We start from the raw sequence: 54,159 nt of genomic DNA on the forward strand, positions 1-54,159 counted from the left end.
GACGCGAATCATGCGCGGTGCTTGCATGGACAGGTCCGGTGTCTCCGGGCCGTGATCTTCGCGCGCACCGCGTGCAACGTTCGTTCAGTACTTGATGTTGAAGGACGGCAGGCGCGTGGTCGGGTGCGAGCTATCGTGGACTTGCGGCGAGGTGTCGATCGGCGCGCTCATCTGGTAGCGCGTGCCGAAGTTCGAGCGCACGTCGATTTCGACAGGCTTGCCGCGATCGCGGTATTCGGTGATCTCGGTGCCGTTGCCGCTGCGTTCGTAGAAGCTCGGCGTGCGCGGCACGTTGATATCCACCTTGGAGCTGACTTCCGCCGCGGGGCGGTTGATCGCGTCCAGATCCGGCAGACCCGCCCGCTCGTTCGCGGACATCGGGGCGGTCGCCTGCTGCTGCGCAGGCGGCACCTGGTCGGCAGCGGCGGGCTGCGCGAGCGCGGCCCCTGACACGGCGAAAGCCAGTGCGACGGCAGCGGGAAGGAGGGGCTTCATGGTGGTTCTCCGAGAGGGTGATGCGATTCTAGCAAATCCGGTTCGGCCGACGGCCGTCTACGCCTTATTTTGCGCCGCTTTCGACGATTGTGCGCGGCGCGTCGGCGCGCCCGCATTGGCGGCGTGGCGGCCGGTCGGCCGGCGCGGGTTCCGTGGTAATGTGAGCCTATCAACCGAGGCACGTGAAATGAACTACGAGACCAATCAGCGCCTGGTGCAGACGCCGGCCAGCGCGTACACGACGGAGGCGTTCGACGATCCGACCGAGGCTGTCACGCGTCTTTCCGCAATATATGAAGCGAACACGTCGTTCCTGCGCGATGCTTTCGCGCGCTATCGGCGCAACGAAGCATTCGAGCGCCGCGTGCGCGCGTGCTATCCGTTCGTGCGCGTGCGTACCGAAGTCAACACGCACGTCGACTCGCGCCGTTCGTATGGATTTGTCGCGGGCCCGGGCGTATTCGAAACTACCGTGACACGGCCCGACCTGTTCGGTAATTACTATCGCGAACAATTGCGGCTGCTGGCGAAGAACCATCATGTGGCGATCGAAGTGGGCGTCTCGGACCAGGCCATTCCGATCCACTTTGCGTTTGCCGAGGGCATCCACCTCGAGGGCGATCTCGACCGCGACCGCCTCGTCATGATGCGCGATGTGTTCGATACGCCGGACCTCGCGCTGCTCGACGACCGGATCGTCAACGGTACGTACGAACCGATGCCGGGAGAACCGCATCCGCTCGCGCTGTTCACGGCGGCCCGCGTCGATTTCTCGCTGCATCGGCTCAGGCACTACACGGCCACGTCGCCGACGCACTTCCAGAACTATGTGTTGTACACGAACTATCAGTTCTACATCGACGAGTTCGTGAAGCTCGGCCGTACGATGATGGCGCATACCGACGATGCGGAATTGCGCGCGTATCGCGCCGAGTACACGTCGTTTGTCGAGCCCGGCGACGTGATCACGTACAACGCGAATCTCGGCGAGCAGGAGAGCGAAGGCACGTCGCCGCCGCGGCTGCCGCAGATGCCGGCCTATCACCTGAAGCGCGCGGACGGCGGCGGCATCACGATGGTCAATATCGGCGTCGGGCCGTCGAATGCAAAGACGATCACCGACCATATTGCGGTGCTGCGTCCGCATGCGTGGGTCATGCTCGGCCATTGCGCGGGGCTGCGCAATACGCAGCGACTCGGCGACTACGTGCTGGCGCACGGCTATGTGCGGGAAGATCACGTGCTCGATGACGATTTGCCGCTGTGGGTGCCGATTCCGGCGCTCGCCGAAGTGCAGGTCGCGCTCGAGCGCGCGGTTGCGCAGGTCACACGGCTCGACGGCGTGGAACTGAAGCGCGTGATGCGCACGGGGACGGTGGCGAGCGTCGATAACCGCAACTGGGAATTGCGCGACCATCGCGAGCCGGTGCAGCGGCTATCGCAAAGCCGCGCGATTGCGCTCGATATGGAAAGCGCGACGATTGCGGCGAACGGATTCCGCTTCCGCGTGCCGTACGGCACGTTGCTGTGCGTATCGGACAAGCCGCTGCATGGCGAGCTGAAGTTGCCCGGTATGGCCGATCAGTTTTATCGTGCGCAGGTGGACCAGCATCTGCAGATCGGGGTGGCGGCAATGGAGTTGCTGCGGGCCGATGGCTTGCATCGGTTGCATAGCCGGAAGTTGAGGAGTTTCGCGGAAGTGGCGTTTCAGTGAGTGTGAGCGCATTGGCGTCTGTCACGAGGACAGTCGGCATGCTGACCGGTGGGGCTGAGTTTCGCGTGTCGACGCGTCCTGTGTTGACGGACTTTGTTCCGCGGCCATCAACAGTGCAAATTTTTAGTTGCAGGGTTTCTTCGTCGTAGTAAAGGATGGTTGCGCTAGTTGACGTCGCCATTCCTCAGCCTCTGCAGGATTGGACCTCTTTCAAAGGCGCGCGCGATGATGTTTCAACGAAAGAAATACGCAAAGGCCTACAGAAAACCCAACCCAACCAACCCGATCACGCTTCCCGCCGCCAGCAGCCACAACGGATGAATGCGCGTCGTGAACGAAAGCGCCGCGCAAACTCCCGTGATGTTCCACGCGAGCCACGTCGAATCCGACGCGCGCGCAATCAGCACCGCACTTGCCGCAACGAGCCCCGCGGTGACCGGCACGAGCCCCTTCTGCGCGATGCTGCGCCACGGCCGGTCCTTGAAGCGCTCCCACGCGTGCAACGCGAGCGCCGTGACGAGCGACGACGGACCGAACTTCGCAATCGATGTGACGAGCACGCCCGCCCAGCCGGCCACGTGCCAGCCGACCAGCGTGACGACCATCATGTTCGGTCCCGGCGCCGCCTGCGCGAGCGCGAACAGCGCGCTGAATTCGCTGGCCGGCATCCAGTGATGGACATCGACCACCTGCCGCTGCATCTCCGGCAGGATCGTATTGCCGCCGCCGAACGCGAGCAGCGATAGCTGGCTGAAGATCAGCACGAGCGCGACGAGCGTGGCGATCATCGTCCGGCTCCGCTCGAGGACTTCGAGGACTTCGCAGCCGCGTGCGCAGCAAGCGCGATGCTGAGCGGCGTGAGCACGAGCATCGTCGGCAGCAACGGAAAGCGCATGACCGCGATCGCCACGAAGCCGAGCGCGGCGATGCCGGCCGCGACCGGGTTGCGCCGCAGCGGCATCAGAATCTTTGCAGCCATCGCGATCAGCAAGCCTGCGGCCGCCGCTGCAAGGCCGGCGAACAGATGCTGAACATGCGGATCGTTTTGCGTGTGTTCATAAAGCACACCGAGTGCGATCACGACGAGCGATGGCCCGGCAATCAGACCGAGCAGCCCCGCGAGCGCGCCGCGCCAGCCGTGAAAGCGCATGCCGATCGCAACCGACAGGTTGATTACGTTGCCGCCCGGCAGAAACTGGCACAGCCCGAGCAGATCGGTGAACTCGGCGCCGGACAGCCAGCGGTGCCGTTCGACGACGGTGCGCCGCGCAAGCGGCAACGCGCCGCCGAACGACGTGAGCCCGAGGCCGAGGAAGCCTTTGAACAGATCGCCGACGGTAGGGACGCAATTCGGAGCGACGTCGCTTTCGGGCAACGCTTGCGTATTCGAGGCCGACGTAGCCGACGCGCCCGACGTGCGCGACGCCGCCGGCGCGGAAGAGGAGGAGTGTTGATTCATTAAATCGCCCCTTGGTACAGGCTACGGAGGTTAGCGCTGTTCGCGAGCAATACAAAACGATTTTTTGGGCGCTTGCTTGTGACTTGAACTCACAAGCATAATCGTGGGCATGACGCGCAAGCTACCCCCGTTTCCCGCGCTGCGCGCGTTCGAAGCCGCGGCGCGCCGCGAAAGTTTCAGCGCCGCCGCGGACGAACTCCATGTGACGCACGGTGCAATCAGCCGCCAGGTCGCCGCGCTCGAAGCATGGGTCGGCGTGCAGGTGTTCGACCGCATCGGCAAGCGCGTGCGGCTTACCGACGGCGGCCGCCGTTATCTTGCGCAGGTGCAGACCGCGTTCGATAATCTCGCGTCCGCGACTGAACAGTTGCGCGATACCGGCGTCGTGCACGTGCTGCGCGTCAACGCATTGCCGACCTTCGCAATGAAATGGCTGCTGCCGCGCCTGAGCCAGTTCCAGCGCATCGCGCCGAACGTCGAACTGCGTCTTGCGACATCGAATGCGCCGGTCGAGTCGATCGACGGCTTCGACATCGCAGTGCGGCGCGGTCCCGCGCATTGGCCCAACTGCGTGAGCGGCCATTTTCTCGACGAAAGCGAAGTGCCGGTCTGCAGTCCGGCGCTGTTGAAGCGCTCGCCGATCCGCGTGGCCGACGATCTTTCGCGTCACGTGCTGCTGCATTCCGATACGCGCCCCGACGCATGGCGCCAGTGGCTCGCTACCGCGGGCGTGAAATCGAAATGCCGCAAGAAGCAATCGTTCGACCACTTCTATCTGGCGCTGCAGGCGGCCGTCGACGGCCTTGGCGTCGCGCTCGGGCCGCTGCCGATCATCGACGACGAACTCGCGTCGGGGCGTCTCGTGATGCCGCTGGAAGGGCCGCGCATCGCGTTGCGCGGCTATTGGTGGGTGGCGCGGCGCGAAGTGGCCGATGCACCGCTGGTTACGCAGTTCTGCCGCTGGCTCGAAGCGCAGTCGCAACAGACAGGCGCGCGCTAGCGCGCGCACCGCCATTCGCGATAAAGCGTTGCAGCGTTACAGGTAGAACATCCGGTCTTCGTCCGACTTGGTCGGATGCACCTCGGCCTCTTCGCGTTCTTCATAGAACGACAGCACGGCTTCGAGCACCTGGTCCGGGTCGTCGATCACCTGCATGAGATTCATGTCTTCGGGATTGATGAGGCCCATCGGCACGAGTGCTTCCTGGAACCAGCCGAGCAGACCCTTCCAGAATTCGGCGCCGACCAGAATGATCGGCACATGACGCGACTTCTTCGTCTGAATGAGCGTGAGCACTTCGGCCAGTTCGTCGAGCGTGCCGAAGCCGCCCGGCATGACGATCACCGCGTCGGAGTTCTTCACGAACGTCACCTTGCGCGTGAAGAAATGCCTGAAGCGCAGCGAAATATCCTGCCATTGGTTGCCCGACTGCTCGTGCGGCAATTCGATGTTGAGACCGACCGACGGCGCCTTGCCCGCATGCGCACCTTTATTCGCCGCTTCCATGATGCCGGGGCCGCCGCCGGAGATGACCGCGAATCCCGCATCGGACAGTTTGCGTGCTATTTGCGTGGCGAGTTTGTAGTAAGGCGAGTTCGGTTTCAGACGCGCCGAACCGTAGATACTGACGGCCGGCCGGATCTCCGACAGGTACTCGGTCGCCTCGATAAACTCTGCCATAATCGTGAACATCTGCCACGATGCGCGCGCCTTCTTGGCCGTTGCGCGCTCTTGATCTGCGAGTGAACGCAGACTCGGAATTACTTTTCTCTTAGTCATAATGCCTGAAGAACGAGATCTGGAAGCTGGGCTCAACACCGACCTGCAAGCCAAACCGGCAGCCGATGCAAAGCATGGACCGGGAACGGCACTGGAAGGTAAGACCCTGCTATTGGTCGACGGTTCGAGTTATCTGTACCGGGCCTATCATGCGATGCCTGATTTGCGCGGCCCCGATGGTGCACCGACGGGCGCGCTGTACGGCATCATCAACATGCTGCGCCGCATGCGCAAGGAAGTCACGGCAGAGTATAGCGCGTGCGTGTTCGACGCGAAGGGCAAGACCTTCCGCGACGACTGGTACCCGCAGTACAAGGCCAACCGCCCGCCGATGCCGGACGACCTGAGCCGGCAGATCGAGCCGATTCATGTGGCGGTGCGCGCGCTCGGCTGGCCGCTTCTGATGATCGACGGCGTCGAGGCCGACGACGTGATCGGCACGCTTGCGAAACAGGCCGAGAAGCACGGCATGAAGGTGGTCGTTTCCACCGGCGACAAAGATCTCGCGCAGCTCGTGACTGACCATGTCACCCTCATCAATACGATGACGAACGAGACGCTCGATCGTGAAGGCGTGCTCGCCAGGTTTGGCGTGCCGCCCGAGCGGATCGTCGATTATCTGTCGTTGATCGGCGATACCGTCGACAACGTGCCCGGCGTCGAGAAGTGCGGTCCGAAGACGGCCGTCAAATGGCTCACGCAATTCGAAACGCTTGATGGCATCGTCGCACATGCGGCCGAGATCAAAGGTGCGGTAGGAGACAATCTGCGCCGTGCGCTCGATTTCCTGCCGATGGCGAAGAAGCTCGTGACCGTCGACACGGCGTGCGATCTGACCCAGCATATCGATTCGATCGAAGCGTCGCTCGCGTCGCGCGAGGAAGCGCGCGACGAACTGCGCGATGTTTTCACGCGGCATGGCTTCAAGACCTGGCTGCGCGAAGTCGAAGCGGCGGAAGCGGTCGAAGGGCCGGGCGCAGGCGAGACGCCCGCGCCGGTCATCGATGGCGTGCGCCACTACGAGACGGTCCAGACGTGGGAAAAATTCGACGAGTGGCTCGTGAAAATCGACGCGGCGGAAATAACCGCGTTCGATACCGAAACGACGTCGCTCGATCCGATGGTCGCCGAACTCGTGGGCTTGTCGGTATCGGTCGAGCCGGGGCATGCGGCATATATTCCGGTCGCGCATCGCGGCCCCGATGCGCCGGTGCAGTTGCCGCGCGACGAGGTGCTCGCGAAGCTCAAGCCGTGGCTCGAAAGCGCGGATCGGAAAAAGGTCGGCCAGCATCTGAAATACGATGAGCAGGTGTTGGCGAATTACGGCATCGCGATGGAGGGTATCGAACACGACACGCTGTTGCAGTCGTACGTGCTCGAATCGCACCGTTCGCACGATATGGACGGTCTCGCGCTGCGTCATCTGGGCCTGAAGACGATCAAGTACGAGGACGTCGCGGGCAAGGGCGCGCAGCAGATCGGATTCGACGAAGTCGCGCTCGAACAGGCCGCGGCCTATGCAGCCGAAGATGCCGATATCACCTTGCAGCTGCATCAAACGCTCTATCCGCAGGTGAAGGCCGAAGCCGGGCTCGATTTCGTCTACGCCAGCATCGAATTGCCGACCGCGCGCGTGCTGCGCAAGATGGAGCGCAACGGTGTGCTGATCGACGCGCAGAAGCTGCAGCAGCAAAGCAACGAGATTGCGCTGCGCCTCATCGAGCTCGAAAAGGAAGCGTACGTGCTCGCGGAAGGCGAATTCAATATGGGCTCGCCGAAGCAGATCGGGCAAATCTTCTTCGAGAAGCTGCAACTGCCGGTGATCAAGAAGACGCCGAGCGGTGCGCCGTCCACCGACGAGGAAGTGCTGCAAAAGCTTGCCGAAGATTACCCGCTGCCGAAGCTGCTGCTCGAGCATCGCGGCCTGTCGAAGCTGAAGTCGACCTACACGGACAAGCTGCCGCGCATGGTCAACGCGCGCACCGGCCGCGTGCATACGAATTACGCGCAGGCGGTTGCGGTGACGGGCCGACTTGCATCGAACGATCCGAACCTGCAGAACATTCCGGTGCGCAGCGGCGAAGGCCGGCGCATCCGCGAAGCGTTTATCGCGCCGCCGGGCCACAAGCTCGTGTCGGCCGACTACTCGCAAATCGAACTGCGCATCATGGCCCACATTTCGGGCGACGAGTCGTTGCTGAGCTCGTTCGCACAAGGCGAGGACATCCACCGCGCCACTGCGTCCGAAGTGTTCGGCGTCACGCCGATCGAAGTGAGTTCCGACCAACGTCGCATCGCGAAGGTGATCAACTTCGGTTTGATCTACGGCATGAGCTCGTTCGGGCTCGCATCGAACCTCGGCATCACGCGCGATGCGGCGAAGCTTTATATCGACCGCTATTTCGCGCGCTATCCGGGCGTCGCACGCTATATGGACAACACGCGCGCGAGCGCGAAGGCGAAGGGCTATGTGGAGACGGTGTTCGGGCGCCGTCTGTGGCTGCCCGAGATCAACGGCGGCAACGGGCCGCGCCGGCAGGCCGCCGAACGCGCGGCGATCAACGCGCCGATGCAGGGCACCGCGGCCGATCTGATCAAGCTGTCGATGATCGCCGTGCAGAAGTGGCTCGACGAATCGCGTATCGGCACGCGCATGATCATGCAGGTGCACGACGAACTGATACTCGAAGTACCCGATGAAGAGCTGTCCCAGGTTCGCGAGCGGCTGCCCGAGCTGATGTGCGGCGTCGCGTCGCTGAAGGTGCCGCTTGTCGCGGAAGTCGGCGCGGGCGCGAACTGGGAAGAGGCGCATTGAGGTTCATCCGCGGCTCACGCCGCGGCGACGTCTAACTCGTGGATCAGAAACCGGAGAGTCTCGATGCATCGTATCGTCGTCGTTGGTGGGGGAGCGGGCGGGCTGGAACTGGCCACGCGCCTCGGTGACCGTTATGGCCGCGGCAAGCGGGCCGAGCACGCGAGCGTGCACGTCACGCTGGTCGATCGCTATAAGTCGGAGGCCAAGCGGTCTTAGGAAGACAAAACATTCTACCAACTCCTTGGCTCACAGAACGACATGGCTACGATCCGACTTATGCGGCGCAGGCGCGCTGGCATGGTTTCGATTTTCAGCAGGGCGAGCTCAAGAAGCTCGATCGCACGGCGAAACGCATCACGCTCGGCGCCATAGCGGACGACGACGGCGCGGAGTTGTTGCCGCAGCGCGTGCTCGGATACGACACGCTTGTGATCGCGATCGGCAGCACGACGCATTTCTTCGGCGTGCAGGGCGCGCAGGAGAATTCGATTGCGCTCGATACGGTGCCGCAGGCCGAGCGATTCCGCAAGCGCTTGATCGCGGCGTGTGTGCGGGCGGAGTACCGGACCGAGCACGAGACCGAGCACCAGACTGAGCATGCGGGCGAACTCAGGATGGCGCAGCAGGCCGAGGCTCAGTCGGTCGCCGCGGCGGACGTGGCGCAAGCGCAAGGGCAGGCTCAAACCCAGGCTCAAACCTTTGCCGCACAGCAGGGCGGCCCGCGCATTCAGGTTGCCATCGTCGGCGGCGGCGCGACCGGCGTGGAACTATCGGCCGAACTGCGCAATACCGCGCACGTGTTGTCCGCGTATGGCTTGCACAAGCTCGATCCGCGCCACGATATCGGCATCGTGCTGATCGAAGCGGGCCCGCGCATTTTGCCCGCGCTGCAGGAGCGCGTGTCGACGGCGACGACGGAATTGCTGACGAAGCTCGGCGTGCAGGTGATGGTCGGCGAGACCGTCGCTGAAGTCGCCCCTGGTGTCGTGCGCACCGCGAGCGGCAAAACCATGCGCGCCGATCTGACAGTCTGGGCGGCCGGTATCAAGGCGCCCGCCGTGCTCGGCGAACTCGACGGCCTGCCCGTTAACCGGCTTGGCCAACTGGTCGTGCGACGTACGCTGCAAACCGAAATCGACGACGACATCTTCGCGCTCGGCGACTGCGCAGCCTGCCCGTGGCCCGGCAACGAGCGCAACGTGCCGCCGCGCGCGCAGGCCGCGCATCAGCAGGCGAGCTTTCTGCTCAAGGCGATCGCAGACCGGCTCGCAGGCCGCCCGTTGCAGGAGTTCACGTATCGCGATTTCGGCTCGCTCGTATCGCTGGGCCATTTCAGCGCGGTCGGCAATCTGATGGGCGGCGTGATTGGCGGCAACTTCCTGATCGAAGGTCTGTTCGCGCGTTTCATGTACATGTCGCTTTATCGGTTACATATCGCCGCGTTGCACGGCTATGCGCGGATGGTGCTCGATACGTTCGCCCACTGGCTGCATCGCACGACGTCGCCTCGCGTGAAGTTGCACTGAGTCGCGGCGAACCGCGAGCCTGAGGCTCCGCCACTTCTGCAAGCCGCCGCACAGGAGGCGTATCCTGTTGCGGTTTCGGCCATCCGCTTGTCCGCTCTCGCATGCATCGATGATGCCGGCCGAATGCTGGTCACCGCTGTTCAACATTGGTCGTTCGACATTGGCCGTTCGACTTTGCCGCTTATCGAGGAGCGCAGCATGCTGAAGCCTGAAATCGACAGTTTGATTCCGCACGTCCCTTTCAATCGCCGCACGTTCATCAAGGCCGCCATCGGCACCGGCTTTGCGGCGTCGGTGCTGCCGGTTTCCGCGCAAACCGTCCATACCGACAGCGAAGGCCTCGAAGCGGGCGAAGTGGGCATCCATTCCGGCGATACGCTGGTGCCCGCCTATCGGGCGCAGCCGAAGGGCAAGACGCATTTGCCGGTCATCATCGTCGTCCATGAAATCTTCGGCGTGCACGAGCATATTGCCGATGTATGCCGGCGTTTCGCGAAGGCCGGCTACCTCGCGATCGCGCCGGACCTGTATGTGCGGCAAGGCGACGCGTCCGCTTACACGAGCATGCAGCAGTTGAACGAGCAGCTAGTCAGCAAGGTGCCGGACGAGCAGGTCCTGCAGGATCTCGATGCGACCTTCGCGTGGGCCGGCGAGCATAACGGCGATCTGAACCGCGTCGGCTTGACGGGCTTCTGCTGGGGCGGGCGCATCGCGTGGCTCTATGCGGAGCACAATCCGCGTCTGAAGGCGGCGGTCGCATTTTATGGGCGCGTGGTCGGCACGCCGACGACGTTGCAGCCGTCGAATCCGATCGACCACGTCGGTGATCTGAAGGTGCCCGTGCTCGGCTTGTATGGTCGTCAGGACCAGAGCATTCCGCAGGACACGCTCGACAAAATGAAAGGGCTGATCGCGCAGGCGCCGCAGCAGGCGCGCGGTTCGCAGTTCGTCGTGTACGACGATGCAGGGCATGCTTTCTTCGCGGATTATCGGCCGAGCTATCGGAAGGCCGATGCGCAAGACGCCTGGCGCCGTGTGCTTGCGTGGTTCAGGCAGCACCGCGTTTGAGCTGAAGTACGCGGCGTGTAACGGGCGCGCCGCCGCCCGGCGCGTTCGCGATATCCCGCCTGTCTACTGCGCCCGGGCTCGAGCCTAAGGCTTGGCCCCAGTCGCAACCGGCCGGGCCGGGTCCGCACTCCATTCGCTCCACGATCCCGGGTACAACGCGGCGCCGTGCAAACCGGCAATCTCCATCGCGAGTGCGTTATGACATGCGGTTACGCCGGAACCGCACTGCAGCACGACCCGCTCCGGCGCAACACCGGCCATGACCGCGCCGAACTCGTCGCGCAACGTGTGCGCCGATTTGAAGCGGCCGTCTGCCGTGAGGTTGTCCTTGAAGAAGCGATTCAACGCGCCGGGAATATGACCGCCGACGCGATCGAGCGTCTCGTTCTCGCCGCGATACCGATCGGCGGCGCGCGCATCGAGCAGCGTGCGCTCGTGCGTGTTCAGGTTGTGTTCGATGGCCTGCGCGTCGACGGTGACCGCCAGCGGCTTGCCGGCCTTGAAGTCGCCGCGCGTGGTGGGTGGCACATCTTGCGTGAGCGGCTGCGCGGCCGCCTGCCAGGCTTGCAGCCCGCCGTCGAGCAGCGCGACCGAATCGTGTCCGAGCCAGCGCAGCAGCCACCACAAACGCGCCGCATACATGCCGCCGTGCGCGTCATAGGCGACCACCTGCTGACCCTGCCTGAGACCCAGTGCGGTCAGCGTATCGACGAGATGTTGACGGTCGGGCAATGGATGGCGCCCGTTCTTGCCGGTTTTGGCTCCGGACAGATCGCGATCGAGATGCAAATAATGCGCATGCGGCAAGTGGCCGGCCGCATACGCTTTTGAGCCCGCTTCTGTATCGATCAGGTCGAACCGGCAGTCCGCAATGAATACGGTGCCTCGCGCCGATGCGAGCCGCTCGGCGAGATTCTCGGCCGAGATGAGTGTCGTGTGATGGGTGTGAGGTGTGGCGTTCTGGGACATGGCGGCTCCTCAAAGCAAACGAGGCCGGACGGTGCCGGACGATGTGTCTAGTAGTCTAAACAAAAAAGACGGGCCCGAAGCCCGTCCTTTACACGTCGCTCAATGCCGCGCCTTCTTGCGAAGCGACGCGCGCCTGGCCATGACTGGCGATCAGATCGTCCCCAACTCGCGGCGCAAAAACTCGTGGAAGTGCTGCATGCCGTCTTCCATCGGGCTTTGATACGGGCCGACCTGAGATTCGCCACGCTCCATCAGCGCTCGGCGGCCTGCGTCCATGCGCTCGGCGATCTCGTCGTCTTCGCGGGCCGTTTCCATATAGGCGGCGCGCTCGGCTTCGATGAAATCCCGCTCGAACAGCGCAATTTCTTCAGGGTAATAAAACTCGACGACGTTGGTGGTTTTTTGCGGACCGCGCGGAATCAGCCACGACACGACGAGCACGTGCGGATACCACTCGATCATGATGCCCGGGTAGTACACCATCCAGATGGCGCCGAATTCGGGCGGCTTGCCGTCGCGAAAACGCAGTACCTCGTCGTGCCATTTCGCGTATGTCGGGCTGCCCGCGCGCGCGAGGCCGTTATGGACGCCTACCGTCTGCACGCTGTACCAGTCGCCGAATTCCCACTTGAGGTCGTCGCAGTTCACGAAGCTGCCGAGGCCCGGATGGAACGGCACGACGTGATAGTCCTCCAGATAGACCTCGATAAAGGTCTTCCAGTTGTAATTGCACTCGTGGACTTCGACGTGATCGAACATGTAGTCCGTAAAGTCGAAGTGGTCTTTCGTGCCGAGGCGCGCGAGATCTTTCGCGACATCGCGTCCTTGCGCTTCGAAGAGCAGCCCATGCCAGTTCTGCAGCGGCGTGGCACCGAGATTCAGACAGGGGTTGTCCGCGAAGTGTGGTGCGCCGAGCAGCTGGCCGTTCAGATCGTACGTCCAGCGGTGCAGGGGGCAGACGATATTCTCCGTGCTGCCGCGACCGTTCAGCATGATGGCCTGGCGATGCCGGCACACATTCGACAGCAGTTCGACCTGCGATTGCTGGTTGCGAACGAGGACGCGCCCTTCGCGTTCGCTCGGCAAGGCAAAATAATTTCCCGTTTCGGGCACCATCAATTCGTGCCCGACGTAACGAGGACCGTTCCTGAAAAGGGTTTCGAGTTCGCGCGTAAGAAGCGCTTCGTCAAAGTAAGCGGCGACTGGCAGCTGACTATGAATAGCCCGCAGCTGCAACGCATTGCTCAGATTGGACATTCCCACTCCCGATGAAGACGTGAAAGCAGTGAACAACCCAACCATCGAAGATTCGATTTAGGGAGCCCGCGATTATACCTGTTTCCCCCTCCTTGGGGACTTTAAGTACCTGATTTGGGTCAAAATTGTCTTCGAAGTTCGCGTTTTTACCCTATCGGCGCTAGAGTTTTTTAAGGGACGCGACACGCATGCATGTCATGACCCGCATGTCGTGTGCCCAATGCGCAACGGCATCGGAGCCGGTGGTGGGATCGGAAATGTCGCTTTTGCCGTAGAATGTTCGACTTGTTTTAATTTTGCGACGATTCATGGCGAACACCGCATCCAACCAGAACGCTGATACGTCCCCTGCGGCAGAGGCTGGTGTGCCGCTGCCCGACACGTACGAAGCGGCGCTCGCGGAACTCGAAGGGCTCGTCGGGCGCATGGAGGGCGGCAGCTTGAGTCTTGAGGAGTCGCTTGCCGCGTACCGGCGCGGCGCCGCCCTCGTGGCGTTCTGCCAGCAGCAACTCGAAAAAGTCGAACAACAGGTTCGCGTGCTTGATGGCGAAACGCTGAAGCCGCTCCCCACAACCGCCGCTGATAGCGGAGACGACGATCTATGAATTTCGAACAATGGATGCGCACGGTGCTCGAGCGCGTGGAACAGGCTCTCGAACACTACTTGCCGTCCACCTCGACCGCCCCGGCGCGCCTGCATGAGGCGATGCGCTACGCGGTGCTGGGCGGCGGCAAGCGGGTCCGTCCGTTGCTCTGCCACGCGGCAGGCGAGTTGACGAGCGCGCGTGCCGAGTCGCTCGAGGCCGCCGCGGCCGCGCTGGAAATGGTGCATGTGTACTCGCTTGTGCACGACGACATGCCATGCATGGACGACGATGCCCTGCGCCGCGGCAAGCCGACGGTGCACGTCCAGTACGATGAGGCGATGGCGCTGCTGGTCGGCGATGCGCTGCAGTCGCAGGCATTCGTCGCACTGACCGAAGGCGCGGCGCTTGGTCCCGCGCAGCAGGCGGCGCTCACGCGCGAGCTTGCACTCGCGATCGGCTCGGTCGGCATGGCAGGCGGCCAGGCGATCGATCTCGCGAGCGTCGGCCACAAGCTTACGCGCGAGCAACTCGAAACGATGCACCGTATGAAGACCGGCGCGCTGTTGCGCGCGTCGGTGCGCATGGGTGCGCTGGCCGGCGAGACGCCCGATGCGAACACGCTGCGCGCGCTCGACGCTTATGCGGCTGCCGTGGGCCTCGCATTCCAGGTGGTCGACGACATCCTCGACGCCACATCCGATTCGGCCACGCTCGGCAAGACCGCGGGCAAGGATGCGAAGGACGGCAAACCGACTTATGTATCGATTATCGGGCTCGACGCATCGCGCGCGCTCGCGGCGCAACTGCGCAGCGACGCCCACGCGGCGCTCGCGCCCTTCGGCACGCGCGCACAGCGTCTTGCCGAGCTTGCAGACCTGGTCGTGAACCGGGTCAGCTGAAGAAGCGAAGAACCAACGCGAAAGCCCGCCGCCACGCTAGAGACCAGAAGGGGTAGGCGCGAATGAAGTGCGGGCGCGCAAGTTTTCCTACAATGGAACGACGATGTACGACTTGCTGAAAACCATTGACGACCCGGCCGCCCTGCGCCGTCTCGACCTCCGCCAGTTGCATTCGCTTGCCGGCGAGCTGCGTAATTTCGTGCTCGACAGCGTGTCGCAAACCGGCGGACATCTGTCGTCCAACCTCGGTACCGTCGAGCTGACGATCGCGCTGCATTACGTGTTCGACACGCCGCGCGACCGCATCGTCTGGGACGTCGGCCACCAGACCTATCCGCACAAGATCCTGACGGGCCGCCGCGACCAGATGCATTCGCTGCGCCAGCTCGGCGGCATCTCGGGCTTCCCGCGCCGCTCGGAATCCGAATACGACACGTTCGGCACCGCGCACTCGAGCACGTCGATTTCGGCCGCGCTCGGCATGGCGATCGCAAGCAAGCTGCAGCATGAAGACCGCTTTTCGATCGCGGTGATCGGCGATGGCGCGATGACGGCGGGCATGGCGTTCGAAGCGATGAACAACGCCGGCGTGGCCGACGACGTGCCGCTGCTCGTCATCCTGAACGACAACGACATGTCGATCTCGCCGCCGGTCGGCGCGTTGAACCGCCATCTCGCACGGCTCATGTCCGGCCGCTTCTACGCGGCCGCGCGCGCGGGTGTCGAACGCGTGCTGCGCGTGGCGCCGCCGATGCTCGACCTCGCGCGCAAGCTCGAAGAACACGCGAAGGGCATGATCGTGCCGGCTACGCTGTTCGAAGAGTTCGGTTTCAACTACATCGGTCCGATCGACGGGCACGATCTCGACTCGCTGATCCCGACGCTGCAGAACATCAAGGAATTGCGCGGGCCGCAATTCCTGCACGTCGTGACGAAGAAAGGCCAGGGCTACAAGCTCGCCGAAGCCGATCCGGTGCTGTACCACGGCCCCGGCAAGTTCAACCCGGCCGAGGGCATCAAGCCGTCGTCGGCGCCCGGCAAGAAGACGTACACGCAAGTGTTCGGCGAGTGGCTTTGCGATGCGGCCGAGCTCGACGCGCGCGTGGTCGGCATCACGCCGGCAATGCGCGAAGGCTCGGGTATGGTCGAGTTCGAGAAGCGCTTCCCGGACCGCTACTACGACGTCGGCATCGCGGAACAGCATGCGGTTACGTTCGCGGGCGGCCTCGCGGCCGAAGGCATGAAGCCGGTCGTCGCGATCTACTCGACGTTCCTGCAACGCGGCTACGACCAGCTGATTCACGATGTCGCATTGCAGAACCTGCCGGTCGTGTTCGCGATCGACCGCGCGGGTCTTGTCGGCGCGGACGGCGCGACGCACGCGGGTGCCTACGACCTCGCGTTCCTGCGCTGCATCCCGAACATGACGGTGATGGCCGCGTCGGACGAAAACGAATGCCGTCAGATGCTGTATACGGCGCTTCAGCAGCCGAACCCGACGGCGGTTCGCTATCCGCGCGGGGCGGGAACGGGCGTCGCGACCGTCAAGCAGATGGCCGCGCTGCCGGTCGGCAAGGGCGAAATCCGCCGCGAAACGTCGCAGCCCGCGGGCAAGCGCATCGCGATTCTCGCGTTCGGCACGATGGTCGCACCGTCGCTCGCCGCGGCTGAGCAGCTCGATGCGACTGTCGCCAACATGCGCTTCGTGAAGCCGGTCGACGCGGAGCTGATCCGCGAACTGGCGGAAACGCACGATGCGCTCGTCACGGTCGAAGAAGGCAGTGTAATGGCCGGTGCGGGCTCCGCCTGCGTCGAAGCCCTGTTGGCAAGTGGGGTTATCAGGCCCGTACTACAATTGGGCCTCCCCGATCAGTTCATCGATCACGGGGATCCGGCCAAGCTGCTCGCTGAATGTGGTCTCGACGGTGTGGGCATCGCGAAGTCGATCCGCGAACGGTTCATCGATCATGTCAGCGCGGCATCGGCCGGAAAGTCGGTGAAGCGCGTCGCCTGAGCCTGACGGCGCGCTTGCCGCCGGTTGCGGCATTCTCCAGTACGAGTCGATGGGCCGCGGAGCCCATCCGGAACCGCCGGCTTGAAGCCGGCGGTTGCCATTTGCAGATCGCCATTTGCACGCACGCGCCCGCGCGTGCCCGTGAGGATAAAAAGATGAATCAGATGAACCCCGCTTTCGTGATGCCCGACGTGCAGAGCACGGTCGATACCCGGCAGATTCCGATTCAGCGGGTGGGCGTCAAGGCGGTGCGTCATCCATTGACGGTTCGCACGCAAGCCGGCGCGGTACTGCCGACGGTCGGCACGTGGAACCTCGATGTTCACTTGCCCGCGGAACAGAAGGGCACGCATATGTCGCGCTTCGTCGCCTTGCTCGAGGAGCGTACCGAGCCGCTCGATGCGACGACGCTGCGCCGCATGCTGGCCTCGATGCTCGAGAAGCTCGAGGCGCGTGCCGGACGTATCGAAGTGTCGTTTCCGTATTTCGTGAACAAGACCGCGCCGGTGTCGGGCGTGCAGAGCCTGCTCGACTATGAGGTGACGCTTGCGGGCGATGTGCGCGACGGCGCGACGCGTGTGTTCCTGAAGGTGCTGGTGCCGGTCACGAGCCTGTGCCCGTGCTCGAAGCAGATCTCGCAGTACGGCGCGCACAACCAGCGCTCGCATGTGACGATCGATGCGGAACTGGCCGGCGATATCGCCGTTGAAGAGCTGATCCGGATTGCCGAAGAAGAAGCATCGTGCGAACTGTGGGGGCTGCTCAAGCGCCCGGATGAGAAATTCGTCACGGAGCGTGCGTACGAGAACCCGAAGTTCGTTGAAGACCTCGTGCGCGATGTCGCGCAACGGCTCAATGCAGATGAGCGGATCGTTGCGTATGTGCTCGAAGCGGAGAACTTCGAGTCGATTCACAATCACAGCGCGTATGCGCTGATCGAGAACGACAAGCGCGCTGCGCGGTGATTGCGGGTTCAATGATGCTCGGACAAACGGCCGCTCGATGCGGCCGTTTGTGTTTTCGTGGTTGCGTATGTGTCGCGCGCCATGACGCCAGCAGCGATGGTCTAGCGCGCGAGCGATGCAAGATCCCAACGCGGCTTGACCGTGAACGCATAATCGGCGTGCGCCTGTTCGGGCCAGCGCTGCAGCCGCAACGCGCCGGCGAGTGCAATCATCGCGCCGTTATCGGTGCACAACGACAGGTCTGGATAATGCACGTCGAAGCCGCGCTTTTTCGCCGCCGCCGATAGCGCCTCGCGCAATTGCCGGTTCGCGCCCACGCCGCCCGCTACGACCAGCCGCTTCAGTTTCGTGCGCTTCAATGCCGCAAGCGACTTCGCGGCGAGCACCTCGACCGCTGCATCGACGAAGCCGCGTGCGAGGTCCGCTTTGCTCTGCTCGCAGACGTTCGTGCCGAGCTTTTTCATCTGCGTGAGCACGGCCGTTTTGAGGCCGCTGAAGCTGAAGTCGAGATCGCCCGAATGCAGCATCGGACGCGGCAGCGCCACGGCGCCCGGTGTGCCGAATTCGGCGAGCCGCGACACTTCGGGGCCGCCCGGATAGCCGAGGCCGAGAAGTTTGGCGGTCTTGTCAAACGCCTCGCCGGCCGCATCGTCGAGCGTTTCGCCGAGCGTCTCATACACGCCGACGTCGGTCACGCGCATCAGTTGCGTATGGCCGCCCGACACGAGCAGCGCGACGAACGGAAACGGTGGCGGCGCATCGACGAGCAGCGGCGACAACAGGTGCCCTTCCAGATGGTGGATGCCGATGGTCGGTTTGTCCCACGCCATCGCGAGGCCGTTCGCGACGCTCGCGCCGACCAGCAGCGCGCCGGCAAGACCCGGGCCTTGCGTGTAGGCGATCGCGTCGATATCGGCCTGCGCCACGCCCGAGCGCTCGAGCACTTCCTCGAGTAACGGCAGGGCGCGACGAATGTGATCGCGCGAGGCGAGCTCCGGCACGACGCCGCCGTACGCGCGATGCATCGCGATCTGCGAGTGCAGCGCGTGCGCGAGCAGGCCGCGCCTGGTGTCGTAGAGCGCAAGACCGGTTTCGTCGCAGGAGCTTTCGATGCCGAGAACGAGCATGGTGCGGAATGGAGCAGGGAACCCAAAAGTATAGCAGCGCGCCACAACGGTCGCCTGAGGCCCCGGCGGCGCCAGCCACGCCAGTTACAATGCGCGCCATGGAAACTTTCGACATCGCCGTGATCGGCGCGGGCGCGGCCGGCATGATGTGCGCGTCGGTGGCCGGTCAGCTCGGGCGTCGTGTCGCGTTGATCGATCACGCGCCGCGGCTTGCCGAGAAAATCCGCATTTCGGGCGGCGGCCGCTGCAACTTCACGAATCTGTATGCGGGACCGGGCAATTACCTGTCGGCGAACCCGCATTTCTGCCGCTCCGCACTTGCGCGCTATACGCCGCGCGACTTCATGGCGCTGCTCAAGCGCTATCGCGTCACGTGGCACGAGAAGCATAAGGGACAGCTGTTTTGCGACCAGTCGAGCGACGCGGTAATCGACGTGCTCAAGAATGAATGCGATGCGGGCCAGGTGGCCTGGCGCCGGCCGGTTGTCGTCGAAGAGGTCAGCCGCGAGCGAGACGGCAGCTTTTTGCTAGGCACGCAGCAGTCGGGCCGCATCAAGGCTCGCGCGCTCGTCGTCGCGACAGGCGGCCTGTCGATTCCGAAGATCGGTGCGACCGATTTCGCCTACCGGCTCGCGAAACAGTTCGGCCACAAGCTCATCGACACACGTCCGGCGCTTGTCCCGCTGACCTTCGCGGCCGCCGACTGGGCGCCGTTTTCGACGCTATCGGGCGTGTCGCTCGAAGTACACCTCGCGACGGGCGCGAAAAAGGCTGCCGGTGCGTTCGTCGAAGACCTGCTGCTCACCCATCGCGGCCTGTCGGGCCCGGCCGTGCTGCAGATTTCGAGCTACTGGCAGCCGGGCGAGCCCATCCACATCAATCTGCTGGCTGAACGCGACGCGGCTGCAGCGCTCATCGACGCGAAAGCGGGCAGCAAACGGCAGATCGGGAATCTGCTCTCCGAGTGGGTGCCGACGCGGCTTGCGCACGTGTGGCTCGAGACGCACGGCGTGCCCGCGGACGCACGCATCGCCGATTTGCCGGACAGGACGCTGCGCGCGATCGGCGACGCGCTGTCGCGCTGGACGCTCGTGCCGAACGGCACCGAGGGCTATCGGAAGGCCGAGGTGACGCGCGGCGGCATCGATACGCGCGAACTGTCGTCGTCGACGATGATGAGCGCGCGCGTGCGGGGCCTGTATTTCATTGGCGAGGCGGTCGACGTGACCGGCTGGCTGGGCGGCTACAACTTCCAGTGGGCGTGGGCTTCCGGCGTCGCGGCGGGGCAGGCGGCGGCCGAGTTTGTGCACGGCGCTCAAGCGCAGCCGGTTTGACCGTAAAAATCACCCCCTTGGGGGACTTGACTCATTCGTGCTTTTATGCAGAAGGTCTGCTATACTTCCATCCCTTTGCCCAAAACCGTTATTGAAAGATGACGACCATTCGCGTAAAAGAAAACGAGCCCTTCGAAGTCGCGATGCGCCGCTTCAAGCGCACGATCGAGAAGAACGGTCTGCTGACCGAGCTTCGCGCGCGCGAGTTTTACGAAAAGCCGACGTCCGAGCGCAAGCGCAAGAAGGCGGCGGCCGTCAAGCGGCACTTCAAGCGTCTGCGCAGCCAGATGTTGCCGAAGAAGTTCTATTGATCGCATCGCGGCGCCCGGCCAGGCGCCAGGTGGTCCGCGTTCGAGAAACCCGCTTCACGCGGGTTTTTGTGTTCTGCATGTGACACGCTCTGGCGCGCAATACCTCGTGCGGACGCGCATTCCATTCCCGCAACACCTTCACAACGTATGGCAGGTGAACGATGAGTCTTAAGGTTCGGATCAACGACGACATGAAGGCCGCGATGCGCGCGCGCGAGACGGAACGTCTCGGCACGATTCGGCTGCTGCTTGCGGCCATCAAGCAGCGCGAAGTCGACGACCGTATCGAGCTCGACGACGCCGGCGTCACGGCGGTCATCGACAAGATGATCAAGCAGCGCAAAGACTCGATCAGCCAGTTCGAAACCGCCGGGCGCACCGACCTCGTCGCGAAGGAAAAGGGCGAGCTCGACGTCCTCGCGGCTTATATGCCCGCGCAAATGTCCGATGACGAGATCGCTGCGGAAGTCAACGCAGCCGTCGCGCAGACGGGCGCCGCCGGACCGCAGGATATGGGCAAGGTGATGGGCGTGCTGAAGCCGAAACTGGCGGGCCGCGCGGACATGACAGCGGTATCGGCGAAGGTCAAGGCGGCACTCGCGAAGTAACGGTTTTCCGCGGACAAGGTCGCGCGGAAATGACGCCGCTCTCCTGGCGCCTGCTCGCATGCTGTTGCCTGTGTCCGTTTCCGCGTGGGCGTCCTATCCTGTTCAAAACGCATGGCCGGCGCAACCGGCGGCCGGCGATCCGGCGGCCGGCGCGCCGGTCCTTTTGAAGGCAACGCAAGTATCGTGATTCCGCATTCTTTCCTGCAGGACCTGCTCAACCGCGTCGATATCGTCGACGTGGTGGGACGGTATGTGCAGCTTAAGAAAGGCGGCGCTAACTTCATGGGGCTTTGCCCGTTCCACAACGAGAAGAGCCCTTCGTTTACGGTTAGTCCGACTAAGCAGTTTTATCACTGCTTTGGTTGCGGCGCGCATGGAACGGCGATCGGCTTTCTGATCGAGCATGCGGGGCTGACATTCCCTGAAGCGGTCAACGAGCTTGCGCAAGCGGTGGGCCTGACGGTGCCGCACGAGCCGTCGATGCGCGGCGTAGCTGGCGGCGCGAATGGCAGCGGCGGTGAAGGCTATGGCCCGGCCGTTTCGAAGGCCGTCACGACGGCGCTGTCGGACGTGATGCAGACCGCGTGCGATTTTTACCGCAAGCAGCTGCGTGGCGCGCCGAATGCGATTCAGTACCTGAAGAAGCGCGGACTGACTGGCGAGATTGCGGCGCGCTTCGGTCTCGGTTACGCACCGGACGGATGGCAGAACCTCGAGGTGGCGTTTCCCAATTATGGGGACGAAGCACTTGTCGAAGCTGGCCTTGTGATCGTCAGCGAAAAATCGGATGCGCAGGGCCAGAATCGCCGCTACGACCGGTTTCGCGAGCGCGTGATGTTCCCGATCCGGAACGTGAAGGGACAGGTCATCGGTTTTGGGGGCCGCGTGCTCGACGGCGGCGAGCCGAAGTATTTGAATTCGCCGGAAACACCGCTATTTAACAAAGGCAGCGAGCTTTACGGGCTTTTCGAAGCGCGGCTCGCGATCCGGGAACAACGGTACGTGCTGGTAGTTGAAGGGTATATGGACGTCGTCGCACTGGCCCAATTGGGGTTTCAGAACGCGGTTGCGACGCTGGGCACCGCCTGCACGCCGATTCATGTGCAGAAATTGCTGCGCCAGACCGATACGGTGATTTTCAGCTTCGACGGCGATGCAGCCGGCCGGCGCGCGGCACGTCGCGCGCTCGACGCATGCCTGCCACATGCGGCGGACAACCGGACGATCCGGTTCCTGTTCCTGCCGACCGAACACGATCCGGACAGCTATGTGCGCGAATTCGGCGCCGAAGCGTTTGCGGAGCAGGTCGAGCGGGCCATGCCGCTGTCGCAGTTCATGCTCAACGAGGTCCTTGCGGGCAAGGAGCTGGACCAGCCCGAAGGCAGGGCGCGCGCGCTCTTCGATGCAAAGCCGCTATTACAGGCGCTGCCGGCCAACGCGTTGCGCGCACAGATCATGCACATGTTCGCGGATCGCCTCGATGTGCCATTCGACGAAGTGGCCGCACTGTGCGAGGTCGATGCGCGGATTGCCGCCGCTGCGCGTTTGGCGCCCGCGCGCAAGGATCGGCGCAGTGTAACCGGTATCGAGCAGCGAGCGTTGCGCAACCTCGTCATGCATCCGCGCATCGCCGCGGTGCTCGACGAGGACGCAGAGCGAGATTTACTGGCAGTAACGCGTCATGCGGAGCTATTCGAGGAGGTGCTGACCCACGCGCGAGCATTGGGGGAAACGGCCGAATTTCAGTTGCTGTCCGATCTATTGCGCAATGGTGCGAACGCCCCAACCTTCGAGGAAATCTTTCGCGAAATTCTGGACTATGATGAAAACGTTCGGGATTTGTTGCTGAAAGACCCGGAGGATGCGAGCGTCGCCGAAGAGCGTCGCGAGCATGAACGGCTCGCCAGCGAGGAACTGAACGCGGCGATCCTCAAGATGCGCTACGACGCGTCCCGTGAACGCCTTGATCAGTTGGCTCGTCAATCCAGACATACGCCGGAAGAACTGGCGGAATTCAACGGTTTGAGTCAAAGGTGCGCCGACATGAAGCGCCTGCTCGGGCTGTGAAGAAGACTGTGAAGCGACTGTGAAGCGGAAGTGACGAGGGAAGGGCTGAAACGCAGGTGCTATAATAAAAGGTTTTCAGCGGTTTTGGTTTTGTTTTATTTCCAGGCAAAGGCGAAAGGCGATTGCAATGGTAAAGACTACAGGCGGAAAGAAAGCGACAGGCAAAGGCTCAGGGCAGCCGACCACGAAGGTCACAGAGGCCAGGTCCGCAACTTCCGCAACAAAAACGTCTGCCGAGAGCGCCACGCCTGCCCGGAAGCGTACTTCCACCGTTTCAGCCGCGCGAGCGGCCCCGGTGCAGGCGGCGAAAGCTGTCGCGGCGGTGACGAAACGGCCGGGCGCCGGAAGCTCGAAGGAAGACGCAAGGGACGCGGCTGCCGCGCAGGACGATGCGGCAGTGCGCGAATCTCCAGTATCCACGGTTCAACCGGCTGTTGTCCACCAGCCGCGAGTCGAGACTACAGCCGGTACGGCGAACTCCATGACGAAAAAGCTGAATGAAGTATCCGTCGATGACGACGCAACCACCCAGAACGAAGAAGTCGCAGCTCCCGTTCAGGGCAAAGGCGAAAAGGCCAAGGCACGCGACCGCCGGGCGAAGGAAAAAGCGCTGCTGAAGGATGCGTTCGCCTCGACGCAGCCGGGCACCGCGGAAGAGCTCGAAGAGCGGCGCTCCAAGCTGCGCGCGCTGATCAAGCTCGGCAAGGAGCGCGGCTTCCTGACCTACGCGGAAATCAACGACCATCTGCCGGACAATTTCGCCGAGACCGAGGCGATCGAAGGCATCATCAGCACGTTCAACGACATGGGCGTGGCCGTCTACGAGCAGGCGCCCGATGCCGAAACGCTGCTGCTGAACGACAACGCGCCCGCCGCCTCGTCGGACGACGAAGTCGAAGAGGAAGCGGAAGTTGCGTTGTCGACGGTCGATTCCGAATTCGGCCGCACGACCGACCCGGTGCGGATGTACATGCGCGAGATGGGCACGGTCGAACTGCTCACGCGTGAAGGCGAAATCGAAATCGCGAAGCGGATCGAAGATGGCCTGAAGCACATGGTCATGGCGATCTCCGCATGCCCGACCACGATCGCGGACATCCTCGCGATGGCTGAGCGCGTCGCGAACGAAGAGATCCGCATCGACGAACTCGTCGACGGGCTGATCGACGAAAACGCCGAAGACGCGGACGGCTTCTCGGAGCAGGAAGCGGAAGCGATCGAGAACGAAGACGAGGAAGCCGAAGAGGGCGAGGAAGAAGAGGAAGAGGACGACGACGGCGCTGCGCAAGCGACGGCGAATGCCGCGCAGCTCGAGGCATTGAAGCGCATGTCGCTCGAAAAATTCGCGCTGATCAGCGAATGGTTCGACAAGATGCGTCGCGCGTTCGAGAAGGAAGGCTACAAGTCGAAGTCGTACCTGAAGGCGCAGGAAACGATTCAGAACGAGCTGATGTCGATCCGCTTCACCGCGCGCACCGTCGAGCGTCTGTGCGATACGCTGCGTGCGCAGGTGGACGAGGTGCGTCAGGTCGAGCGTCAGATCCTGCACACGGTCGTCGACAAGTGCGGCATGCCGCGTGCCGAATTCATCGCCCGCTTCCCGGGCAATGAAACGGACCTCGAGTGGTCGGACAAGATCGTCGCCGAAGGTCATTCGTACAGCGCGATCCTTACGCGTAACATCCCGGCAATCCGCGAGCAGCAGCAGCGTCTGCTCGATCTGCAGGCGCGCGTGGTGCTGCCGCTGAAGGACCTGAAGGAAACCAACCGTCAGATGGCGGCCGGCGAACTGAAGGCGCGTCAGGCCAAGCGCGAGATGACCGAAGCGAACCTGCGTCTCGTGATCTCGATTGCGAAGAAGTACACGAACCGCGGTCTGCAGTTCCTCGACCTGATCCAGGAAGGCAACATCGGCCTGATGAAGGCCGTGGACAAGTTCGAATACCGCCGCGGCTACAAGTTCTCGACGTACGCGACGTGGTGGATCCGTCAGGCCATCACACGCTCGATCGCGGACCAGGCGCGCACGATCCGTATTCCGGTTCACATGATCGAAACGATCAACAAGATGAACCGCATCTCGCGTCAGATTCTGCAGGAAACCGGACTCGAGCCGGATCCGGCGACGCTGGCCGAGAAGATGGAGATGCCGGAAGACAAGATCCGCAAGATCATGAAGATCGCGAAGGAACCGATCTCGATGGAAACGCCGATCGGCGACGACGACGATTCGCATCTGGGCGACTTCATCGAAGACACGAACACGGTCGCACCGGCCGACGCCGCGCTGCATGCAAGCATGCGAGACGTCGTGAAGGACGTGCTCGACTCGCTGACGCCGCGCGAAGCGAAGGTGTTGCGCATGCGTTTCGGTATCGAGATGAGCACGGACCATACGCTCGAGGAAGTCGGCAAGCAGTTCGACGTCACGCGCGAGCGTATCCGTCAGATCGAGGCGAAGGCGCTGCGCAAGCTGCGTCACCCGAGCCGTTCGGACAAGCTGAAGTCGTTCCTCGAAGGAAACTGACGTTAGTCCGTTCTGGTTCGTTTGGTCGCTTCGGCTTCAGTGAGGCGAAGCGGTCGGGCCGCCGTCTTCATGTGGGGCTTCCGGGGTGTTTCGTGCGGTACGCGAAGCAGTCCCGGAAGCCCCGATTTCGTGTAGTATGTCGGCCAATCAGCGATCAGGCCCGGCCTTGCGACCGGGTCTTTTTCTTCTTGGGCCGGACGCCGTGCTGGTTGCAGGCAGCGGACTCATAATCCGCCTCCGAAAGGACACCGTGGGTTCGAATCCCACCCGGCCCACCAAGTTTTGCAAGCATGTCAACGGCTTCCCAGCCGCTTTTTTCTCTCGCCTCATTTCTCGGTTTCCTTCCTTGACGATTGCTGCTTAAGCAGCATACGACGACATTTTATTTAGTTAGCTCTACAATCTATTTCGCGATCGATCGGTTCCGCGCGATGCGTACGAACCCTCCGATCGCGAGTAGAGAATTGTGCATTTCCGCACAGCTCGCTTTCTTTTATTATTACGGTTGACCTGCAACGAGCATTCCCGAATTGGCATGAACTGCTTATGCCATTTGGATCGCTCGCAAAGGCTAGGTGCATTCGTTGGGCGGGGACTAACGGATGTGCTTGCGGAAACGTTTGCCGTGCTTGTCGAAGTTCGAAATCGCGCAGCAAAAGAAACAGACCAAAACTCAAAGAAGCGATGATGCAAATAAGATCAAGGTTAATCGCAACGTCCGTTGTGGCTTTATCTGGCCTGGCTGGGTGTGCAACGGAATCGTCTCAGGCGCTGTCGGTACCTGCGCCTGTTCCCATTCAAGCGTCCGCGGTGCAAAGCCTCATCAAGGTCTCGGTTGGGAAATTCGACAACCGCTCGACCTATATGCGAGGCATCTTCTCCGATGGTGTCGACCGCCTGGGCAGTCAGGCGAAGACCGTCCTTGTGACGTCGTTGCAACAAACAGGGCGCTTCAACGTACTGGATCGCGACAATCTCGGAGAAATCCAGCAGGAAGCGGGATTCGCCAACAAAACGCTGCATATCAAGGGCGCCGATTTCGTGGTCACGGGCGACGTGACCGAGTTCGGCCGTAAGGAAGTCGGCGATCAGCAACTGTTCGGGATCCTCGGTCGCGGCAAGCAGCAGGTTGCTTACGCGAAGGTGAGCCTGAACGTCGTCAACACCTCCACGTCGGAAGTCATCGCATCGAGCCAGGGCGCCGGGGAATACAGCCTGTCGAACCGCGAAATTATCGGCTTCGGCGGAACGGCGAGCTACGACTCCACGTTGAACGGAAAGGTGCTCGAGCTTGCCATGCGCGAGGCTGTGCGGCATCTGCTCGAACAGGTCGATGCCGGCACGCTGAAAATGTAGTTTTCCGGTCCGCAACCGCCGAAAAGCACCACTCGGCGGAGTTGATTCAATAAAATTCGAATACCTAACTAATACGAAGATGAGAAAAATCACTCTACGGGATTCGCTGCTGTCGCTTGCATTGGGTAGCGTAGTCGCGCTGACAGGCTGCGCAAACCAGAACGCGACGCCGCCGCTCTACCAATGGACCGGGTATCAGCCGGAAGTCTATGCGTACTTCAAGAACGTGAAGTCGCCGCAAGAGCAGATCGACGGGATGGAAAAGGCGCGCGAACAAATCGCGGCCAAGGGTAATCACCCGCCGCCTGGTTTCTACGCGCACCTCGGCATGCTCTACGCGTCAGTGGGTGATGACGGCAAGGCAATGAAGGAGTTCGCCGCCGAGAAAGCGGCGTTTCCTGAGTCGTCTGCCTTCATGGACTTCCTGGCCAAGAACAAATAACCCGAGGACATCAATCATGCGCCGCCACTTTTTTCTTACACTTGTCTGCGGCATGCTCGCCGCAGTGCTGCTTGCAGGCTGTGCGGTGCCTAAGCGGCACGTCGACTACACCGCGTTCAGAAAAAGCCAGCCTCGAAGCGTGCTGATCCTGCCGCCCGTCAACGACACGAACGATACCGCGGCCGGCTATAGCCTGCTTTCGCAAATGACGCTGCCTGTTGCCGAAGCCGGCTATTACGTCGTCCCGGTCGCCGTGATGGAAGAGACATTCAGGCAAAACGGCCTGACGACGCCAAACGACATTCAGGCAGTGTCGATGGATAAACTTCGCGAGTATTTCGGCGCGGACGCGGTTATCTACCCAAAAGTGACGAAATACGGTTCGGTTTATCAGGTGGTGGACAGCACCACCATTGTTTCCGCATCGGCGAAGATGGTCGATCTGCGAACGGGCGATACGCTTTGGGTCGGTTCCGCCAGCGCGAATGGCAAAGAACTCGGCGGCAATGTGAACGTGGGCGGCGGCATTATCGTTGCGCTCGTTCAGGCGGCCGTCAAGCAGGTGGCGCACAACGTGACCGATGAAAGCCATGATGTGGCCGCACTTGCCGCGAATCGTCTTCTAAAAGCAGGTCCGCCCGATGGACTGCTTTACGGGCCGCGTTCGCCGAAAGTTGGAACAGACTGGTAGATCGGTCCAGGGCATGCTACGGCCGTGACCTGACACGCCCGGCGTTTCGCCATATTCTTCAATCGGGCGACCGCATGAGCGGTCGCCACCCCCGACCGTTCATTTACGCATGGGAGCAGAAGAAATGGAGACATCGTCCGCAATTTCCTCGGTCCGTCAGACGTACGTCATCGAACGCGAGACGCTCAGCGAAGCGGGCCGCGTTGCAGCTCAGCCATCGCGTCATGTCGTAGCTGCCGCGGTGTTTGTCAATCCCTATGCGGGTCAGGGTGCCGCGTCCGGCGAAGCGCTCACGCATCTCGCCGAAATTTCCGTCGAAATCGGCGCTTTGCTAACACAAAAGGCGTTGCAACGATTCGCGGGCGAGCCGCGTCCGCGAGCGTATGGCAAGGCCGCTCTGGTCGGCACGAACGGAGAATCGGAGCACGGCGCGGCGCTCATCCATCCGAGGCTCGGCCTCGCGATGCGTACAGGACTCGGAGCGGGCCCCGCGCTGATTCCTGGAAACGCGAAGATCGGCGCTGCAGGCACCACGATCGATCTGATTTTCGGCGGCGCCGATGATGCCTGGGATTACGATGCAATGGACGGCATCGCGGTGTCGGTGCCGGGTGCGCCGGCGCCGAACGAAATTGTACTGTTCGTCGGATTCGGTACTACGCGCGTCAACGCGCGGGTAAGAGGGGCGAGTGCCGACCAGGTGGCAAAGCTCGTGCAGGATATCCGGAGTCGCAGCACATGAACGCCGATGACGCGGCGGCCGCACAGCGGTTCGGGTCGCGGCCGCCTAACTTTTCCCCGCCCCCCGATGCCCCATCGCGCGCGAAATCTTAAGCGCGCACGCCTCCACATCGGGCGCGAACTCTTTCATCTTCCGCGCGGTGAGTCGCTCGAGCGGCCCCGAAATGCCCACCGCCGCGATCGGCTGCTCAAGCCCGTTGAACACCGTCGCGGCCACACCGCCGACCCCTTCGCGCCACTCCCCGTTATTGACCGCGTACCCGACGCGCACGACCTTCTGCAACTCCGCCTTGAGAGCGGGCAGCGATGTGATCGTCGCGGCCGTGTGCCTCGTCAACTGCTTTGCGTAGCCGTCGAGGTAGCCGTCATGCTGATACGCAAGCAGTGCCTTGCCCGTCGCAACCGCATATGCGGGACCGCGTCCGCCCACCATCGAATACGCGCGAATCGGCTGCGCGCTGTCGATTTTCTCGACATACACGACATCGAGTCCGTCGAGCACCGATAGATGCACCGTTTCTTCGGTACGCTCGGCGAGAGCCCGCATCAACGGTAGCGCAACCCTGCGCACGTCGAGCTGCGCCAGCTGACGCGCGCCTAATTCGAACAGCCGGATCGTGCCGCGATAGCCGCCGGCCTGTTCGTCGCGCTCGACGTAGCCGGCGTGAATCAGCGTCTGCAATGTGCGATGCGCATTGCTGCGTGTGAGCCCGACACGCGTCGCCAATTCTTCGATTGTCTTCGGCTGGTTCTCGAGGTCGGTGACCGCCTCGAGAACGACGAGACCTTTGAGCAGTGTCTTGTCCATATTAACTTCCTAAATAATAGGAAGTCTATCACGCATTCTGGCCAGCGAAGTGTGGGCAAGCACGACCACCCGCATGGAAGAACTCACGACGTAACCGTCGATATTTCCCTCACACGGTTTCTATCGCTGCGTACGACAGCCAGCGTGGCGACGAGCGCAAGCAGCGCACCGATCGAAAGCCACGCGCCCGGCACGGCCTTGTTTCCCGTCGTGTGAATCAGCAGCGTGCAGATCGCCGGCGTGAAGCCGCCGAAAATCGCTTGCGACAGGCTATATGCAAGCGAAAAGCCGGTGCCGCGCACATTCGGTGGAATGATTTCCGTGAGCGTGACGACAAGCGACGCCTGATAGGTTGCATAGAGCACCGCGAAGCCGACCTCGACCGCGAGCAGCGTGCCGAACGAAGGCGCGCTTACGAGCCAGCTCATCGTCGGATACGACACGAGCGCGATGATCAGCGAGGCGCCGACGAGCATCGGCTTGCGGCCCACCTTGTCGGACACCGCGGCCATTACCGGGATCATCACGAAGGTCGTCATCGCGACGCCGATCGTCACCCAGAACGTATCGATCGGCTTGAGGCCGAGCACGGCGCGTCCATAGGTCGGCGTATAGGCGGTGATCAGGTAGAACATGATGCTGGTAAGCGTAACGAGCATCGTCGACCAGAGAATGATTTTCCAGTTCGTCGCAAGAGAGCGGAAGATATCGCCGACCGATTGCGGCTTTTGCGCCTTGAACACGTGCGATTCCTGCACCGAGCGGCGAATCCAGAACAGCACCGGAATGATCGAGCAGCCGAACAGAAACGGAATGCGCCATCCCCATGCGTCCATTTGCTCGGCCGACAACGTGAAACGCAGTACGACACCGAGAATGGCCGCGATCAGCACGGAGATCTGCTGGCTCGCGGACTGCCACGACACATAGAAGCCGCGCCGTCCGGGCGGTGCGATTTCCGATAGATACACCGACACGCCGCCTGATTCGGCGCCGGCCGAGAACCCCTGGAGCAAACGGCCCGCAATGACCAGCACCGGTGCAAGCAAACCGATAGACGCATAGCTCGGCGTGACTGCAATGAGCAGCACGCCGACCGACATCAAGGTCAGCGTAAGAATCAGGCCCGCGCGCCGCCCGTGCTTGTCCATATACGAGCCCAGCACGATTGCCCCGAGCGGCCGCATCAGAAATCCGACGCCAAACGTTGCAAGCGACAGCAGCAGCGAAATGAACTCGTTATCGCCGGGAAACATGGCCTTCGCGATCGATGACGCATAAAAGCCATAGACCATGAAGTCGTACATCTCGAGAAAATTTCCGCTTACCACGCGAAAAACGGTTCCTGCTCGCGCGTCGGGCGCTGGGGGCATCGCCATCTGTGTCTCTCTCCGAATCGAATTTAATTTCCTAAAATTCAGGAATGTGTTCTCAAATTTTGGTTTACTTGATCCTCGCACCGCTGCAAAATGAGGTCAAGCGGCAACGCGGCATCCAGGGGAATTCCCTGGAACCGCGCGATACCGCATTCGCAAATGCACTAATCAGGGTGCCGGGTCAGGCGGCACGAACATCAGGCAAATCAGCGAGGGTTGAGATGGAATTGCCACTTCAGGGAATTCGGGTCATCGAGTTTTGCAACGTCGCGGCCGGGCCGTATTGCGGCATGCTGCTTGCCGATATGGGCGCGGATGTCATCAAGGTCGAACATCCGGAGGGCGGCGACACGCTGCGTGCGTGGCCGCCGATTTCCGACGGCTACAGCGAAAACTTCGCATCGCTGAATCGCAACAAGCGGTCCGTCGCGCTGAATCTGAAAGACGCGGCCGATATCGAGCAGGCCAAAGCCCTGATTCGAACCGCTCACGTATTGATCGAAAACAACCGGCCCGGCGTGATGGACCGACTCGGTCTCGGCTACGAAGCGATCAGCAAGCTCGTACCGCACATCGTTTATTGCTCGATCTCCGCGTATGGCCAGACTGGCCCGCGTGCGCAGGAAGGCGGTTTCGATCTCACCGTGCAGGCGATGAGCGGCATCATGAGCATCACGGGCGAACCCGATGGCGCACCGGTCAAATGCGGCGTGCCGCTCGCGGATTTTTCCGCCGGGCTCTATGCCGCTTTCTCGGTCGCATCGGCCTTGCGTGGTGTCGAAAGCACCGGCATCGGCACGCATATCGACGTGCCGATGCTTGGCGCGACGCTCGCAATCGCCGCACTGCAGACATCCGAATACTTCGGCACCGGCCGCGATCCGGTGAAACTCGGCTCCGCGCATCCGCGCAACGCACCGTACCAGGCGTTCAAAGCGCGCGACACGTGGTTCGGCATGGCCGCGGGCAACAACGCGCTGTGGCGTTCGGTATGCCAGGTCGTGGAACGAAGCGATCTCGAAGCCGACGACCGCTTTGCCACGACAACCTTGCGTGCGCAGCATCAGGTCGTACTGCGAGACATTCTCGAAGGCATCTTCGCATCGGCGGACGCGCAAACGTGGATTGCGCGGTTTCGTGAGGCAGGCGTGCCGTGCGCGCCGATCAATACCTATTCGCAGGTCCTTGCGGACGAACAGGTTGCGCATATGACATGGGTTCAACCGCTCGAATTACCGAATGGCGTGAAGACGCGTACGTTCGCGTCGCCCGTGCGCTTTTCCGGCGAGACGCCGCCCATCCGTATGCGTCCGCCCGCGCTTGGCGAACACAATCGCGAACTGCTCGCCGGCGCGGCAAGCGAGGTCGAAGCATGAACCTGCTGGCAATTGAAAAGCACCCTGAATACTGGTCTATCACGTTGAAACGGCCGGAAAAGCACAATGCCTTGTCGGCCGAACTCGTCGAACAGTTGATCGCCGTTTTCGACGAAATCGCCGCATCGAATGTGCCGGCCGCGGTTTTGCAAGGCGAGGGCCGCTGCTTTAGCGCCGGATTCGATATGACCGACGTCGATCAATCGAGCGAAGGCGACCTGCTGTTGCGATTCGTACGTATTGAAACGCTGTTGCAGCGCGTTGCCGCGTCGCCGGCGTTGACGGTCGCATTTGCACACGGCAAGAACTTCGGCGCGGGCGTGGACCTGATCGCCGCATGCAATATGCGCGTCGCGGCGCCCGGTACGACGTTCCGCATGCCAGGGCTGCAATTCGGGCTCGTACTCGGTACCGGCCGCTTTGCGCGCATTGTAGGTTCGCACGAAGCAAAGCGTATTCTCGAGGCATCCGAAACGTTCGATGTCGACCGTGCGGTTCGAAACGGTTTTATCGAGCGCGTTGCGTCGCCCGAGCAGCGCGACCATGTCATCGCGGATGCGGTTGCGCGAGCCACGTCGCTGCCGGGTGCTAGCCGCGCACTGCTAGGCGATGCGCTGCGCGAGGCGATGCACGACGACCACGCGAACGCCGATCTTGCCGCTCTCGTCCGCTCGGCAGCCGAACCCGGTCTCAAGCGCCGCATCGATGCCTATCGAAACCCTGCGTCGAGCCCGCGCGGTGAGCATCCGCAGAAGGAGACGTCATGACTTCCGGCTTTCCGGACACCCATAAACAGGTGTCGCTTTCAGAACTCGTCGCACGCGTGCCCGACGGCGCATCGCTGGGCCTTGGCGGCAGCTTTCTGCATCGCGGTCCGTTCGCGTTCGTGCGCGAACTGATTCGCCAGCAGAAGCGCGGCATCGAAGTGATCAAGCAGTCGCCGGGATACGACATCGACATCCTGTGCCGCGCGGGTGTCGCGAGCCGCGCCCGTTGCGGCATCGTTGCGATGGAGGGCAATTTCGGACTTGCCCCGTACTACCGGAAAGCGGTCGAAAGCGGCGCGCTCGAGCTTGAAGAACACGCGTGTGCGAGTCTGACCGCCGGCTTGCGTGCGGCCGCATTCGGCGTGCCGTTCCAGCCCTGCGCCGGACTGCATGGCAGCGACCTCACACGAATCAACAACTGGAAGTGCATCGAAGACCCGTACGGCAGCGGCGTCGCGACATGGGTGATTCCGGCAATCGCGCCGGACTTTGCCGTTATCCACGCGAATAGCGTCGACAGACAGGGCAATGTCCGCATTGCCGGCACGTATCACTGGGACCGCATCATCAGTCGTGCTTCGAAGAGCGTGCTCGTCGTCGCCGAAGAGATTTCGGACGAAGACTTCTCGGCTCAGCCGGAGCTGACGGTGATTCCATACTTCATGGTCGAAGCGTACGCAATCGTTCCGAACGGCGCCTGGCCGGGGTCGTGCTGGCCGAAGTACGCAGTCGACTATGCCGCGGTGGAGGCGTATCTGCCCGCGGGCGAACATGTGCTCGACGCACACCTCGCTCAAGCGCCGGAAGAAAGGAGCGCGCATCATGCATGAACCGTGGTCAGGCTTCTCCTATATCGTCACGAATCTCGCACGTTTCATCCGCCCGAACGAGATCACCTTCAGCGGTGTGAATTCGACGTTGCCGATGCTCGCGTGCCTGATGGCCAAGCGCGCCTACGATTGGGACTTCGTCTATATCAACGTCGCGGGCGGCGTGAATCCTACGCCGTCGTCGATTCCGTTGTCGAGTTCGGACCCGGTGCTGGCCGAAGGCTCGGCTTCGATCTTCGCGAACGAAGACTTTTACGACCTCTGCGCGCGCGGCCGCATGGACCTGACTTTTCTCGGCGCCGCACAGCTCGATGGAAGCGGTTGTGCGAACAACTCGTGCATTGGGGAATGGGATCATCCAAAAGTTCGCCTGCCCGGCGGCGGCGGCGGCGCCGTCATGCTGCCGACCGCGCGCCGCGCATGCACGTGGCGCACCGAACATTCGCGCCGAACCCTCGTGCAGAAGCTCGATTTCGTCACGTCGTGGGGCGGCATGCATGGCGTCGTCACACCGATCGCGGTATTCGTGAAGCGCAATGACCGGCTCGCGCTGCAGTCGTGGCACCCGGAATCGAGCCTCGACGAAGTGCGTGAGCGGACCGGCTTCGAATTCGATGCCACCGGTGCGGAACCGACTCAGCCGCCGAGCCAACGTGAGCGTGAGGCGTTGCGCGCGCTCGATCGCGCTGGGCAATTCGAACACGACGCGGCCATTCGCCTGAGGTAAGCACGATGCCGAAGCAATCCGATTCGCCGCGGAACACGGAACGCGGCACGACCGGCACCGCAAATGGCGCCACGCAAACGCTGGCCGAGGCGCTCACCGCGTGCTGGAACAAACCGGAAGTCGCGGCCCTGACCGCACTCGACGACGGCAACCGGTCATTCACGTACGCGCAACTCGCCGATGCAACCGCGACGACCGCCGCGAGCCTGCTTGCGCGGGGCCTCGTGCGAGGCGATGCAGTGGCGATCGCAATGAGCCGTTCGCTCGACGCGGTCGTGGTTCTGCTTGCCGCGATCCGTTGCGGGCTGTGTCCATGCGTACTTGAACCCAAGCTGCCGGTGGAAGAGATCGATGAACGATTGACGCTGGTCGGCGCGAAAGGGCTCGTATTCGATTCCGCCAATAGCGACCTGGTACAGGGGCTTAAGCGCGATCCCGACGGGCGCGGCACCATGCGCGCGATCGACTCTGCGCAACTCGGCGCGCACGCCGCCGCCGCCGAAGCCGCGGCTGACTCGACATCCGAACACGATGTCGACGAACGCACGCCCGCATTGCTTCTGTTCACATCGGGAAGCACCGGCCGCCCCAAGGCGGTCGAACTGACGCAACGCGCGCTGTTGAACAATGCGCTTGGCGTAATCGCCCACACCGGTCTTTCAGCGCAAGACCGCCTGCTGCACGTGATGCCGATCTATCACACGAATGGCGTGAACAATCAGCTGTTCGCCCCGTTGCTGGCGGGCGCGACGATTATCTTCGCCGACCGCTTTCGCGCCGACGACATGCCCGTATTGATGGAGCGGCACCGCCCGACGATCATCACCGGCGTGCCGACGATGTATTCACGCATGCTGTCGCAGAAGTTCACGCCGGCAGCGCTTGCATCGCTGAGAATCGCGCGATGCGGTTCGGCGCCGATCACCGAGGCGCTGCACCGCGAAGTGGAAGCGAAGCTCGGCTGTCCGCTCATCGTCTCGTACGGACTATCGGAAGCAACCTGTACGAGCACGATGAACCCGCCGCACGCGCGCCGCATCGGTTCGGTCGGCACCGTGTTGCGCGGGCAGTCGGTTCAACTGCGGCAAGCCGACGACACGATGACGGACGCGCCCGGTGTCGAGGGAGAAATCTGTATCGCCGGACGTAGCGTGATGACCGGTTACCTCGGCGTGGAAGATGCGACGGCGCGCACCGTCACCGATGGATGGCTGCGTACCGGCGACCTCGGCCGCTTCGACGAGGACGGGTATCTGTATGTCACCGGCCGCATCAAGGACGTGATCATTCGCGGTGGAGAAAATCTCTCGCCATTGCTGATCGAAAACGTGATTGTCGGCGAGACGCATGTGCGGGCGTGCTGCGTGGTCGGCAAACCCGATCCAGATCTCGGCGAAGTTCCGGTTGCAGTCGTAGTGGCCGGCGACGATTCGACACTGCACGCACAGGATATTTGCGATTCGGTACGCCGCAGACTGTCGCGCATCTATGTGCCGCACGAAGTGTATTTCGTCGATGCGCTTCCTGAGACGGCGGTCGGCAAGGTCGATCGCAAGTCGCTCGCCGGTTTGGTGCGCGATGGCTTGCTTCAGGCCGTCGCCTAGCTTTCGCAGCGCCTCTTTGAGATTGCGAAATCATCGCGCGCGAGCTTGCATGACTTCCCGTGCGCTCGCGCGCGCTCACGCTTTTCGCGCCGCAACCAGAAAACGAAATCTCAAATCTCGTTGAAGCGGCACGCTCAAGCAACATGGAAGCGTTCATCGCTTCTAATATGTGCCTTAACGTCCCGCCCCTGTCCTGCAAGTGCGCTTTAGAAAATTCATTATTCACTCACGCATGAGCTTGCGTTTTTCGCCAAGCGTGGAATGACATTGCCCCTCCGCGGCGTCGAAGTTTAACTAGCCAGCCAAGCCAGGCGTATCGATCATGCAGATGACGGCACGCAATCCATTTGCGTGTTCGAAGCATCGCCGCAATGCCTGCCTGTCTGCATTGAGCATGCTCGCTAGTTGAATCAGCGCATCTGGAAGCTGGAGGGTTGTCATGCCGGGCCTTGCATCGATTTTTCGTCGACCGCTTTTCCGTCGAACAAAGCTATTTCGAGAGTCGGACGGTGCTGCTGCGATCCGCGGCGTTGAATCTTCTCCCCTAAGTTTGCGCGTCGATGAGCCGGATGACTCATCGACGCGCGAGCGCTCGACTCGCTCCGAGGCCGAGCGCCTCGAACGCGTCGCTGCCTATGCGCGCGCCGGATATTTCAACCTCGGTTACACGTACGAGATGTTTCATCTCGCCGGCGAACTGCCGCCGCCCGAATAACACGCGGCAATCGCACGCAGAACCTGTTTTTCGCAAGGATGGAGTAAAACCCATGAGCGACATCGTCATCGATCAACCCGTCATGGTCGAGGCCGACCTGACCTATCTGGTGCCTGACGGCCAGCGGCCCTATCGCTATATGTACGATCCGCCGACGGGCGTGCCGCGTGAGGGTGGCACCTACCGAGCGCATCGCGTGCCGATCGTCAATGCGCGCGTCGCGGCGCCGCCGGGCGGCTTGTCGCTCGACCGCAACGGCTTCGAACTGCACGCGCACAAGAGCGCACTCGATGACTTCTCCGACGCGCGCACGATCGAATCGGTGTACTACCCTGAATCGATCGAGTTGATCAAGCGGCTGACCGGCGCGCGGCGTGTCGTCATTTTCGACCATACGCTGCGCGATGCCGATCCGGCCACACGGCCAGGCAATGGCCACGAGCCGGTGAAGACGATCCACAACGATCAGACCTTCGTCTCGGGACCGCGCCGGGTCCGCGAACTCGCGCCCGCCGACGAAGCCGACGAGTGGCTCGAAGGACGCACGGCGATCATCAACCTGTGGCGCCCGATCGTCGCACCGGTCGAGTCGTCGCCGCTTGCGATGTGCGATGCACGCAGCATCGCGCCGGGCGACCTGATCCCAACCGATCTGCACCGCGAGGACGGCACCAGCGGCGAGGTTTACACGTTCGCTCATAACGCGCAGCACCGTTGGTACTATTTCCCGCGGATGACACCCGGCGAAGTCGTGCTGCTGAAAATCTTCGATTCGGCCGAAGACGGAATCGCCCGATTGACCGCGCACACCGCGTTTGAAGATCCGTCCTCGCCCGCCGATGCGCTGCCGCGAAAAAGCATCGAATTGCGCACGCTGGTGCTGTTCTGAGGCTCGTTGAGCACGGCAGCCGGCGCTTGCGGCGACAACTCGCTTTGCCGCAAGCCGCGCTTGACCGCAGTTGACCGGCAACGCGATTGCAGATTTACGCACGACCGAAACAATTGCCGTCTATACTCGCGCCGAATCAGGCCAAGCCAAATCGCCTGTAACCGTTGAAAGCTTTACGCGGAGGCAAGCGGCGCGATGGAAACGACGGTCATCTCGAGCTGGGGCGCGTTCGTCGATCTGTGTTCGGATCTCGACGGCTGGGCCTTTCGCGGACAACCGGACGCACGCTGGCATTTGCAAAGTTCGTTGTCGCGCTATCTGCTTGCTTACGTTGCGGACCGCTCGGAATGGCAGGCGCGCGAAGCGCGCGCGATTCGCATTTTCCGGCGCAAGGCTCACAATTACCTTCCAAACCCTGAATTGCTCAACGACGATCTACGTTGCCTGAGCCTGATGCAACATCATGGCGCGCCGACGCGGCTGCTCGATTTCACGAAGTCGCCGTTCGTTGCCGCTTTTTTCGCACTCGAGCGCACGACGACCGATGCCGCGATCTTTGCGCTGAACACCCCGGCGCTATGGCGTAATAGCGCACGCCCGAAAGCGGCGCCGTCGTTGACGCGCGATGAACTCGATCCGCGCGTGAAGGGCAATCTGGAGCGGTATTTCCTCAGCAACGAAAACGAAGTGATCTGGTTCGGCGAGCCCTCCGAAATGGACGGCCGTCTGATTGCGCAATCGGGCACGTTCGTCGTGCCTGGCGTAATCGACCGGCCGCTGCATGCGATTCTCGACGACTACGAAAGCGACGCCGAACTGCTGCGCAAGATCATCCTGCCGCCTGGTTTGCGCAGCGATGCGATGCGCTGGCTATACCGGATGAACATCACGAACGCGTCGCTGTTTCCCGATCTCGATGGCCTCGCGAAGTCGATTGCGGTCGAACTCGAGATGGTGTGGCCGAGCCTGACGTTCGGGTCATAGCCCGCGACGGCGGCAAACGGCGTCCCGTAGCGCGCCTCAAAAACTCAGCGTTTCATGCGCCTTGACGATCGCGCTCGCGATCGTCTCGATCTGCTCGCGCTTAAGCATTGCCTGCGAGCGCAGCAGTTGGTACGCCTCGTCTTCCGACACTTTGCGCGCATCCATCACGATGCGCTTGGCCTGCTGGATCACACGCAGATTCGCCTGTTTCTGTTCGAGCCGCTCGATGTAGCGCTCGCGCATTCTGGACGCCTTGAATTGAGTCAGTGCGACGGCAATCGCGGTAAGCAGCCCGAATGAGCGCACCGGCGATGGAATCGTTGCAAACGCATTCAACCGCAGCACGGCTTCGATCGTGATCGGGTTCTCGTATGTGACGACGGGTATCACGGGCGGCGTCGAGCTCGCGCCGAGCCATGGGAACGAAGTCGCAAGCGTTTCCGGGCGGACCGCCATCACGACGAGCCCGGTGCCCGGCGGCAAGCTGTCGAGGCGCGGCCAGAACACTTCGACATCGCAGCCGATGCGCTGCAATTGAGCGAGCAGTTCTTCGCCATCCTGATCGTGCGGATGAATGACCGCGACTTTCAGCGAGCGCAGATCGCGAAGTATCGCGGGAGTGCCGGTCACCGGTTTCATCGGGCGGCTCCTGAGCGCGCGAGCTCGGGTTGTGCGGCAGCGGTCCACGCGGGTGTCGTATGCGACACGACATACGGGTCAGCTTTCACGCGGCCCGGTGCGCGTCCGATGATGTCGAACTGACCGCGTGCATTGACGCGGCCGATCAGCGGATGCAGGTACGTATGGTTGTTGTGCTCGTCGATGCGCACCCGTCCTTGCGGCGCGTCGTATTCAAGGCCAGGCAGCACGCGAAGCAGCAAGGTGGGATCGTCCGAACCGACCCGGCGGATTGCATCGGCGAGCAGGTGCATCTGGAAATAGGCCGCTTCCCAGCACATGTTGGCCGGCTGCTCGCTGCCGAAGCGCGCCTGGTAGCGCTGCACCGCGGCGACGTTCGCCGGCGTACCGACGCTCTGAAAATAGGTAGCCGACGTGATGTGGCCTTCGGCCAGGTCGCTGCCCATCACGGCGATCTCGGCTTCGCTCGTCATATGGCTCGCAATCGGCATCCGGTAAGGATCGAGTCCGACATGCGCGAATGCGCGATACAGAAGCGGAATGCCTTCGCCGACCACGGTCGAAAAGATGAAATCGGGCGCGCGCTGCTTGATGCGCTGCGCCGCGTCGAGGTAGCTTTGCCACGGCGCATCGAGCGCGAGGTACGTCTCCTCGACTTTCTCGCCGCCTCGTTCGAGAATCAGATCGCTCATCACGCGATTCGATTCATACGGGCAAACGTAGTCCGACCCGATCATGCTGACGCGCAAGCCGAACTGCGCGAGCATGAAGCCGGCTAGCGGCAGCGTGTTCTGATTCGGCGCGGCGCCCGTATAAATCACATTGCGGCTGTATTCGAAGCCTTCGTACGGCGTTGCATAGAAAAGCAGCGCGTTGTGCCGCTCGACGATCGGGATGACGGCCTTGCGCGTGCTCGACATATAGCAGCCGACGATGATCTTCACACGATGTTCGAGAATCAGTTGCTCGGCGAGGTCCGCATAACGGCGCGGCGTGCATTGCGGGTCGAGACAGACGAGTTCGATCGGCCGGCCCGATACGCCGCCCGCGTGGTTGATCTCCTCGGCCGCAAGCATCGTTGCTTGCAACTGCGTAATCTCCGCCGCGGAAGTGACGCCCGAGCGCGAATACAGCACACCGATCCGGATGGGGGCCGACGTAGGGCCCGGCACGTTGCTTGTCATGAGTGTCATTCAAAGGACGTTGCTTGTGCGTGCTGCGCATCGCTGGTGCGGGCATGCACAGTCTGCGTGCGGCCTGCGCGTGCGTGCGAGTGCGCGGCGCCCGTCGATAATGCCCGCTGCGCATCGCGCGGCGCAAGTGAACAATATGCGGAGTGCGTCGCCTCATGCTTTATTGCGCGGTGCTCTGCGCGCCCGACTATCGTTGGCATACCGATTGCTTCTTAGCTTTCGCTGACCCAACGCGCGCAGCGGATCAGCCAACTTCTTTGCGTCGCTCGAGACAAAGGCGTCTTGTGCGGCACCGGCCAAAAAAGCCCGAAACCGGTTCGTCCGGTTTCGGGCTTTTTGCGTTTGCGGTTTTCTCATACACGTCGGAGTGGTGCACATGAAAAGACGTACCTTCCTGTCGGCAGTCGGTTCGGGGTTGGTGACCGCTGCCGGCGCCACGCTGCCCAAAGCCGCGTTTGCCGCGGGCGGCGGCGAGCCGATCAAGCTCGGACTGCTGTTTTCGCAGTCGGGAACGATGGCGAACAACGAGTCGCTGCTGAAGGACACGGCGCTGATGACCATCGATCAGATCAACGCAAAGGGCGGCGTAATGGGCCGCAAATTGCAGGGTGTGGTCGTCGATCCGGGCTCGGACTGGCCGATGTATGCGCAACTATCGAAGCAGCTGATTCAGCGCGACAAATGCGCGGCGCTGTTCGGCTGCTGGACGTCGGTATCGCGCAAGTCCGTGCTGCCGGTCGTCGAAGCGCAGGACAGCCTGCTGTTCTATCCGCTTCACTTCGAAGGCGAAGAGCAGTCGAAGAACGTCGTCTATCTGAATTCGCCGCCGAGCAGTTCGGTACTGCCCGCGGTGGACTATCTGATGAGCGACCAGGGCGGCGGCGCGAAGCGCTTCTATATGATCGGCAGCGACTACGTCTGGCCGCGCACGATCAACAAGATGCTCAAGGGCTATCTGAAGACGAAAGGCATTCAGGAGACCGCGTGGCGCGAACATTACGTGCCGTTCGGTCAGTCGAACTTCCAGACGATCGTGCGCGAGATCAAGGACTTCGCCGCGCAACCTGGTGGCCAGGCAATCGTCGTGATGACCGTGGTCGGCGATTCGATTCCGGCGATGTTCAAGGAAGCGATCAACCAGGGCATTCGCGCGACCGATATTCCGATCCTCGGTCTCGACGTCGTCGATAGCGACCTCGAAGGTCTCGACACGAAGCCGCTGGTCGGCCATCTGAGCTGCTGGTGTTACTTCCAGAACGTCGACACGCCCCTGAACCGCCAGTTCAAGAGCGACTGGAAGAACTACGTGGCCGCGCACAACCTGAAGCACCGGCCCGACATGGTGATCGATCCGATGGTGTCGACCTATCTCGGCCTCAACCTGTGGGCGAAGGCGGCGACGAAAGCGCACTCGACGAGCCCGGATGCGGTGCGCAAGGCGCTGGCGGGCGAAACGGTCGCGGATCCGGCCGGCTACACGGCAAAGATGGACGAAACCACGCAATACCTGTGGCGCGGCGACATGATCGGTTCGATCAACGCGAATCAGGGCTTCGACATCTTGTGGAAGTCGAAGGACATCGTGAAGCCGGTGCCGTTCAGCCCGTATATCGGCAAGGCTTGACGCCGCAGTGGCCCGTTCGCGCCGGTCCGCGCATGGCAATTGCATGGACCGGCGCGGCAGCATCGACCGGAAAACTCGTGTGATCAACATCAGGCAAATCTTCCTCGCCATCGCGGTCGTCACGATGGCGTTCGCAGCGAGCGTCATCGCGGTTACCGCGAACGCCGCGTCGTTGCCGGAAGCCTCGCTGACGGCAGCGGCACCGGCTGCGCGTGCGGCCGCGCTCGCCGCGTTCTGCGCGCAGGACGGCGACAAGGCCGCTGCACTGTCGCGAATCGTCGAACGCGGCGTGTCGACCGATGCGGGCGAACAGGCGTGGGCCATGCGCGTCGTCGATGCGATGCGCAACGGCGCGCTCGTGTGCGGCGACAATGGCCACGCGACGATAGCAGGCAGTCCGGCGCTCGATGCGGCAAGCGGTCAGCCGGCCGCGGGCTCGGGGTCGTCGGCCGATTTGCCATACGTGCCCGGCATTCTGATGATGCGCAAGCTGGCTGTCGCATCCGCGGAAATCAGCCTGTTTTCGCACGACGATGATAAACGCGCGACGGCGGCTCGCCAGGTCGACAAATTCTTCAGCCTGCTCGATCCGGCCATCGTTGCGCGCGCAAGCAAGCAGGAACGCAATCCCGATATCGCCGCCATGCTGACGCTCGCGCTCGCCAAGCGCGGCCTCAACAGCGACGTCAAAGCCGACCGGCTTGCTGCGATCAAAGCGGTCGCGCAAGTGCCGAGCGAAACCGCCCGCACCGCGCTCGCGAACCTGGCCACGCAGGATGCCGTGCGTAACGATCCCGATCTGCGCGCCGCGGTGCAAGGAGCGATGCACGATATCGATACCTGGCTGTCGGTCGGCAAAGCGCTGTCGATACTCTTCAGCGGGCTCAGCTATGCCGGCGTATTGCTGCTGACCGCGCTCGGACTTTCGATCGTGTTCGGCCTGATGGGCGTGATCAATCTCGCGCACGGCGAGTTCATCATGATCGGCGCGTACGCGACGTGGCTCGTCGAACGCTTCATGCAGGCGCATCTTCCCGCGCAATTCGATGCGTATATCTTCGTGGCGATTCCGGTCGCGTTCGTCGTGTGCGCGGTGTGCGGCATGCTGCTCGAGTTCTGCGTGATCCGTTTCCTGTATCGCCGTCCGCTCGAAACGCTGCTCGCGACCTGGGCGGTCAGCATCGCGCTGATCAAGCTCGTGCAGGTGCTGTTCGGCTCGCAGAACCTCGAATTCGTCACGCCGGCGTTTCTGAACGGCGGCGTGCAGGCCGCGCCCGGCTTCTTCGTCACCTATAACCGGCTCTTCGCAATCGGCCTCGCACTGCTGATTTTTGTCGCCACGTTCGCGGTCATCCGGCTCACGAAGCTCGGCCTGCTGATGCGCGCGACCACGCAGTTGCGCGATATGGCGAAGTGCCTGGGCGTGCCCGCCGAACGCATCGACCGCATGGCCTTCGGCATCGGTGCAGGCCTTGCCGGACTTGCCGGCGTCGTGCTCACGCAGATCGCCAGCGTCAATCCATCGATGGGCACGGGCTTCGTCGTCGATTCGTTCATGGTGGTCGTGCTCGGCGGCGCCGGAAGCCTGGTCGGCACCGCGGTGTCGTCGCTCGCGCTCGGGGAGATCAACCAGTTCATCGAGCCGTTCTATGGCGCGGTCGCCGCGAAGGTCGCGGTGCTGCTGCTGATCGTGCTGATCATCCAGAAGCGGCCGCAAGGTCTCTTTGTTCTGAAGACCCGCGTATGAACACATTGCCCGATCCGCATGCCGCCTCGCGGCGCTTCACATTGTCAGGTCTCGCCGCACGATGGATGGGACCGGCAACCGAAGCGTTCGTCGCGCCGTTGCTCATACTCGTCGCGCTCTATCTGCCGTTCGCCTATTTCGTCGTGCCCGAGTCGAACGTGCTGCATCTCTCGTTGTTCGGCATCAACCTGATCGGGCAGATCATGTGCTTTGCACTGCTTGCGCTGGCGCTCGATCTGGTGTGGGGCTACGCAGGCATCCTGAGCCTCGGCCACGGTATCTTCTTCGGCATCGGCGGCTATCTGATGGCGATTTACCTGCTCAACGGCGCCTACGAGCAGACGCACGTGTTGCCCGACTTCATGCAATACATGGGCGCGCACGATTTCCCGAAGTTGTGGACGGTGCTCGCGCGTCTCGACGTCGCCGTTCTTGCCACGATCGTCGTCAGCGCCGTCGTGGCCGGCGTGTTCGGTTTCGTCACGTTCCGCTCGCGGATCAACGGCGTGTATCTGTCGATCATCACGCAAGCGTTGACGTACGCGCTGATGCTGCTGCTCTTCATCAACGACGTCGGGCTCGGCGGCAACAACGGAATGACCGGCTTCACGCAACTCGCCGGTCGTCCGGTTGCGGCCACGGGCACGCAGATAGGGCTGGCGGTCGCGTCGTGCGTGCTGCTGGTGGTGGCGTACCTCGCGGTGCGTTATCTGACGCGTTCCGCGTTCGGCCGCGCCCTCATCGCGGTGCGCGACGACGAAGCGCGCATGCGCTTTCTCGGCTATCGCACGCATACGCTGAAACTCGTGGCATGGTGCCTCTCGGCCGTGCTCGCCGCGCTGGCCGGCATGCTGTACGTGCCGCAGGTCGGCATCGTCAATCCGACCATCGTCTCGCCGCAACTGTCGGTCGAAATCGCAGTGTGGGTGGCGATCGGCGGGCGCGGCACGCTGGTCGGTGCGATCCTCGGCGCCATTCTCGTGAACGGCATCAAGTTCTGGCTCACCGCGGAATTGCCTGCCGTCTGGCCGTTCATTCTGGCCGGCGTCACGTTGCTGATCGTCGTGTGCTTCAGCCACGGCGTATGGGGCACGTTCAGGGCGGCGGTCGAGCCGCACAAGGATGCGCGCCGATGAACCCGACACCGCAAACGGCGATCTACATCAGCGGCCTGTCCGTCACGTTCTCGGGTTTTGCCGCGATCACGAACCTGTCGATGGAATTTCGCTACGGAGAGATCCGCGCGATCATCGGGCCGAACGGCGCCGGCAAAACGACGCTGATGGATGTGATCACCGGTAAAACGCGGCCGGCGGCCGGCGAGGTATTCCTCAACAAGGTGACGAATCTAGCGGCGCTAGACGAAACCGCGATCGCGCGTCTCGGCATCGGCCGCAAATTCCAGAAGCCCAGTGTATTCGAAGCACTGCGCGTGCGGGAAAACCTCGAGCTTGCGATTCGCAACGGGCGCGGCTATGCCGATATGGTGCGCTCGCGTTTGACCCAGCGGCAGCACGCGCGCATCGACGAAGTGCTGGACACGATCAGTCTCGCAGCCGAAGGCGAACGCATGGCGGGCACGCTGTCGCACGGGCAGAAGCAATGGCTCGAGATCGGCATGCTGCTCGTCGCCGACCCGCACGTGATCCTGCTCGACGAGCCGGTGGCCGGCATGACCGATCACGAAACCTCGCGCACGGCGGAGCTGATCGCACGGCTCAAGGCGCCCGAGCGGGCAGTGATCGTCATCGAGCACGACATGGACTTCGTCGGCGAGATTGCCGATCTTGTCAGCGTGCTGCACGAAGGCAAGCTGCTCGGCGAGGGATCGATGGCGAGCGTGCGCGCCAATCCCGAAGTGATTCGCGTCTATCTGGGGCGCTGACGATGCTGACCATTTCATCGCTGAACCAGTACTACGGCAGCAGCCATACGCTGCGCGACGTATCGCTCGACGTGGCGGACGGCGCCTGCACGGTGGTGCTCGGCCGCAACGGCGTCGGCAAGACGACGCTGCTCAAATGCCTCGTCGGCCTGTTGCCCGTAAAGGCCGGCGGTATCGCGCTCGACGGCCGCGAAATCACGCGCACGCCGTCGCACCGGCGCGTCGCCGCTGGCCTCGGCTATGTGCCGCAAGGCCGCGATATCTTCCCGCTGCTGAGCGTCGAGGAAAACCTGCGCATCGGCGCGTATGCCGGCGAACGCAGCGTAGCACGCAACGGCAGGCAGTTTACGTTCGCCGATGTGTTCCAGACATTCCCCGTATTGAAAGCAATGCGCCGGCGCATTGCAGGCAATCTCTCCGGCGGCCAGCAACAGCAGCTCGCGATCGGCCGCGCGCTGCTGACCAACCCGAAGCTGCTGATTCTCGATGAACCGACCGAAGGCATTCAACCGTCGATCGTGATGGAAATCGAGGCGGTCATCCGTTCTTTGAAAGGCTCGCTGTCGATCCTGCTCGTCGAACAGTTTTTCGATTTCGCACAGGCGGTGGCCGACGACTACGTCGTGCTCGTGCGCGGCCAAGTGGTGTCCGCCGGCCGTGGCGACCAGATGGAGGCGAACAACGTCAGGGCGCTGATCTCGGTTTGAACATGTCGCCCACTTCCGATCAACCTCACAGGAACACACGTAGATGAACTGGCTTTCACAATCGATCATGTACACACGCGGGGTCGCGCGCGGCCAGGTCGGCGCGACGCACGAATTGACCGAAGCGCGACAGGGCACCTTTCACTACACGATGGGCCCGTATTCGGAGCCCGTATTGCATATCGCGCCGGGCGACCGGGTCGTCGTCGAAACGCGCGACGCATTCGACGGCAAGATCCGCACCGAAAAGGATCTGCCGAGCCAGCATCTGAAGGTGCCGTTTCTGAATCCGCAGAACGGCCCGATCATGATAGACGGCGCGGAAAAGGGCGACGTCGTCGCCGTGTACATCGAGTCGATGCAGCCGCGCGGCGACAATCCGCGCGGCACGTGCTGCCTGATTCCGCGCTTCGGCGCGCTGACCGGCACCGAATACACGGCCACGCTGAATGAGCCGCTGCCCGAAATCACGCGCAAGATCGACCTCGACGAAGACGGCGTGTACTGGAGCAAGCGCATCAAGCTGCCGTACAAACCGCATATCGGCACGCTGAGCCTGTCGCCGGAAATCGATTCGATCAATTCGCTGACGCCCGACAACCATGGCGGAAACATGGACGTGCCCGATATGGGCCCGGGCAGCATCACCTATCTGCCGGTTCGTTCGCCCGGCGCGCGCCTCTTTATCGGCGACGCGCATGCGTGCCAGGGCGATGGCGAAGTGTGCGGCACGGCCGTGGAATTCCAGAGCACGACGACGATTCACGTCGATCTGATCAAAGGCTGGCAGATCGACTGGCCGCGCCTCGAGACCGACCGGCTGCTGATGACGATCGGCAGCGCCCGGCCGCTCGAGGACGCAACGCGTATCGCGTATCACGAACTCGTGCGCTGGCTCGAGCTCGAGTACGGATTCGACCGTTGGGATGCCTACATGATGCTGAGCCAATGCGGCAAGGTGCGCCTTGGCAACTTCGTCGATCCGAAATATTCGGTCGGTGCGGCGATCGACAAGAAATATCTGGCGCCCGAAGCGGCGTAGAGGAGACCGGCTCATGGACCTTAAGCTCAAAGGATTGAAGGCGCTCGTCACGGGCGGTACGCGCGGCATCGGGCTTGCGATAGCCGAAGCTTTTGTCGACGAAGGCGCCGACGTCGCGCTGTGCGCACGCGACGGCGCGGCGGTCGAACGAACGGTGGCCGATCTCGCACAACGCGCTGCCGGAACCGTACGCGTGAGCGGCTCGGCCGTCGACGTATCGGATGGCGAAGCATTGCGAGCATGGACGCGCACGGCCGCGGAATATTTCGGCGGACTCGACATCGTCGTCGCGAACGTCAGCGCCTTGTCGACCGCGGACGAACTTGCGTCGTGGCAGGCGGAGTTCGAGACCGATCTGATGGGCACGGTGAACCTCGTGCATGCGGCAATGCCGTTCCTCGAGGCAAGCAAAGCGCCATCGATCGTCGGCATTTCCAGCGTGTCGGCGCGCGAGATCGATTTCGCGGCGGGGCCCTACGGCACGTTCAAGGCGGCGGTCGTGCATTACGTGCAAGGGCTTGCTTATCAGCTCGCGCCAAAGGGCATTCGCGCGAATACCGTGTCGCCGGGCAATACCTATTTCGCGGGCGGCTTGTGGGAGCACATCGAACGCAACGACCCGAAGCTGTTCGCGGATTCGCTCGCGTTGAATCCGACCGGCCGCATGGCGAAACCCGAGGAGATTGCGAATGCGGTGGTATTCATCGCGAGTCCGGCGGCGAGTTTCGTCAGCGGAACCAACCTCGTGGTGGACGGTGCGCTGACGCGCGGCGTGCAGTTCTGAGGCGCGGCAAACAGAGTTCGACTGAAACGGTTTGATCGAAACAAATCATACAAGGAGCCATACAACAATGAAGCGCATCTCTTTCGCGGCGGCGGCAGCCGCACTGCTTGCATCCGTCGTGACCGTTCATACGGCGTTCGCCGCCGACCCGATCAGGATCGGCGTACCGGTGGGCCTGAGCGGCGCGAACAGCGTCGTGGCGCCGTCCGTCGTGCAATCGGCGCAACTCGCGGTCGACGAGATCAATGCGAAAGGCGGCATTCTCGGCCGCCAGGTCAGCCTCGAAGTGGCCGATGACGGCAGCGGCGCGGCCGGCGCGCAAAAGGCCTTCGATTCGCTGATCTTCGACAAGAAGGTCAATGCGCTGATCTCGATGGAAACGAGCGCCGCGCGCAATGCCGGTTTGCCGATCGTCTCGCGCGGCAAGGTGCCGTTCATCTATACGTCGTTCTACGAAGGCCGTTCGTGCAACCGCTATATGTATGTCGACGCATGGGTGCCGGACCAGCAGGTCGCCCCGATCGTCGATTACTTCATGAAGCAGAAGCAGGCCAAGACGTTCTTCCTGATCGGCAGCGATTATGCATTCGGCCGCGGCATGCTCGACTTCACGAAGAGCTACATCGAGAAGCAGGGCGGCAAGGTGGTCGGCAACGAATATCTGCCGATGGACGGCTCGGACTGGACGCCGATCATCAGCAAGCTGCAGGCGGCGAAGCCTGACGCGATCATCACGTCGACGGCCGGCGGCGCGCCGAACGTCACGCTGACGAAACAGCTGCGTGCGGCCGGCGTGAAACTGCCGTACGGCAATCTCGCCGTCGACGAAGGCACGGCAAAGAGCATGGGCGCCGATGCGGCAGGCATCTATATTTCCGGCTCGTATGTGACGAACATCGACACGCCTGCCAATCAACAGTTTCTTGCGGCGATGCAAAAGCGCTTCGGCGCCGATCTGAAGACGCCGAACGATCTGTCGGTGCCCGAATACGAAGCGATCTATCTGTACAAGGCCGCGGTTGAAAAAGCCGGCACCGTCGATACCGCGAAAGTGATTCCCGCGCTCGCGCAGGTGTCGTTCGACGGCCCGCGCGGCAAGATCCAGATGGACAAGCAGCGTCACACGCCGCTCACGATGTATCTCGGCCAGGTGCAGGCGGACGGCTCCGTCAAAGTGATCGAGTCGTTCAAGAACGTCGATCCGGGCGCGCAATGCCCGGCGCTCAAGTAAGCGCAGCGAGGCGACCGCGATGCTGAATCTGAGCCTCGATATCGTCACGACCGCAGCGATCCTGTTTATCGTATCGACCGGATTGCTGCTCGTATTCGGCGTGATGAAAATCATCAACTTCTCGCACGGCGCATTCCTGACGACGGGCGGTTATGCAAGCGTGATCGTCGCGCAGGCGGGGCTCGGCTGGTGGTGGAGCATTCCGTGTTCGCTCGCGATCGGCTTCGTGCTCGGCATGGCGGTCGAACGCTTCATCGTGCGGCCGCTCTATGCGCGTCCGCTCGATGCGATTCTCGCGACCTGGGGCCTCGGTATTATCGTCGGCCAGCTGATCACGCTCGCGTTCGGGCGCGGCGTGCAGATGGTCGCGAGTCCGCTGACCGGCGCCGTTCACTGGCTCGGCGCGCAGTATTCGGCATACCGGCTCGTCCTCGTCGGCGTCGCGTTGGTCATCGCGCTTGCGCTCGGCTGGCTGCTCAACGGCACGCGTCTCGGTCTGCAAACACGCGCCGTCATCATGAACGAAGCGCTCGCGCGCGGTCTCGGCATCAGCAGTGCGCGCGTGCGGTTCATCACGTTCTGCACGGGCGCGGCGCTCGCGTCGCTGGCCGGCTGCCTGATCACGCCGCTCGCGAGCGTCGATCCGAATATGGGCGTTGCGTGGGTGGTGGGCGCATTCATGCTCGTGCTGGTAGCGGGCGCGTCGCTCGTCAATCTTGCAGTGGCAAGCGCGGTGCTCGGCGGCGCGCAGGTGCTCGTCAGCACCTTCGTCAATCCGGTGCTCGGCGGCCTGACGATCGCGGTGCTCGCGGCGTTGCTGCTGCGTATCAGGCCGGAGGGCTTTGCTCGTGGCTGATCCTGTTTCGACCATGCCGTTGCGCGTGCCGGTCGCGCGGCCGTGGCGCATGCCGCTCGTCGTGAGCGTGGCCGCGCTCGCCGTGCTGGCGGTGGGCAGCATTGTGCTGCCGACCTTTCTCGTCAATAACCTGATCCGCTCGTTTCTGTATGCGGCGCTTGCGTTGACCGTCGATCTGCTGTGGGGTTACACAGGCATCCTGACGTTCGGGCAGTCTGCATTCTTTGGCATCGGCGCCTATGCGGCGGGGCTCGTCTTCGTGCACGCGGGCTATTCCCCGCTGCTCGCGGCAGGCGCGCTCGCCGCGGGACTCGCGGCCGCATGGCTCGTGTCGCGCGCGATCGGCTGGCTCGCGTTTTATCACGGCGCTTCGCCGCTCTATGCGTCGGTCGTGACACTCGTGTTGCCGATCGTGCTCGTGCAGGCGATCTATTCGGGCGGCGAATTCACCGGCTCGAGCAGCGGGCTGTCGGGTTTCGACAGCATCGACCTGCCGCTCCCGGCGTGGTTTTTTATCGCCGGCGCTTTCCTCACGCTGGTCGCGGCGATCGCGTGGCTGTTCGTGCGCAGCGATGCGGGCCGGCTGCTGGTTGCGATTCGCGAGAACGAGTCGCGCTGCGAATATCTGGGCATCGACGTATCGCGCTACAAGGCCCGGCTGATGGACACATGCGCGCTCGTCGCCGCCTTCGCGGGCTTTCTGTTCGCGTGCGTGCAGATGGTGGTGGCGCCCGAGTATGCAGGCTTCGTGTTCGGCACCGAACTCGTGATCTGGGTCGCGCTCGGCGGACGCGGTTCGCTGCTGGGCCCGATCGTCGGCGCGCTGCTCATCGATACAGGCAGTGCGTATCTGAGCGGCGACCTGCCGTATATCTGGACGCTGCTGATCGGCATCGCCTTTGTCGTCGTGATCGTCGCGATGCCGCGCGGACTCGCGCCGCTCGTCGCGGATGGCGTGCGCCGCGCGCTGCCGCGCCGCCGGGGCGCGGCGCCGGTTGCGGTTACGTTCGTTGCGGCGCCCGCGCGCGAGCGCGAAGGTCCGGGAGGGGGCGAAGCTCAGGGGACGCCGGCCCCGGCGCTGTCGCTGCGCGACATACACAAGCATTTCGGCAGTCTCAAGGTGCTCGACGGCATCAGCTTCGACGCGCATGCCGGCGAGTTGCTGAGCCTGATCGGACCGAACGGCGCCGGTAAAAGCACGCTGATGCGCTGCATTGCCGATGGCGCGCAACGTTCGGGCGGCACTGTCGAGATCGGCGGCGCCGAGATCCGGCGGCTTGCGCCTTACGACTGCGTGGCGCTTGGCGTCGGACGCAAATTCCAGACGGCGACCGTATTCGACTCGCTGAGCGTGGCCGAAGCGTTGCGGATCGCGCGCTATCGCGTGGCGCGGCCGTCGAGATGGCAACGCGCGACGACGCTCGAGTTGCCGCAGCCCGCGCTCGACGTGCTGCGGCTGACGGGCCTCGATCGCATACCGGAGCGGCCGTGCCGGTATCTGTCGCACGGCCAGAAGCAGGCGCTCGAACTCGCCATGGTGCTTGCGCTCGAACCGCGCACGGTGCTGCTCGACGAGCCGACCGCGGGCCTCACGAAGCAGGAGCGCACGCAGATCGGCTCGATCTTCGTCTCGCTCGCAACGCGCTACCGGATGTGCCTGCTGCTCGTCGAGCACGACCTCGATTTCGTGCGGCAAATCAGTTCGCGCATCGTCGTGCTGCATCAGGGGCGCATTGTGATGGACGGCGGCGTCGACGAAGTCGTGAACTCGGACCTCGTGCGCGCCGTGTATGCGGGCGAATCGCACACGGGGGCGGCCGGCACAGGGAGCGGCGCATGAGCACATCGCCTGCAATCGATATCGGCGCGCTGCAAAGCGGCTATGGCGAAGCGATGGTGCTCAAGGGCATCGACCTCACGCTTGCGCGCGGCGAAGTAGTCGCGATCATGGGCAAGAACGGAATGGGCAAATCGACGCTGCTGAAGACGTTGATGGGCTATATCCGGCCGAAAAGCGGCGACGTCGCGCTGTTCGGCGAGCGCATCACGGGCCTGCCGCCGAACCGCATCGCGCGGCGCGACGTCGCTTACATTCCGCAGGAACAGGCGCTGTTCCAGGATCTGTCCGTCGAGGAAAACCTGAAGCTCGCGCTCGCGCGCGACCGCGATTTCAAGCCGCTTTTTGCACGCATCGAAGACCTGTTCCCGTTTCTGAAGCAGCGTTTGCGGCAGAAGGCGGGCACCTTGTCGGGCGGCGAGCAGAAGATGCTGCTCGTGGCCCGCGCGCTGATCCGCGAGCCGAAGCTGATCCTGATCGACGAAATCACCGAGGGCATGCAGCCGTCGGTGATCGAACGGCTGGTCGGCATCCTGACGCGCGAGCGCGACCGCTCCGGCACATCAATGCTGCTCGTCGAGCAGCACGTGCACTTTGCGTTCGCCGTTGCGAACCGCTATGCGGTGCTCGAACTCGGCGAAATTCCGGCCGCGGGTTCGACGTCCGACCCGGCAGCGCACGAAACCGTTGCGCGCTTTCTATCGCTTTAGCCACGGAGACCGCTTTTCATGACATTTTCGATTGTCGCGCGTTGCCCGGCCACCGGCGCCCTCGGCGTGGCTGTCAGCACCGCCGTGCCAGCCGTGGGTGCGATGTGCATCTATGTGCGCGCGGGCGTCGGCGCAGTGTCGACGCAATCGTGGGTCAATCCGTATCTCGCGCTCGACGCGCTCGCGCTGCTCGAGCAAGGCGCCGACGCGGAGAGCGCGCTCGCGCAGGCGCTCGGCGGCGACCCGGCCGCGGATTTGCGGCAGATCGGCATGATCGGCAGCCGCGGGCACGGCGCGGCATGGACCGGTGCGCAATGCACGAGCGTGGCCGGGCAGCGCACCGGTGCAACCTATTCGGTTCAGGGCAACATGCTGGTCGGGGCCGCGACGCTCGATGCGATGCAGGCCGCGTTCGAAGCAACGCCGGACCTCACGCTCGAAGAGCGGTTGATGCAGGCGCTCGAAGCGGGGCAGGCCGCGGGCGGCGACATGCGCGGACAGCAATCGGCGGCGCTCAAGGTCATGCGCGACGACGCCTATGCATGGGTCGATCTGCGCGTCGACGAACATGAGAACCCGGTAGCCGAATTGCGGCGCGTGTTCGAGCTCGCGCGACACCAGGTTGCACCGTTTGTCGAAAGCATGCCGACGCGCGACGACCCGGGTCGCGCGCCGTCGGACGCGGTCACGCGGATGCTGCTGACGCCGCCGCCGGCGCGTCCGGGAGCGACGCGGCGGGCGCACGGGAGGGCGGACGAACGCATCGATGCGCTCGCGCGCTGGATCGGCATCGAGTTCGCGGACGATCGCATCGCGCACAATCTGTCGGTGTACGGAACGATCCTCGCGGAGATCGACAAGCTGCGTACGCTCGATCTGTCGGATCGTCATCCGGCGATCGTGTTCGACATCGCGCGTCTTTATCGCACGATGGAGCGCCCATGAGCGATATCGAAGATCTCACTTCACTTGCCGCACGCATCGCCGATGGCGATGTCTCGCCGAAGTCGGATCGTAGCCATGTCGTTCTGTGAGCCAAGGAGTTGGTAGAATGTTTTGTCTTCCTAAGACCGCTT

Annotated in this window: 46 protein-coding genes, 1 tRNA gene and 2 pseudogenes; 38 read left to right on the top strand and 11 right to left on the bottom strand. The window is 62.9% G+C overall.

Annotation, left to right across the window (positions count from 1 at the left end; genetic code table 11):
* Positions 1-84 precede the first annotated feature (84 nt).
* Positions 85-495, bottom strand: a complete 411-nt coding sequence (locus QYH69_RS26255) for a hypothetical protein (protein ID WP_308834654.1) — start codon at positions 493-495, stop codon at positions 85-87.
* Positions 496-682: 187 nt separating this feature from the next.
* Between QYH69_RS26255 and QYH69_RS26260 the strand changes: the two genes are divergently transcribed.
* Entirely contained in the window at positions 683-2,209 is a 1,527-nt protein-coding gene (locus QYH69_RS26260; protein ID WP_308834655.1) for an AMP nucleosidase, read from the top strand.
* A gap of 257 nt (positions 2,210-2,466) precedes the next feature.
* On the opposite strand, the gene QYH69_RS26265 is transcribed toward QYH69_RS26260, so the two are convergent.
* Both QYH69_RS26265 and QYH69_RS26270 read right to left on the bottom strand, forming a co-directional pair.
* The gene (locus QYH69_RS26265) at positions 2,467-2,997 is read right to left on the bottom strand and encodes a chromate transporter (RefSeq protein ID WP_308834656.1); all 531 of its coding nucleotides are present in this window, start codon (positions 2,995-2,997) and stop codon (positions 2,467-2,469) included.
* Positions 2,994-3,668 carry a chromate transporter gene (locus QYH69_RS26270; protein WP_308834657.1) on the bottom strand — a complete coding sequence of 225 codons (675 nt, stop codon included), beginning with the start codon at positions 3,666-3,668 and terminating at the stop codon, positions 2,994-2,996. The genes QYH69_RS26265 and QYH69_RS26270 overlap by 4 nt, the downstream gene beginning before the upstream one ends.
* A 109-nt stretch (positions 3,669-3,777) precedes the next feature.
* On the opposite strand from QYH69_RS26270, the gene QYH69_RS26275 reads away from it, so the two are divergent.
* Complete coding sequence (locus tag QYH69_RS26275; RefSeq protein WP_308834658.1) at positions 3,778-4,668, top strand: transcriptional regulator GcvA; 891 nt, start codon at positions 3,778-3,780, stop codon at positions 4,666-4,668.
* 36 nt (positions 4,669-4,704) lie between these two features.
* On the opposite strand, the gene QYH69_RS26280 is transcribed toward QYH69_RS26275, so the two are convergent.
* Positions 4,705-5,448 carry a TIGR00730 family Rossman fold protein gene (locus tag QYH69_RS26280; RefSeq protein WP_075159070.1) on the bottom strand — a complete coding sequence of 248 codons (744 nt, stop codon included), beginning with the start codon at positions 5,446-5,448 and terminating at the stop codon, positions 4,705-4,707.
* A 154-nt stretch (positions 5,449-5,602) separates the two neighbouring features.
* On the opposite strand from QYH69_RS26280, the gene polA reads away from it, so the two are divergent.
* The 3 genes and pseudogenes from polA to QYH69_RS26295 all read left to right on the top strand — a co-directional run bounded on the left by polA (position 5,603) and on the right by QYH69_RS26295 (position 10,857).
* Complete coding sequence (gene polA / locus QYH69_RS26285) at positions 5,603-8,263, top strand: DNA polymerase I (RefSeq protein ID WP_308834693.1); 2,661 nt, start codon at positions 5,603-5,605, stop codon at positions 8,261-8,263.
* A gap of 63 nt (positions 8,264-8,326) precedes the next feature.
* A pseudogene (locus QYH69_RS26290) lies at positions 8,327-9,789 on the top strand (NAD(P)/FAD-dependent oxidoreductase).
* 198 nt (positions 9,790-9,987) lie between these two features.
* Entirely contained in the window at positions 9,988-10,857 is an 870-nt protein-coding gene (locus tag QYH69_RS26295; protein ID WP_308834659.1) for a dienelactone hydrolase family protein, read from the top strand.
* Between the two features lie 84 nt (positions 10,858-10,941).
* Here QYH69_RS26295 and QYH69_RS26300 read toward each other — a convergent pair whose 3' ends face one another.
* The gene (locus tag QYH69_RS26300) at positions 10,942-11,826 is read right to left on the bottom strand and encodes a sulfurtransferase (protein ID WP_308834660.1); all 885 of its coding nucleotides are present in this window, start codon (positions 11,824-11,826) and stop codon (positions 10,942-10,944) included.
* Between the two features lie 150 nt (positions 11,827-11,976).
* Positions 11,977-13,083 (bottom strand): aromatic ring-hydroxylating dioxygenase subunit alpha, encoded by a 1,107-nt coding sequence (locus QYH69_RS26305; protein WP_308834661.1) that lies wholly within the window; start codon positions 13,081-13,083, stop codon positions 11,977-11,979.
* A gap of 308 nt (positions 13,084-13,391) precedes the next feature.
* On the opposite strand from QYH69_RS26305, the gene QYH69_RS26310 reads away from it, so the two are divergent.
* The 4 genes from QYH69_RS26310 (at position 13,392) to folE2 (ending at position 17,548) form a co-directional block, all read left to right on the top strand.
* Entirely contained in the window at positions 13,392-13,688 is a 297-nt protein-coding gene (locus tag QYH69_RS26310; protein WP_308834662.1) for an exodeoxyribonuclease VII small subunit, read from the top strand.
* Positions 13,685-14,569: a farnesyl diphosphate synthase gene (locus tag QYH69_RS26315; RefSeq protein ID WP_308834663.1), complete on the top strand. Its 885-nt coding sequence runs from the start codon at positions 13,685-13,687 to the stop codon at positions 14,567-14,569. Before QYH69_RS26310 ends, QYH69_RS26315 begins: the two co-directional genes overlap by 4 nt.
* 103 nt (positions 14,570-14,672) lie before the next feature.
* Positions 14,673-16,583 (top strand): 1-deoxy-D-xylulose-5-phosphate synthase, encoded by a 1,911-nt coding sequence (gene dxs / locus QYH69_RS26320; protein WP_308834664.1) that lies wholly within the window; start codon positions 14,673-14,675, stop codon positions 16,581-16,583.
* Positions 16,584-16,738: 155 nt separating this feature from the next.
* Positions 16,739-17,548 (top strand): GTP cyclohydrolase FolE2, encoded by an 810-nt coding sequence (folE2, locus tag QYH69_RS26325; protein ID WP_308834665.1) that lies wholly within the window; start codon positions 16,739-16,741, stop codon positions 17,546-17,548.
* A gap of 101 nt (positions 17,549-17,649) precedes the next feature.
* On the opposite strand, the gene tsaD is transcribed toward folE2, so the two are convergent.
* The gene (gene tsaD, locus QYH69_RS26330) at positions 17,650-18,675 is read right to left on the bottom strand and encodes a tRNA (adenosine(37)-N6)-threonylcarbamoyltransferase complex transferase subunit TsaD (protein WP_308834666.1); all 1,026 of its coding nucleotides are present in this window, start codon (positions 18,673-18,675) and stop codon (positions 17,650-17,652) included.
* A gap of 98 nt (positions 18,676-18,773) precedes the next feature.
* Between tsaD and QYH69_RS26335 the strand changes: the two genes are divergently transcribed.
* The 10 genes and pseudogenes from QYH69_RS26335 to QYH69_RS26385 all read left to right on the top strand — a co-directional run bounded on the left by QYH69_RS26335 (position 18,774) and on the right by QYH69_RS26385 (position 28,753).
* On the top strand, positions 18,774-20,009 hold the full coding sequence (locus QYH69_RS26335) for an NAD(P)/FAD-dependent oxidoreductase (RefSeq protein WP_308834667.1): 1,236 nt from the start codon (positions 18,774-18,776) through the stop codon (positions 20,007-20,009).
* 98 nt (positions 20,010-20,107) lie between these two features.
* The gene (gene rpsU, locus QYH69_RS26340; RefSeq protein WP_075159061.1) at positions 20,108-20,320 is read left to right on the top strand and encodes a 30S ribosomal protein S21; all 213 of its coding nucleotides are present in this window, start codon (positions 20,108-20,110) and stop codon (positions 20,318-20,320) included.
* A gap of 161 nt (positions 20,321-20,481) precedes the next feature.
* Complete coding sequence (locus QYH69_RS26345) at positions 20,482-20,928, top strand: GatB/YqeY domain-containing protein (protein ID WP_308834668.1); 447 nt, start codon at positions 20,482-20,484, stop codon at positions 20,926-20,928.
* Positions 20,929-21,111: 183 nt separating this feature from the next.
* A complete protein-coding gene (gene dnaG, locus QYH69_RS26350) occupies positions 21,112-22,995 on the top strand; it encodes a DNA primase (RefSeq protein ID WP_308834669.1) in 1,884 nt (627 codons plus the stop codon).
* 127 nt (positions 22,996-23,122) lie between these two features.
* Complete coding sequence (gene rpoD / locus QYH69_RS26360; RefSeq protein ID WP_374992502.1) at positions 23,123-25,522, top strand: RNA polymerase sigma factor RpoD; 2,400 nt, start codon at positions 23,123-23,125, stop codon at positions 25,520-25,522.
* A 190-nt stretch (positions 25,523-25,712) separates the two neighbouring features.
* Positions 25,713-25,800: transfer RNA gene (locus QYH69_RS26365), tRNA-Ile, on the top strand.
* Between the two features lie 406 nt (positions 25,801-26,206).
* On the top strand, positions 26,207-26,878 hold the full coding sequence (locus QYH69_RS26370; protein ID WP_374992503.1) for a CsgG/HfaB family protein: 672 nt from the start codon (positions 26,207-26,209) through the stop codon (positions 26,876-26,878).
* A 79-nt stretch (positions 26,879-26,957) separates the two neighbouring features.
* Positions 26,958-27,317, top strand: a pseudogene (locus tag QYH69_RS26375) (DUF4810 domain-containing protein); the annotation flags it as partial.
* A gap of 19 nt (positions 27,318-27,336) precedes the next feature.
* Positions 27,337-28,011 carry a DUF799 domain-containing protein gene (locus QYH69_RS26380; protein ID WP_308834671.1) on the top strand — a complete coding sequence of 225 codons (675 nt, stop codon included), beginning with the start codon at positions 27,337-27,339 and terminating at the stop codon, positions 28,009-28,011.
* Between the two features lie 124 nt (positions 28,012-28,135).
* Entirely contained in the window at positions 28,136-28,753 is a 618-nt protein-coding gene (locus tag QYH69_RS26385) for an amino acid synthesis family protein (RefSeq protein ID WP_308834672.1), read from the top strand.
* A 45-nt stretch (positions 28,754-28,798) separates the two neighbouring features.
* Here the strand turns inward: QYH69_RS26385 and QYH69_RS26390 are convergent, their stop codons facing one another.
* Both QYH69_RS26390 and QYH69_RS26395 read right to left on the bottom strand, forming a co-directional pair.
* Positions 28,799-29,560: an IclR family transcriptional regulator gene (locus tag QYH69_RS26390; protein WP_075161147.1), complete on the bottom strand. Its 762-nt coding sequence runs from the start codon at positions 29,558-29,560 to the stop codon at positions 28,799-28,801.
* An 83-nt stretch (positions 29,561-29,643) separates the two neighbouring features.
* Positions 29,644-30,939, bottom strand: a complete 1,296-nt coding sequence (locus tag QYH69_RS26395) for an MFS transporter (protein WP_308834673.1) — start codon at positions 30,937-30,939, stop codon at positions 29,644-29,646.
* A 218-nt stretch (positions 30,940-31,157) separates the two neighbouring features.
* On the opposite strand from QYH69_RS26395, the gene QYH69_RS26400 reads away from it, so the two are divergent.
* The 7 genes from QYH69_RS26400 to QYH69_RS26430 all read left to right on the top strand — a co-directional run bounded on the left by QYH69_RS26400 (position 31,158) and on the right by QYH69_RS26430 (position 38,828).
* Positions 31,158-32,312, top strand: a complete 1,155-nt coding sequence (locus QYH69_RS26400; protein WP_308834674.1) for a CoA transferase — start codon at positions 31,158-31,160, stop codon at positions 32,310-32,312.
* Positions 32,309-33,079, top strand: a complete 771-nt coding sequence (locus tag QYH69_RS26405) for an enoyl-CoA hydratase/isomerase family protein (protein WP_308834675.1) — start codon at positions 32,309-32,311, stop codon at positions 33,077-33,079. Before QYH69_RS26400 ends, QYH69_RS26405 begins: the two co-directional genes overlap by 4 nt.
* Positions 33,076-33,909, top strand: coding sequence for a CoA transferase (locus QYH69_RS26410; RefSeq protein WP_308834676.1), 834 nt, complete (start codon positions 33,076-33,078; stop codon positions 33,907-33,909). The genes QYH69_RS26405 and QYH69_RS26410 overlap by 4 nt, the downstream gene beginning before the upstream one ends.
* Positions 33,902-34,636: a CoA-transferase gene (locus QYH69_RS26415; RefSeq protein ID WP_308834677.1), complete on the top strand. Its 735-nt coding sequence runs from the start codon at positions 33,902-33,904 to the stop codon at positions 34,634-34,636. The genes QYH69_RS26410 and QYH69_RS26415 overlap by 8 nt, the downstream gene beginning before the upstream one ends.
* A gap of 5 nt (positions 34,637-34,641) precedes the next feature.
* Positions 34,642-36,240 carry a class I adenylate-forming enzyme family protein gene (locus QYH69_RS26420; protein WP_308834678.1) on the top strand — a complete coding sequence of 533 codons (1,599 nt, stop codon included), beginning with the start codon at positions 34,642-34,644 and terminating at the stop codon, positions 36,238-36,240.
* Between the two features lie 767 nt (positions 36,241-37,007).
* Positions 37,008-37,844, top strand: a complete 837-nt coding sequence (locus QYH69_RS26425) for a CmcJ/NvfI family oxidoreductase (RefSeq protein WP_308834679.1) — start codon at positions 37,008-37,010, stop codon at positions 37,842-37,844.
* 195 nt (positions 37,845-38,039) lie between these two features.
* On the top strand, positions 38,040-38,828 hold the full coding sequence (locus QYH69_RS26430; protein ID WP_308834680.1) for an FRG domain-containing protein: 789 nt from the start codon (positions 38,040-38,042) through the stop codon (positions 38,826-38,828).
* A 36-nt stretch (positions 38,829-38,864) separates the two neighbouring features.
* Here QYH69_RS26430 and QYH69_RS26435 read toward each other — a convergent pair whose 3' ends face one another.
* Together QYH69_RS26435 and QYH69_RS26440 are read right to left on the bottom strand one after the other, a co-directional pair.
* Entirely contained in the window at positions 38,865-39,467 is a 603-nt protein-coding gene (locus tag QYH69_RS26435; protein ID WP_308834681.1) for an ANTAR domain-containing protein, read from the bottom strand.
* A complete protein-coding gene (locus QYH69_RS26440) occupies positions 39,464-40,660 on the bottom strand; it encodes a transporter substrate-binding domain-containing protein (protein ID WP_308834682.1) in 1,197 nt (398 codons plus the stop codon). Before QYH69_RS26440 ends, QYH69_RS26435 begins: the two co-directional genes overlap by 4 nt.
* A gap of 376 nt (positions 40,661-41,036) precedes the next feature.
* Between QYH69_RS26440 and QYH69_RS26445 the strand changes: the two genes are divergently transcribed.
* The 12 genes from QYH69_RS26445 to QYH69_RS26500 all read left to right on the top strand — a co-directional run bounded on the left by QYH69_RS26445 (position 41,037) and on the right by QYH69_RS26500 (position 54,028).
* Positions 41,037-42,284 carry an urea ABC transporter substrate-binding protein gene (locus tag QYH69_RS26445; protein ID WP_308834683.1) on the top strand — a complete coding sequence of 416 codons (1,248 nt, stop codon included), beginning with the start codon at positions 41,037-41,039 and terminating at the stop codon, positions 42,282-42,284.
* Between the two features lie 79 nt (positions 42,285-42,363).
* The gene (gene urtB / locus QYH69_RS26450) at positions 42,364-44,031 is read left to right on the top strand and encodes an urea ABC transporter permease subunit UrtB (protein ID WP_308834684.1); all 1,668 of its coding nucleotides are present in this window, start codon (positions 42,364-42,366) and stop codon (positions 44,029-44,031) included.
* Positions 44,028-45,167 (top strand): urea ABC transporter permease subunit UrtC, encoded by a 1,140-nt coding sequence (gene urtC / locus QYH69_RS26455; RefSeq protein ID WP_308834685.1) that lies wholly within the window; start codon positions 44,028-44,030, stop codon positions 45,165-45,167. The genes urtB and urtC overlap by 4 nt, the downstream gene beginning before the upstream one ends.
* Complete coding sequence (gene urtD, locus QYH69_RS26460; RefSeq protein WP_308834686.1) at positions 45,164-45,916, top strand: urea ABC transporter ATP-binding protein UrtD; 753 nt, start codon at positions 45,164-45,166, stop codon at positions 45,914-45,916. The genes urtC and urtD overlap by 4 nt, the downstream gene beginning before the upstream one ends.
* Positions 45,917-45,918: 2 nt before the next feature.
* The gene (gene urtE, locus QYH69_RS26465; protein ID WP_075161134.1) at positions 45,919-46,623 is read left to right on the top strand and encodes an urea ABC transporter ATP-binding subunit UrtE; all 705 of its coding nucleotides are present in this window, start codon (positions 45,919-45,921) and stop codon (positions 46,621-46,623) included.
* A 43-nt stretch (positions 46,624-46,666) separates the two neighbouring features.
* The gene (locus tag QYH69_RS26470) at positions 46,667-47,665 is read left to right on the top strand and encodes an acetamidase/formamidase family protein (RefSeq protein WP_308834687.1); all 999 of its coding nucleotides are present in this window, start codon (positions 46,667-46,669) and stop codon (positions 47,663-47,665) included.
* Positions 47,666-47,678: 13 nt separating this feature from the next.
* Entirely contained in the window at positions 47,679-48,449 is a 771-nt protein-coding gene (locus QYH69_RS26475; RefSeq protein WP_308834688.1) for an SDR family NAD(P)-dependent oxidoreductase, read from the top strand.
* A gap of 67 nt (positions 48,450-48,516) precedes the next feature.
* Positions 48,517-49,680: a substrate-binding protein gene (locus QYH69_RS26480; RefSeq protein ID WP_308834689.1), complete on the top strand. Its 1,164-nt coding sequence runs from the start codon at positions 48,517-48,519 to the stop codon at positions 49,678-49,680.
* A 22-nt stretch (positions 49,681-49,702) separates the two neighbouring features.
* Positions 49,703-50,536 carry a branched-chain amino acid ABC transporter permease gene (locus QYH69_RS26485; protein ID WP_308834695.1) on the top strand — a complete coding sequence of 278 codons (834 nt, stop codon included), beginning with the start codon at positions 49,703-49,705 and terminating at the stop codon, positions 50,534-50,536.
* On the top strand, positions 50,529-52,376 hold the full coding sequence (locus QYH69_RS26490) for an ATP-binding cassette domain-containing protein (protein WP_308834690.1): 1,848 nt from the start codon (positions 50,529-50,531) through the stop codon (positions 52,374-52,376). Before QYH69_RS26485 ends, QYH69_RS26490 begins: the two co-directional genes overlap by 8 nt.
* The gene (locus QYH69_RS26495; protein ID WP_308834691.1) at positions 52,373-53,083 is read left to right on the top strand and encodes an ABC transporter ATP-binding protein; all 711 of its coding nucleotides are present in this window, start codon (positions 52,373-52,375) and stop codon (positions 53,081-53,083) included. The genes QYH69_RS26490 and QYH69_RS26495 overlap by 4 nt, the downstream gene beginning before the upstream one ends.
* An 18-nt stretch (positions 53,084-53,101) precedes the next feature.
* Positions 53,102-54,028, top strand: coding sequence for a DUF1028 domain-containing protein (locus tag QYH69_RS26500; RefSeq protein WP_308834692.1), 927 nt, complete (start codon positions 53,102-53,104; stop codon positions 54,026-54,028).
* The last annotated feature ends 131 nt before the right edge of the window (positions 54,029-54,159 follow it).

The sequence above is a fragment of the Paraburkholderia sp. SARCC-3016 genome (assembly GCF_031119615.1).
GTDB lineage: Bacteria > Pseudomonadota > Gammaproteobacteria > Burkholderiales > Burkholderiaceae > Paraburkholderia.

Excerpts from the sequence above, each read along its gene's own strand:
- QYH69_RS26255 (WP_308834654.1), bottom strand. The coding sequence starts at position 495 with ATGAAGCCCCTCCTTCCCGCTGCCGTCGCACTGGCTTTCGCCGTGTCA.
- QYH69_RS26260 (WP_308834655.1), top strand. The coding sequence starts at position 683 with ATGAACTACGAGACCAATCAGCGCCTGGTGCAGACGCCGGCCAGCGCG.
- QYH69_RS26265 (WP_308834656.1), bottom strand. The coding sequence starts at position 2,997 with ATGATCGCCACGCTCGTCGCGCTCGTGCTGATCTTCAGCCAGCTATCG.
- QYH69_RS26270 (WP_308834657.1), bottom strand. The coding sequence starts at position 3,668 with ATGAATCAACACTCCTCCTCTTCCGCGCCGGCGGCGTCGCGCACGTCG.
- QYH69_RS26275 (WP_308834658.1), top strand. The coding sequence starts at position 3,778 with ATGACGCGCAAGCTACCCCCGTTTCCCGCGCTGCGCGCGTTCGAAGCC.
- QYH69_RS26280 (WP_075159070.1), bottom strand. The coding sequence starts at position 5,448 with ATGACTAAGAGAAAAGTAATTCCGAGTCTGCGTTCACTCGCAGATCAA.
- polA (WP_308834693.1), top strand. The coding sequence starts at position 5,603 with ATGCCTGATTTGCGCGGCCCCGATGGTGCACCGACGGGCGCGCTGTAC.
- QYH69_RS26295 (WP_308834659.1), top strand. The coding sequence starts at position 9,988 with ATGCTGAAGCCTGAAATCGACAGTTTGATTCCGCACGTCCCTTTCAAT.
- QYH69_RS26300 (WP_308834660.1), bottom strand. The coding sequence starts at position 11,826 with ATGTCCCAGAACGCCACACCTCACACCCATCACACGACACTCATCTCG.
- QYH69_RS26305 (WP_308834661.1), bottom strand. The coding sequence starts at position 13,083 with ATGTCCAATCTGAGCAATGCGTTGCAGCTGCGGGCTATTCATAGTCAG.
- QYH69_RS26310 (WP_308834662.1), top strand. The coding sequence starts at position 13,392 with ATGGCGAACACCGCATCCAACCAGAACGCTGATACGTCCCCTGCGGCA.
- QYH69_RS26315 (WP_308834663.1), top strand. The coding sequence starts at position 13,685 with ATGAATTTCGAACAATGGATGCGCACGGTGCTCGAGCGCGTGGAACAG.
- dxs (WP_308834664.1), top strand. The coding sequence starts at position 14,673 with ATGTACGACTTGCTGAAAACCATTGACGACCCGGCCGCCCTGCGCCGT.
- folE2 (WP_308834665.1), top strand. The coding sequence starts at position 16,739 with ATGAATCAGATGAACCCCGCTTTCGTGATGCCCGACGTGCAGAGCACG.
- tsaD (WP_308834666.1), bottom strand. The coding sequence starts at position 18,675 with ATGCTCGTTCTCGGCATCGAAAGCTCCTGCGACGAAACCGGTCTTGCG.
- QYH69_RS26335 (WP_308834667.1), top strand. The coding sequence starts at position 18,774 with ATGGAAACTTTCGACATCGCCGTGATCGGCGCGGGCGCGGCCGGCATG.
- rpsU (WP_075159061.1), top strand. The coding sequence starts at position 20,108 with ATGACGACCATTCGCGTAAAAGAAAACGAGCCCTTCGAAGTCGCGATG.
- QYH69_RS26345 (WP_308834668.1), top strand. The coding sequence starts at position 20,482 with ATGAGTCTTAAGGTTCGGATCAACGACGACATGAAGGCCGCGATGCGC.
- rpoD (WP_374992502.1), top strand. The coding sequence starts at position 23,123 with ATGGTAAAGACTACAGGCGGAAAGAAAGCGACAGGCAAAGGCTCAGGG.
- QYH69_RS26370 (WP_374992503.1), top strand. The coding sequence starts at position 26,207 with ATGATGCAAATAAGATCAAGGTTAATCGCAACGTCCGTTGTGGCTTTA.
- QYH69_RS26380 (WP_308834671.1), top strand. The coding sequence starts at position 27,337 with ATGCGCCGCCACTTTTTTCTTACACTTGTCTGCGGCATGCTCGCCGCA.
- QYH69_RS26385 (WP_308834672.1), top strand. The coding sequence starts at position 28,136 with ATGGAGACATCGTCCGCAATTTCCTCGGTCCGTCAGACGTACGTCATC.
- QYH69_RS26390 (WP_075161147.1), bottom strand. The coding sequence starts at position 29,560 with ATGGACAAGACACTGCTCAAAGGTCTCGTCGTTCTCGAGGCGGTCACC.
- QYH69_RS26395 (WP_308834673.1), bottom strand. The coding sequence starts at position 30,939 with ATGGCGATGCCCCCAGCGCCCGACGCGCGAGCAGGAACCGTTTTTCGC.
- QYH69_RS26400 (WP_308834674.1), top strand. The coding sequence starts at position 31,158 with ATGGAATTGCCACTTCAGGGAATTCGGGTCATCGAGTTTTGCAACGTC.
- QYH69_RS26405 (WP_308834675.1), top strand. The coding sequence starts at position 32,309 with ATGAACCTGCTGGCAATTGAAAAGCACCCTGAATACTGGTCTATCACG.
- QYH69_RS26410 (WP_308834676.1), top strand. The coding sequence starts at position 33,076 with ATGACTTCCGGCTTTCCGGACACCCATAAACAGGTGTCGCTTTCAGAA.
- QYH69_RS26415 (WP_308834677.1), top strand. The coding sequence starts at position 33,902 with ATGCATGAACCGTGGTCAGGCTTCTCCTATATCGTCACGAATCTCGCA.
- QYH69_RS26420 (WP_308834678.1), top strand. The coding sequence starts at position 34,642 with ATGCCGAAGCAATCCGATTCGCCGCGGAACACGGAACGCGGCACGACC.
- QYH69_RS26425 (WP_308834679.1), top strand. The coding sequence starts at position 37,008 with ATGAGCGACATCGTCATCGATCAACCCGTCATGGTCGAGGCCGACCTG.
- QYH69_RS26430 (WP_308834680.1), top strand. The coding sequence starts at position 38,040 with ATGGAAACGACGGTCATCTCGAGCTGGGGCGCGTTCGTCGATCTGTGT.
- QYH69_RS26435 (WP_308834681.1), bottom strand. The coding sequence starts at position 39,467 with ATGAAACCGGTGACCGGCACTCCCGCGATACTTCGCGATCTGCGCTCG.
- QYH69_RS26440 (WP_308834682.1), bottom strand. The coding sequence starts at position 40,660 with ATGACACTCATGACAAGCAACGTGCCGGGCCCTACGTCGGCCCCCATC.
- QYH69_RS26445 (WP_308834683.1), top strand. The coding sequence starts at position 41,037 with ATGAAAAGACGTACCTTCCTGTCGGCAGTCGGTTCGGGGTTGGTGACC.
- urtC (WP_308834685.1), top strand. The coding sequence starts at position 44,028 with ATGAACACATTGCCCGATCCGCATGCCGCCTCGCGGCGCTTCACATTG.
- urtD (WP_308834686.1), top strand. The coding sequence starts at position 45,164 with ATGAACCCGACACCGCAAACGGCGATCTACATCAGCGGCCTGTCCGTC.
- urtE (WP_075161134.1), top strand. The coding sequence starts at position 45,919 with ATGCTGACCATTTCATCGCTGAACCAGTACTACGGCAGCAGCCATACG.
- QYH69_RS26470 (WP_308834687.1), top strand. The coding sequence starts at position 46,667 with ATGAACTGGCTTTCACAATCGATCATGTACACACGCGGGGTCGCGCGC.
- QYH69_RS26475 (WP_308834688.1), top strand. The coding sequence starts at position 47,679 with ATGGACCTTAAGCTCAAAGGATTGAAGGCGCTCGTCACGGGCGGTACG.
- QYH69_RS26480 (WP_308834689.1), top strand. The coding sequence starts at position 48,517 with ATGAAGCGCATCTCTTTCGCGGCGGCGGCAGCCGCACTGCTTGCATCC.
- QYH69_RS26495 (WP_308834691.1), top strand. The coding sequence starts at position 52,373 with ATGAGCACATCGCCTGCAATCGATATCGGCGCGCTGCAAAGCGGCTAT.
- QYH69_RS26500 (WP_308834692.1), top strand. The coding sequence starts at position 53,102 with ATGACATTTTCGATTGTCGCGCGTTGCCCGGCCACCGGCGCCCTCGGC.